Consider the following 55,750-nt stretch of genomic DNA (forward strand, 5'->3'; position numbering starts at 1 on the left):
CCCGTCGGCGGGCTTGATCTCGTCGGGAATCCGGATGGTCGGTGCGTCAGCCACGGTTCTCAAGATCCTTCCGCGTGGGCCGGGGCCCGGTGAGCTGGCGGGCGCGGAGCACCGGCGGGCGCGGGGCACGCGCCGGCCGCGATCCGAGCCTGGTCCGGCGGCACTGCCGAAGCCTCATCCTTCCATCCCCGAGGGCGAACCCGAGTTCTGGTCCCACCTCCGGGATTGAGGTGTGCGCCACAGATGTCGGCGAGCGCCGGCTCGGCCGGCCGGGTCCGTACGGGCGGACGCCGTGGTGCGGGTCGCGGCGGCACGGTCATCGTGCCGCCCGCGCGGTGCTGGGCGGTTATGAAGGCGAAGTGGTTTGCCGGGCCGGACCGGCGCCTCACTCAACGTCACATCGAGGGGCTGCCCGGGGTCCGCGGCGCCAGCCGCGGCGCCCGCAGGAGCCCCTCGATCAGACCTCAGACGCCGTGCGGGATGGCGTCCCAGCCCTCGACCTCCTGCGGCTTGCGCGGGCTGTGGCCGATGTACCGGGCGGACGGCCGGACCAACCGCTGGAGCTTCTTCTGCTCCAGGATGTGGGCGCTCCAACCACCCATCCGGGCGCAGGTGAACATCGAGGTGAACATGTGCGCCGGCACCTCGGCGAAGTCGAGCACGACGGCCGACCAGAACTCGACGTTGGTGGCGAGCACCCGGTCGGGCTTGCGGTTGTGCAGCTCCTCCAGGGCGGCCTTCTCCAGCGCCTCGGCCACCTCGAAGCGGGGCGCGCCGAGCTCCTTGGCGGTCCGGCGGAGGACCCGCGCGCGCGGGTCCTCGGCCCGGTAGACCCGGTGCCCGAAGCCCATGAGTCGCTCGCCGCGGTCCAGCACACCCTTGACGTAGCCCTCGGCATCGCCGCCGCGCTCGACCGCCTCGAGCATGTTGAGCACCCGGGAGGGCGCGCCACCGTGCAGCGGGCCGGAGAGGGCACCGATGCCGGAGGAGATGCAGGCGGCAGCGTCGGCGCCGGTCGAGGCGACGATCCGGGCGGTGAAGGTCGAGGCGTTCAGCCCGTGCTCGGTGGCCGAGATGAAGTAGGCGTCGACGGCCTTGACGTGCCGCGGGTCCGGCTCGCCGCGCCAGCGCTTCATGAAGCGCTCGACGATCGTGGACGCCTTGTCGATCTCCTTCTGCGGCACGGCCGGCAGGCCGAGGCCACGGGCGGACTGGGCGACGAAGGAGAGCGCGGTCACCGAGACCCGGGCAAGATCCTCGCGGGCCTGCTCGTCGGTGATGTCGAGCAGCTGGTCGAGGCCCCAGTACGGGGCGAGCATCGCGACCGCGGACTGCACGTCGACGCGGATGTCACCGGAGTGCACCGGAACCGGGAACGGCTCGGCGGGCGGCAGGCCCGGCCCGAACCGGCCGTCCACCAGCAGGGCCCACACGTTGCCGAAAGAGACCTGGCCGATCAGATCCTCGATGTCCACCCCGCGGTAGCGCAGCGCGCCCCCCTCGCGGTCGGGCTCGGCGATCTCGGTCTCGAAGGCGACGACGCCCTCCAGCCCCGGTTTGAAGTCAGCCATGTCGCTCTCCTGGCTCTGGTCGCCGCCCGGTTCGGCCACACGCGGCCCGGTCGGTCGAGCACCTTGGGCGACCCTTGGGGATTCGTTCGGAACATCTTGCCTGCTGAGTAACCAAGTCCGCGACCCGCTGCGACTGTGCTGCATACGACATCCCCGGGCGCGCATCCGGTTCGCGCCTGGGCAAGACTGGGACGGTACGGGCTGGCCAGCCTTGACGGGCGTGCGCCGGCTCGGTGAAAGGGAGTAGAAACGTGACGGGCGACACACCAGTCCCGGCCGCGATGCGTAACGAGTACGCCGCGGGCCGGGGCCTTTCCGAGGCCGACCTGGCCGGCGACTGGCACGCACAGTTCGCCCGCTGGTTCGCCGACGCCGTGGCCTTCGGGCTGCCCGAGCCGAACGCCATGGTCGTCGGCACCGCGGACGCTGCCGGGCGGCCCAGCGGGCGCACCGTGCTGTTGAAGGGCTACAGCCCGGACGGCTTCGTCTTCTTCACCAACCACGCCTCGCGCAAGGGCACCGAGGCGGCCGCGAATCCGTACGCCAGCCTGGTCTTCCCCTGGTTCCCGATGCAGCGTCAGGTCGTGGTCGCCGGCACCGTGCAGGAGGTGCCGCGGGCGGAGACCGAGGCGTATTTCGCGACGCGGCCCCGTGCCTCGCAGTTGGGCGCCTGGGCCAGCGCCCAGTCGCAGGTCATCCCGGACCGAGCCACGCTCGAGGCACGCTTCCGCGAGGCGGCGGAGCGGTTCGCCGACGACGCGCCGATCCCGGCCCCGCCGCACTGGGGCGGGCTGCGGGTCCGCCCGGACTCGGTGGAGTTCTGGCAGGGGCACGCCGGTCGGCTGCACGACCGCCTGCGGTTCCGGCGTACCGACGCCCGTGACTGGACCGTCGAACGGCTCGCGCCGTGACGGAGAAACAACGCGCCGGGGTGCGCCGCTGGGCGATCGACCTGCGGCCGCTGAAGGTGCCGGACTACCGGCGTATCTGGCTCGGCAACGGCGTCGCGATGTTCGGCTTCCAGTTCACCGCGGTGGCCGTGCCGGTGGAGATGTACGACCTCACGAGCGCCTCCCTCTGGGTGGGGCTGCTCGGTATCGCCGGCTTCGTACCCTTGTTGATCTTCGGTCTCTGGGGTGGTGCGGTCGCCGACGCACGGGACCGCCGCAAGGTCCTGCTCGGCGCCGGCACGCTGCTCTGGGCGTCCACCCTCGGCCTGCTGGCCCAGTCACTGCTGCACGTGGGCAGCCCCGTGCTGCTGCTCATCCTGGTGGCGGTGCAGTCGGTCGCCTTCGCGATCACCTCGCCGGCCCGCAGTGCGATCCTGCCGCGCCTGGTGCCGGACGAGCTGGTACCGGCGGCCAGCACGCTGAACTACACCACCTTCACGGCCGCCTCGGTGGTCGGTCCGCTGGCAGCCGGTCTGATCTTCTCGTCCTGGGGGGTCGACGTCGGCCTGCCGATCGCGTACGCGGTCGACGGGCTGCTCTTCACGGTCTCGCTCTGGGCCACGCTGCGACTGCCCGCGCTGCCACCCGCGCCGGACCCGGACGGCGACGGCACCCCCCGCAGGGCGGGGCTGGCGAGCGTCGTGGACGGTTTCCGCTACCTGGCGACCACCCCGGTGCTGCTGCTCTCATTCGCCGTCGACCTGATCGCGATGATCCTGGCCATGCCCCGGGCGCTCTTCCCGGAGATCGCCCACGAGCGGTTCAGTGACGGTGCGGTCGGCTGGCTGTACAGCGCCATCGCCATCGGTTCGATGATCGGTGGCCTCACCTCCGGTTGGATCAGCCGGCTACGTCGCCAGGGGCTCGGACTGGTGCTCGCGGTCGTCGGGTGGGGAGTGGCCATCGCGGCGGCCGGTTTCGCCCACCAGCTCTGGCTGATGGTGCTGCTGCTCGGTGTCGCCGGCGCGGCCGACCTGGTCAGCGCGGTGCTCCGCCAGTCCATGCTGCTGATCTACGCGCCGGACCGGATGCGCGGCCGGCTCCAGGGGGTCAACACCGTGGTCGTCGCCGGCGGTCCGCGCCTCGGCGATCTGCGCGCGGGCGCGATGGCGGCCGGCCTCGGCGGTGGGCTCGCCTGGGTGGCCGGCGGTGTCGCCTCGGCGGTGCTGGTCGTGGTGCTCGCGGTCGCCTTCCCGGCGCTGCTGCGGTACCGGGCCGCGACGGCGACCGGCACTGAGCCCGCACCTAACGTCGACGCCGGATCGACGAGCACGGACGGGTCCCCGGCGGTGGGTGCGCCCGCCACCGACCGGGCGCCGACGGCGTCGGGCGGTGACCGAGAGTGACCGATTAGGGTCGCGGACATGCGCATCCCTGACCAGCGTCCCCCGTCGGGCACCCAGTGGACCATCTCCGCCGCCGGCCACGAGGCCGTCATCGTCGAGGTGGGTGGCGGGTTGCGGACGTACACGCACGACGGTGTCGACTACGTCGACGGGTACGCGGAGGACGAGCTGTGCCCCGGCTCCGCCGGGCAGGTGCTCGCCCCGTGGCCGAACCGAATCCGGGACGGCCGCTACGCGATCGGTGAGCGCACGTACCAGCTGCCGCTGACCGAGCCGGCCCGGCACGTGGCGATCCACGGACTGGTCAACTGGATGCCCTGGCAGCTGCTCGAGCAGTCGGCCGACGCGGTGACCATCGGCTGTGACCTGCCGGCACAGCCCGGCTACCCGTGGGCGTTGCAGCTGCGCAGCCGGTGGAGCGTCGGGGCGGACGGCCTGCGCGCCGAGCACGAGGTGCGCAACGTCAGCGGCGAGGCGGCTCCGTTCGGCTTCTCCGTGCACCCGTACCTGCAACTTCCCGGGGTGCCGGTCGACGAGCTGGCGATGCGGGTGCCCGGCCGGAGCCGGATCGTGCTGGACAACCGGTTGCTGCCCATCGCCGTCACCGACGTGGCGGGCACCGAGTACGACTGGACGAGCCCGCGCAAGATCGGCGATGCGGTCCTCGACCTGGCCTTCGGTGACGTGGTCCGGGAGGGCGACGGCGGGTCGTCGGTGAGCCTGGCCGCGCCGGATGGCTCGGGCGTGACCATCTGGGCCGGCGGGGAGTTCGGATGGTGGCAGGTCTTCACCGGGGACACGCTGACCGGTGAGCGGCACCGGCGTTCGGTCGCCGTCGAGCCGATGACCTGCCCGCCCGACGCGTTCCGGTCCGGCCACGACGTGATCACGCTCGCGCCGGGCGAGACCTGGCGTGGCGTCTGGGGCGTCCGCCCCGGCGCCTGACCGGGAGGGGAGTCGCATGGAGTTCGCCGAGGTGCTGCGGCGCCGGCGGATGGTGCGCAACTACGACCCGGACCGCCCGGTCCCGCCAGAGGTGGTGCAGCGGCTGCTCGACCACGCGGTCCGTGCGCCGTCGGCCGGTTTCGCGCAGGGCTGGGGCTTCCTGCTGCTGGAGGAGGCCGCCGACCGGGAGAGGTTCTGGACGGCGGCTACCCCGGGCGGCGGCGGCCGGGAGCGCTGGCTGGCGGGGATGCGGAAGGCGCCGCTGATCGTGGTGCCGCACGCGAACCGGTCGGCGTACCTGGAGCGGTACGCCGAGGCGGACAAGGGCTGGACGGATCGTTCCGCGCAGCGGTGGCCGGTGCCCTACTGGTACGTGGACACCGGCTTCGCCGCCCTGCTGATGTTGCTCACGGCGGTAGACGAGGGGCTGGGGGCCTGCTTCTTCGGCATTCCCCCGCAACGGTTGGCGGCGTACCGGGAGGCGTTCGGCGTACCGGAGGAGTTCGAGCCGATCGGCGCGGTGACGGTCGGTTACCGGGCCGCCGACCATCGGTCACCGTCGCTGCGACGTGGGCGGCGACCGGTCGACGAAGTGGTCCATCGCGGGCGGTGGAGTTGACCGGCACGCCGGATTCGCCCGTTTGAAGATCGGGCGAGCGGTAGCGAAACTGACATCAGGGAGAAGTACGTGGTGTGCGACAGGCCGCTAGGCTGGCACGGGTCATCGGTGCCGCGCCGTGCGGTGCCACGCCGCGATCCGGCACGGCGTCGTCGGTCGGCCCGGCCACGGGGAGGGAGCGTGCCGTCGTGATCTTCAGAGCGGTTCGGGACGGGCGTCCCTATCCGGAACACAACCTGACGCTCAAGCAGTGGGCGGAGATCCCGCCGCGTCCGCTGCGCCTGGACCAGCTGATCACCACCAAGCGCGAACTGGCCTTGGACAAGCTCCTCGCCGAGGACTCCACCTTCTACGGCGACCTGTTCCCACACGTGGTGCAGTGGAATGGCGGCCTCTACCTGGAGGACGGCCTGCACCGGGCGCTGCGTGCCGCGCTCCAGCAACGCAACCAGATCCACGCCCGGGTGCTGGTGCTCTCTGAACCGGTGGAATGATCCGCTTCTCGCGCCCGCGGCTGAGCCACCGTTAGGGTGGCTGCCATGAGCCCCCGCCCCAGCGCACCGCTCGAACTGCTCGACCTGGACTCCGCGCTCAGCGAGGAGGAGCGGCAGATCCGCGCCGTCGTCCGCCAGCTGATCGACGACCGGGTACGCCCGCATGTCGCCGGCTGGTACGAGCAGGGCAAGTTGCCGGCCCGTGAGCTGGCGCGCGAGTTCGGCAAGCTCGGCCTGCTCGGGATGCACCTGAGCGGCTACGGCTGCGCGGGCGCTTCCGCTGTCGCGTACGGGCTGGCCTGCCTGGAGCTGGAGGCCGGCGACTCGGGGATCCGTTCGCTCGTCTCGGTGCAGGGTTCGCTGGCCATGTACGCGATCTGGCGCTACGGCAGCGAGGAGCAGAAGCAGCGCTGGCTGCCGGCGATGGCCGCGGGTGAGGCGATCGGCTGCTTCGGGCTGACCGAACCCGACCACGGCTCCGACCCGGCCTCAATGGCCACCCGCGCCCGCCGTGACGGCGACGACTGGGTGCTCACCGGCGGCAAGATGTGGATCACGAACGCGCCGATCGCCGAGATCGGGGTGATCTGGGCGCGGACCGAGGACGGCGTCCGGGGCTTCGCCGTACCGATGGACACGCCGGGTGTGACCGTGCGGGAGATCCAGCACAAGATGTCGTTGAGGGCGTCGGTGACCGGTGAGATCGTGCTCGACGACGTCCGGCTTCCCGCGGACGCCCAGCTGCCGGAGGCGACCGGGCTCAAGGCGCCGCTGAGCTGCCTCACCGAGGCGCGGTACGGGATCGTCTGGGGTGCGCTCGGCGCGGCCCGGGACTGTCTGGAGACCGCGCTCGCGTACGCGGGCACCCGCACCCAGTTCGGCCGGCCGCTGGCCGGTTTCCAGCTCACCCAGGCGAAGCTCGCCGACATGACGGTGGAGCTGCAGAAGGGTTACCTGCTGGCAATGCACCTGGGCCGGCTCGCCGACACCGGCCGGCTGCGCCCCGAGCAGGTGAGCGTCGGCAAGCTGAACAACGTTCGCGAGGCACTGGACATCGCCCGGCAGTGCCGGACGATCCTCGGCGCGAACGGCATCTCCGGCGAGTACCCGGTGATGCGGCACGCCAACAATCTCGAGAGCGTGCTCACCTACGAGGGCACCTCGGAGATCCACCAGCTCGTGATCGGACAGAAGCTGACCGGGCTCGGCGCCTTCGCCTGACCGCTACCGGGCACTCGGCCCTGACCTGCGGATACGCCCTCTCCGTCGGCTCGGCGCGCGGCTGTCGTACGGCGGACGTACCGTCATTGCAGACGGCAGTGTCTGACGAGGACGGTGAGGGCGATGGCCCGCGACGCTGACAGCAACGAGCCCACCAGGGAGTTCCCCGGTTACCCGACCGGCGATGCGCTCAAGGACCGCTCCGACGCGCCGCCCGAGGCGTCGGCGACACCGGTGCCCGCCACCCGCCCCGCCCGGGGCCTGCTCTGGGTGCTCGGCGCGGCGGCCATCGCCGTGGTCGTGCTGCTCGGTGTGCAGACCTCCGGGCTGCTGCCCAACTTCCGTAACCCGTTCGCCGAGGAGCAGACGGACCGCAGCCAGCCGACGCTGCTGAAGTCGATTCAGGACCTCAGCCGCTACGTGGCCGCCGAGGGCAACTTCCAGGTGGTGGTCGATCTTCAGAAGGACCGCAAGTACGTTCCCGAGTTCCTGGTCAACGAGCGCACCCTGTTCGTCGGGGCGGGCAGCGTCGAGGCGTACGTGGACTTCTCGAAGATCTCCGACGGCGCGATCGTCGAGTCGGCCGACGGGAAGTCGGTGGAGGTCAAGTTGCCTGCGCCGCAGCTCGGCGAGACCAACCTGGACCTGGAGAAGAGCTACGTCTTCGCGGAGCGGCGCGGCCTGCTCAACCGGTTGGGCGAGGTGTTCGGTGGTGACCCGAACCGGCAGCAGGAGGTCTACCGCCTGGCCGAGGAACGGATCACGGCCGCCGCCCGGGACAGCGGCCTCGGCGCACGGGCGGAGGAGAACACTCGCAAGATGCTGGAGGGACTGCTCGGCTCACTCGGCTACGAGCAGGTCACGATCACCTACGTGGCCCCCTGACCGCGAACCCTGACGGGCACCCGCCTCACCCCGAGGCGGCCGCCCGCCACCTCCTGATAGCCCCAGCCGCCCCCAGCCGACCTGTTCCGCTGCCGGCCCGCTGGCCCGCGCCGACCTGTTCCGCCGGTTGATCAAGAGGTTTGCGTCAGATTCTGCGGCCCTGGTGACGCAAAGGTCTTGATCAACGGGAACGGGGGGCGGGGCGGGGCGGGGGCGGGGGCTTGGGAGGGGGCCTGGGGGTTAGCGGGCGGGGTGGCGGTCCTCGTTGGGCATCAGGATCCAGAGCACCAGGTAGATGATCACCTGGGTGCCGGGCAGCAGCAGCGACAGCAGGAACAGCAGCCGGACGGCACCGGCCGACATGCCGAACCGCTGGGCCAGGCCGGCGCAGACACCGGCGAGCATGCGCCCCTCGCGGGGCCGGACCAGTTTGCGACTCATCGTCGTACTCCCACTCTGCGGCGGTGAGTGCCGCGTCTGGAATCCACGGTAGGAACCGCCCGTCGTCCTGCCCTCGGTCCGCAGGACGATCGGAGGACCGCGTACCCGTAGGTGGTTACCCGCGTCCGGCCCGAGCGACTCCCCGCAGCCGGCGGCCCGCCCGGCGTCTCCGGCCCGCCCAGCCCCGCGGTCCACCCAGCCCCGCGGTCGGCCCAGCCCGCGGGTCGACCCAGCCCCGCGGTCGGCCCCGGCGTCTCCGGCCCGTCCGGCGTCTCCGGCCCGAGCGACTCCCCACAGCCGGCGGCCCGCCCGGCGTCTCCGGCCCGAGCGACTCCCCACAGCCAGCGGCCCGCCCGGCGTCTCCGGCCCGCCCAGCCCCGCGCTCCGCCCAGCGCCTCCGGTTCGGCCGGCGGACACGCCGACCGTCTCGTGCCCGGCACCCGACTGTCTCGTCCCCGACGCGCACTCGCCTGGCATCCTGCAAGGTCACGCTGGACCATGGATGTAGTGGCCTCGCCGGCGGTTGGAGGCCACTGGATCGTTGAAGTAGTGCGATCTTGACCGGCGCCGGCAACGACGTCGGCGCCGACAACGACGTCGGCGGCGGCGGTGGGGACGTGGGCGGACTGCCGAGCGGGGGGTCACCTGGGCGGGTAGGCTCGCCGGTCGGGCACCCACACCCCGGGCGCCCGGCCGGCCGCCCGAGCCCGGGCGACCACGACGGCGCCGTACCCCGCACAACGGGTGCGACGGCGAAGAAGGTGCAGCCATGATCAGCGTTTTTGACCTCTTCAGCGTCGGTATCGGGCCCTCCAGCTCGCACACCGTCGGGCCGATGCGCGCCGCCCGTACGTTCGTCACCGGCCTGAAGGCCGACGGACTGCTCGCCGTCACCACCCGGGTGCACGTGGAACTGTTCGGTTCGCTCGGCGCCACCGGCCACGGCCACGGCAGCGACCGGGCGGTGCTGCTCGGGCTCACCGGCGAGGCGCCGGAGTCGGTCGACACCGACAGCGTGGCGTCCCGGGTGGCCCGGATCCGCGAGCAGCGGCGGATCAACCTGCTCGACGCCCACGAGATCGACTTCGACACGGATCGTGATCTCGTGCTGCACCGCCGCCGTTCGCTGCCGTACCACCCGAACGGGATGACCTTCACGGCGTACGGCGAGAACGGTGCGGAGCTGCGGGCCCGCACCTACTACTCGGTCGGCGGCGGGTTCGTGGTCGACGAGGCGGCGGCCGGCGCCGACCGGATCGTCCCGGACACCACCCCGGTCCGGTACCCCTTCCTCACCGGCGTGGAGCTGTTGGAGGTCACCACCGCCACCGGGCTGTCGATCAGCGAGGTGATGCTCGCCAACGAGCTCTCCTGGCGTAGCGAGGCCGAGGTCCGCGCCGGCCTGCTGGAGATCTGGCGGGTGATGCGCGAGTGCGTCGAGCGGGGATGCGAGCGCGACGGCGTGCTGCCCGGCGGGCTGAAGGTCCGCCGGCGGGCCGCCGAGCTGCGCCGTGGGCTGGAGGCGGACGCCGGCACCGACGACCCGCTGCGTGCGATGGACTGGGTGACCCTGTTCGCGCTGGCGGTCAACGAGGAGAACGCCGCCGGTGGCCGGGTGGTCACCGCCCCGACCAACGGCGCGGCCGGGATCATCCCCGCCGTGCTGCACTACTACACCCGGTTCGTCCCCGACGCGTCCGACGAGGGGGTGGTTCGGTTCATGCTGGCGGCCGGCGCGATCGGCGTGCTGTTCAAGGAGAACGCGTCGATCTCCGGTGCGGAGGTCGGCTGCCAGGGTGAGGTCGGGTCGGCCTGCTCGATGGCGGCGGCCGGGCTCGCCGAGGCGCTGGGCGGCACCGCCGAGCAGGTGGAGAACGCCGCCGAGATCGGCATGGAGCACAACCTGGGGCTGACCTGCGACCCGGTGGGGGGCCTCGTGCAGATCCCCTGCATCGAGCGCAACGCCGTGGCTAGCATCAAGGCGATCACTGCCGCCCGTCTCGCGCTGCGTGGCGACGGGGTGCACCACGTCTCGCTGGACAAGGTCATCAAGACCATGCGCGAGACCGGCGCCGACATGAAGGTCAAGTACAAGGAGACGGCACGCGGTGGTCTGGCCGTCAACGTGATCGAGTGTTGAACGTGCCGACAGGGCGATCGTTCACCGACTGCTAGCCTGTCGTCCGTTTACTCAGGCGGGAGGCGGCGGTGACCTCTGGGGTCGCGGCGTTGTGGTCGCACCGCAACTCCCTGCGCATCCTGGTCAAGCGCGATCTCGCGGTGAAGTACCAGCAGTCGGCCCTCGGGTACGTCTGGTCACTCATCGAGCCGCTCGGCATGGGGGCGATCTACTGGTTCGTCTTCGGCGTGCTCTATTCGCGGGACACCGGGCGGCACCTGGGTGAGGCGGCGGAGTCGTACCCGCTGTTCCTCATCACCGGGATCTTCGCCTGGATGTGGACCAGCTCGGCGTTGAGCGAGGCGACCAACGCGCTCACCGGCCAGGCCCGGCTGATCACCACGATGAACGTGCCGCGGCAGGTCTTCCCCATCGGGCGGGTCACCGGCCGGTTCGCCGAGTACGTGGCCGGCCTGCCGGTCCTCGTCGCGGTCGCGGTGGCGTACGCGGTGCACGGCCGGGTCCACCTCGGTTGGTCCCTGCTCGCCCTGCCGCTCGCCGTGCTCGTCCAGGGCACCCTGCTGTTCGGGTTGGCGCTGCTGCTCTCCGCGTTCAACGTGCTGATGCGCGACGTCGAGCGGTTCATGCGGCTGATCATCCGGGTGCTCTTCTACGCGACGCCGATCATCTATCCGCTGAGCCTGGTCCGGGATTCCGACCTGCCCGGCTGGCTCAAGATCGTGTACGAGTTGAACCCGCTGGTCGGCATCTTCCAGCTGCACCACTCGATCTGGTACGCGAACGAGTTCCCGAACGCCCGCCTGCTCGGCACCACCGTCGGCGGCAGTCTGCTGGTGCTGGCCGCCGGGTGGTGGTCGTTCCGTCGCCTCGAACCCGCCGTGCTCAAGGAACTCTGAGATGGGCGATGTGATCATCGAGGCGGAGGGCCTCGGCATCCGGTTCGTCCGCAACCGGCGTCGGCAGCTGCGGCTGCGTGACCTGTTCATCCACCAGGGCGGGCGGAACGCGCCGTCGGGCCAGTTCTGGCCACTGCGCGACGTGTCGTTCACCGTACGGGCCGGCGACTCGGTCGGTGTCATCGGGCGCAACGGCACGGGTAAGAGCACCCTGTTGCGGTTGATCGCCGGCGTGTTGATCCCCGACGAGGGTGACATCCGGGTACGGGGTGATGTCGCGCCGCTGCTCGAACTCTCCGCCGGCTTCTCCAACGATCTGACCGGGCGGGAGAACCTGTACCTGGTGGGCGGTCTGCACGGACTGTCGTCGGGCTATCTGAAGCGGCACTTCGACGACATCGTCTCGTTCGCCGGAGAGCAGGTGGAGCGGGCCATCGACACGTCGGTGCGGCACTACTCGTCCGGCATGAAGGTCCGGCTCGGCTTCGCGATCATCTCGCATCTGCCGCACCCGATCCTGCTCATGGACGAGGTGACCGCGGTCGGCGACGCCGAATTCCGGAAAAAGTGTTATGCGACGATTGACCGTCTGCTCGGGGAGGGGCGCACCTTGGTGCTGGTGTCACACAACGAAAAGGACCTGACCCGCTTCTGCCGTCGGGGGCTCTACCTCGACGGCGGGCGGCTGACCATCGACGGCACGGTCGCCGAGGCGCTCGAGGCCTACCACGGCGCGGCAACCCGGTGACCCTCGCGATCGTGCTCGCCGGCGGCACCGCGGCGGGCCTGCCCACCCGTACCGGCGAACCGCTCGCCGACCGGCTGGTCGCGCAGTGCCGTAACGCCGGCGCGGACGAGGTCCGCTCCGCCGCCGATCTCGACGAACTGGCCGCGCTCGTCGAGGTCGCGACCGGCCCGGTGCTGGTGACCGGCGCGGACCTGGTCGCGCACACCGCCGTGCTCCGGCACCTGGCCACCAGCCCGGTCGGTCCGACCGTGGCGCTGGTGCTCACCGACCCGCCGGCCGCCGGCCAGACGGCGGTACGTGAGGAACGCGGCCAGGTGGTCGAGGCCGGTCCGGTGGCGGCACTGCCCGACGCCACGGGGGTCTTCGGCGGCGCGCTGAAGGTCGGTGCGCAGGACCTGCCCGCGCTCGCCGCGGCCGCGCGCGCGGCCGCCGCGGGATCGGGCGAGGGGACCGCGGTGGACCGCCTCTTCGCCGGCCTCGCCGGCCGGGGCATCCTGGCCTTCGCACACCGGGTACGACTGCTCGTCGCCCACCGCGTGAACGACGCGGCCGAGCTGGCCGCCGCCGAGGCGGCGGTGGCCGCGGTCGACGAGGACCGGGCCGAGCTGCGTCTGTCGGTGAAGGAACGGGACGACTTCTTCACCACCTTCTTCGTGAGCACCTGGTCGACGCTGGTGGTGCGGGCCGCGGCCCGGCTGCGGCTCGGCCCCACCACCGTCACGATGATCTCGGTGGCGTTCGCGGTGGCGGCCGCGGTGCTCTTCGCCGTCGGGGGCCGGCCGGCGCTGGTCTCCGGGGCGGTCCTGCTCTACCTCGGGTTCGTACTCGACTGCGTGGACGGGCAGTTGGCCCGCTACACCCGCAACTTCAGCGCCTGGGGCGGCTGGCTGGACACGATGGCCGACCGGGCCAAGGAGTACGTGGTCTACGCCGGCCTCGGCTTCGGCGCCACGCAGCTGGGATTCCGCTACGGCTGGGCGTTGGCCATCGCGGCTATGACGTTGCAGACCGTCCGGCACATGACCGACACGTGGTACGGCGTCCTGCACGACGAGGCGGCCCGCCGGCCCCGCCAGGCTGCCGCCGCCGGTGGCATCGGTGACCGGTTGAACGCCGCCTCGACCCGGGTGCAGGCCGACACGGGTTCGGTGTCGTACTGGCTGAAGCGCACCGTCGTCTTCCCGATCGGGGAGCGATGGGCCCTGATCGCGCTGACCGTGGCGCTGTTCAACCCGCTGGTCAGTCTGATCGCGGTGCTGGTCTGGGGCACACTGGCGTTGCTCTACACGGGTGCGCTGCGTACGCTCCGGGCGCGCTGGATGGGGGTGACGGTGCTGGACACCGTCGACGTCACCCTGCACCGCGACGACGGCCCGCTGGCGAGGTTACTGCCGGCGCCGCGCGCGGTGGGGCCGCTCGGGTACGCGGTGTTCGCGGCGCTCGGCCCGGCAGCGCTGCTGGTCGCGGCGCTGGTGGCCGGGCACCCCCACGGTGGCGCGGACGGGCTGCGCTGGCTGCTGCCGGTCGCCCTGGTGGTGCTGCTGGTCGGCGGCCTCGGGGCTCGTGCCGACCACGGTGGCCCGCTGGACTGGCTGGTGCCGGCCGCGTTGCGAGCCGGTGAGTACCTTTTCGCGATCACCGCGGGGGTGCTCGGTGACGTGCCGCCCTGGCTGATCTTCGGCTATGTCCTCGTGCTCACCGTGCACCACTACGACCTCACCGCCCGGCTGGAGAAGCGGCAGCCGGCGCCGCCGCTGCACGCGGCCACGTTCGGCTGGGAGGGGCGCTCGGTGCTGCTGACCCTGGCGGCAATTGTCGGGTTGGAAAGTATCGGGATGGCTACACTCGGTACGTACCTTCTCGTGGTTTTCGCGGCGAGCGTCGTCCTGGCCTGGGTCGTCCTACCCGCCCGCGCCGCGCGGGCGTCTGCGGTGCCGGTGCGGATGGAGGACGGCGTGCCGGGCTGACGGAGGGACGGCCGGATGACCCTGATCAGCTTCGTCGTACCGGCCTTCCGAGTGCAGGGCTACCTGCGTGAGTGCCTGGACTCGATCCTCGGCCAGCCCTTCAGCGACCTGGAGGTCATCGCTGTCGACGACTGCTCGCCGGACGACAGCGGCGAGATCATCGACGAGTACGCAGCGGGCGACCCACGGGTCCGCGCCGTCCGGCTGACCGAGAACGTCGGGCTGGGTCCGGCCCGCAACATCGGGCTGGACCGGGCCGTCGGCGAGTACGTCTGGTTCGTGGACGGGGACGACTGGCTGACGCCGGAGTGCCTGCCGGCGGTCGTCGATCGGCTGCGCAGCACCCGGCCGGACGTGCTGATCGTCGACCACGTCCGTACACACTGGAACAACGCCGCCACCCGCAGCGCCATGCACGAGGTGTTCGCCGAGCCGCCCGGGGAGGGGACGTTCCGGCTACGCGACCGCCCGGAGACGATGCGGCTGCTGCACACCGCCTGGAACCGGGTGGTCCGCCGGCGGTTCCTGCTCGACCTCGGACTGCGCTTCGCGCCCGGCTGGTACGAGGACGTGTCGTTCAGCTACCCGGCGTTGATGGCGGCCGAGCGGATCGGCGTACTGGACCGGGTCTGCGTCAACTACCGGCAGCGTCGCGCCGGGGCGATCACCCGCACCCGCGGGGAGCGGCACTTCGAGGTCTTCCCGCAGTGGCACCGGGTGTTCCGGCTGATGGACCGGTGGGGACCGGAGGTCGACGGGCTGCGCCCGGCGGTCTTCGAGCGGATGATCTGGCACTACCTGACCGTCCTCGGCAACGGGCAGCGGATCGCCCCCGAACTGCGCCCGGCGTTCTTCGCGCAGATCACCGCCGACTACGCCCGTTGGCTGCCGCCCGAGGGCTACCCGGCTCCGCCCGGGGTGGAGGGGCTGAAGCACCGGCTGGTCGCCACCGGCCGCTGGCGTACGTTCAGCGCGCTGCGCGCCGCCAACCGGGCCCGTGACGCGGCCCGCCGATCCGCCCGTACCGCCCGGCGGCGGGTGGTGCCGGTGGCCCGCCGTAACGCCAGGCGCGCCCGCGACGTGCTGCTGCGCGAGTACTACCGGGCGGAACTGCGCCGTCCGATCGATCCGACCCTCGCGGTCTATGCCGCGTACTGGTACCGGGGGTTCTCCTGTAACCCCGCGGCGATCTACGAGGCGGCCCGCCGCCTCGTGCCGGGCGTACGCGGAGTCTGGATCGTCCGGCGGGACCGGGTCGCCACGCTCCCGCCCGGGGTCGAGTACGTCGTGGCCGGCACCCCGGCCTACTACCGAGTGTTGGCCAGGGCCCGCTGGCTGGTCAACAACGTCAACTTTCCGGACTTCGTCCGCAAACGGCCCGGCTCGGTGCACCTGCAGACCCACCACGGGACGCCGGTGAAGGTGATGGGGCTGGACCAGCAGCGGTACCCCATCGGCGCCGGCCGGATGGACTTCGCCGGCCTGCTGCGCCGGGTGGACCGCTGGGACTACAGCGTCACCTCCAACAGCTTCTCCACCCAGATGTGGGACCGCGCGTACCCGGCGCGATACACCACGCTGGAGGTCGGCTACCCGCGCAACGACCGGCTGGTCACCGCCACGCCGCAGGACGTGCGGCGGCTGCGCGCCGAACTCGGCATCGGGCTCGCCGAGCAGGTCGTGCTCTACGCGCCGACGCACCGGGAGCACCTGCCCAACTACCGGCCGCCGTTCGACCCGGACCACTTCGTCGAGGCGCTCGGCCCGTCCGCCCGGCTGTTGATGCGTAGCCACTACTTCCACGATCGGTACCGGCGACCGCGTCGCGCGGTGGAACGACAGCAGGTCACCGACGTGAGCGCGTACCAGCGGGTGGAGGACCTCTACCTGGTCGCCGACGTGCTGATCACCGACTATTCGTCGGCGATGTTCGACTACGCCGTCCTGAACCGGCCCATCGTCATCTACGCGCCGGACTGGGAGGCGTACCGGCTGGCCCGGGGGGTCTACTTCGACATCACCGCCGAGCCGCCGGGCGCGGTGGCGATGACCTTCGACGACCTGCTCGACCTGTTCCGTGCCGGCGTCGTCTCGTCGGACGCCGCGACCCGGGCGCGTCAGCAGTTCCGCGCCCGGTTCTGCACCCTGGACGACGGACACGCGGCCGAACGTGTGGTCCGGCAGATCTTCCTGGGTGAGCCGTCCGCGCCCCGGGGCCGCTGCTGACCGTCCGTCCCGGCGGGTCGCCCGGCGCCGTCCGGCCAGGTCACCTGACACCGTTCGGCGCGGGTCACGCGGCACCGTCCGGCCTCGATGCTCCGTCACCGCGTCGTCACTGAGCGAACTTGGCACGTTCACCCGATGTGCTCGTGTCATGATCTTCGTCACAGTCATTCGGGTTCGGCCGGACGACTGGGGGAGGTGGCGGTGACCACCGTCGCGCTGAAGGATGTCACCAAGGTCTTCCGGGACGGCACCGTCGCCGTCGACAGCGTCAACCTCGACGTCGACGACGGTGAGTTCATGGTGCTGCTCGGCCCGTCCGGGTGCGGCAAGTCGACCGTGCTGCGGATGGTCGCCGGCCTGGAGGACCCGACCCGGGGCGCGGTCATGCTCGGCGGCGAACCGGCCAACGACCTGTCGCCGCGCAACCGGGGCGTCGCCATGGTCTTCCAGGACTTCGCGCTCTACCCGCACATGACGGTCGGCGACAACATCGCCTTCCCGCTGCGGCTCGCCGGTATGGAGCCGGACGCTCGTGGTGAGCGGGTCACCGACGTGGCGGGCGCGCTCGGCATCGGCGACGTACTCGGCCGGCGGCCCGGCCAGCTCTCCGGCGGGCAGCGGCAGCGGGTGGCGATGGGCCGGGCAATCATCCGCCGGCCGCGGCTGTTCCTGATGGACGAGCCGCTGTCCAACCTGGACAGCGGGCTCCGTGCCGAGCTGCGCGCCGAAATCTCCGGCCTGACCCGCGAGCTGGGCGTCACCACCATCTACGTCACGCACGACCAGGCCGAGGCGCTCACGATGGCCGACCGGGTCGCCATCATGCGCCGCGGCGTGCTCCAGGACGTCGGCACGCCCACCCAGGTCTACGGCCGACCGGCCACGCTCTACGTGGCCGCGTTCCTGGGCAGCCCGCGGATGAACCTGCTGGAGGCGTCGGTCTACGTCCACCTCGACCGCTACGTGACGCTGACCCTCGGCGAGCAGGCGCTCTACCTGCCCTGGGACGACATCCGCAGCCGCGCCGTGGCGCACTACCACGGCGAGCGGATCGTGGTCGGGATGCGGGCCGAGGCGCTCACCCCGGTCGCCCCGGACGACCCGGGCGACGTGCTCCACGGCCGGGTCCGCTACCTGGAACACCATGGGCACGAGTCGATGGCCTACCTCGACATCGGCGCGACCGCGGTCGTGGTGGACGAGATGGGCAGCCGCGGCGCGCCCGGGGACGTCGGTCAGCGCGGGCGGCGCCGCTTCGGTCAGGTGGTGCAGCGGCTCGCCGGCAAGCCGGCGGAGACTCCCGAACCGGCAGCCGGTCGCGCCCGGGCCAGCGTGCTGCCCGATCCCGGTCGGCACGCCCGGCGTACGGCCGAGCTGGCAGTACGCCTCGCCCCGTATCCGGCGGTGTCCAGCGGGCACCCGCTCTCCGTCCGGGTGCGCATGGACGCGCTGCACTTCTTCGACGAGCGCGGCGACCGGATCGACGTCGGCTGGCGGTAGGCGGCGCGGGGGATGGCAGCACGACTCACCCTCGCGGCCGCGGTCGGGCTTGTCGGGGTAACTACCCGGGAGTAGCGTCTCGCCATGTCCATCGACTCACGCCAGGTGGCGGCCGGGATGCTCGAGGCCGTGCCCTTCGCCCGCACGCTCGGTTTCGAGTTCCTTGAGATCGCCCCCGAAGCGGAGGGTGGGGTCCGGGCCGTCCTTCGGTTGCCCGACACGTCGGCCACCCACAACCACGTCGGCGGCCCCCACGCCGGGGCCATCTTCACCCTCGGCGAGACCGCCTCCGGCGCGGTGGTGCTGGCCGCGTTCGGGCAGCTGCTCGACCGCGCGGTGCCGCTGGCCGTCCGGGCGGACATCGCGTACCGCAAGCTGGCCCTCGGGCCGGTACGCGCCACCGCGCGGCTGGGTCGCCCGCCCGCCGAGGTGGTCGCCGAGCTGGATGCCGGCGAGCGCCCGGAGTTCCCGGTCCAGGTCGAGATCAGCACCGACGACGGCGTCCCGACCGCCGAGATGACCGTGATCTGGACCCTGCGCCGGCAGTGATCCACGTCCCAATGAACGGCCCAAGCGGATCTCGACGGCCCGGAAACGGGTTTGTCGGCCCGTTCGGGTGGTTAGATTCGGAACGTGTTGGGCCTGCCTGCAGATGTGACCGCCTGCCTCTTCGATCTTGACGGTGTGCTGACGCAGACCGCCCGGGTACACAACGCGGCCTGGACCGAGACGTTCAACGCGTTCCTGCGACAGCGGGCCACCGCCACCGGGGAGCCGTACCGGCCGTTCGACCCCGGACCCGACTACAACCGCTACGTCGACGGGCGGCCCCGCGCGGACGGTGTACGGACGTTCCTGGCCTCCCGGGGGATCGACCTCCCGGAGGGTTCGCCGGACGACCCGCCCGAGACGGAGACGGTGAACGGGATCGGCAACCGCAAGAACGTCCTGCTCCTGCACGAGCTGCGCACGCGTGGTGTGGACGTCTACCCGGGCTCGGTGAGGTACGTGAAGGCGGCGGCCGCCGCCGGGCTGCGGCGGGCCGTGGTCACGGCGAGCGCCAACGGCCGCGAGGTGGTCGCCGCCGCCGGCTTGGAACCGCTGATCGAGGCGCGGGTGGACGGCCTGGTCGCCCGCGCGGAGAACCTGCGCGGCAAACCGCAACCGGACACCTTCCTCGCCGGGGCGCGGGCACTCGGCGTCGACCCGTCGCGGGCGGCCGTCTTCGAGGACGCGCTTTCCGGTGTGGCCGCCGGCCGTGCCGGTGGCTTCGGATACGTGGTGGGGGTCGACCGGGTGGGCCAGGCAGACGCGTTGCGCGCGCACGGTGCCGACGTCGTGGTTCGAGATCTGTCCGAGCTGCTCGACGAAGGGCACGACGCATGATCAGGGAGCGGGCCTATCCGGTCGATCCGTGGCACGTACGGGAAATCCGGCTGGACATGGACGTGCTGGCCCAGTCCGAGTCGGTCTTCGCGCTCTCCAACGGCCACATCGGGCTACGTGGAAACCTGGACGAGGGGGAGCCGCACGGCCTGCCCGGCACCTACCTGAACTCCTTCTACGAGCTGCGCCCGTTGCCGTACGCGGAGGCCGGCTACGGCTTCCCCGAGTCCGGCCAGACCATCGTCAACGTGACCAACGGCAAGCTGATCCGGCTGCTGGTCGACGACGAGCCGCTCGACGTCCGCTACGGCGAGGTGCTCGCCCACGAGCGCACCCTCGACATGCGCGCCGGGACCCTGTACCGGGAGGTGCACTGGCGTTCGCCGTCCGGCCGTGAGGTCAAGGTCCGCACCACGCGGCTGGTCTCGTTCACCCAGCGATCGGTGGCCGCGATCCACTACGAGGTGGAGGCGGTCGGCGACCCGCTGCGGCTGATCCTCCAGTCGGAGCTGGTCGCGAACGAGTCGCTGCCGGCGCAGAGCCGCGACCCCCGGGTGGCCGCGGTGCTCGAATCGCCGCTGCAGGCCGAGGAGGAGCTGACCGCCAACGACGGCGGTCTGCTCGTCCACCGGACCAAGGTCTCCGGGCTGCGGGTCGCCGCCGCCATGGATCACGAGGTGTACGGGCCCGAGCGTACGAGCATCGAGTCCGAAGGGTACGAGGACTGGGTCCGCACCACGATCGGCTGCGTGCTCCGACCGGGCGAGAAGCTGAGGGTGGTCAAGTACCTGGCGTATGGCTGGTCCAGCCGACGGTCGTTGCCGGCGCTGCGTGACCAGGTCGGCGCGGCGCTGGCCGCCGCACGGCTCGACGGTTGGGACGGGCTCTGCCGTGACCAGCGGGCCTACCTGGACGAGTTCTGGGACGCGTCGGACGTCCGGGTCGAGGGTGACCCGGAGGTGCAACAGGCCGTCCGTTTCGGCCTCTTCCACGTGCTCCAGGCCGGCGCCCGCGCCGAACGCAGGCCGATCTCGGCCAAGGGGCTCACTGGCCCGGGGTACGACGGGCACGCGTTCTGGGACACCGAGATGTTCGTGCTGCCGGTGCTCACGTACACCCAGCCGAGTGCGGTCCGCGACGCGCTGCACTGGCGGCACGGGACCCTCGATTCGGCCCGGGAGCGGGCCCAGACGTTGAACCTGAAGGGCGCGGCGTTCCCCTGGCGGACGATCGAGGGACCGGAATCCTCCGGATACTGGCCCGCGGGCACCGCGGCGTTCCACATCGGGGCCGACATCGCCGACGCGCTGCGCCGGTACGTGCTGGCCACCGGGGACGAACAGCTGGAGCGTGAGATCGGCCTGGAACTGCTGGTGGAGACCGCCCGGCTGTGGCGCTCCATCGGCCACCACGACCGGCACGGCAAGTTCCACATCGACGGGGTGACCGGGCCGGACGAGTACACGGCGGTCAAGAACGACAACGCCTACACCAACCTGATGGCGCAGCGGAACCTGCTCTTCGCGGCCGAGCTGGTGAACCGCTACCGTGACGACGCGGTGCGCCTCGGCGTCACCGACGAAGAGGCGGCCAGCTGGCGGGACGCCGCGTCGGACATGCACGTCCCGTACGACGACGACGTCGACGTGCACCAGCAGGTGGAGGGGTTCACCCGGCTCCAGGAGTGGGACTTCCTGCACACCCCGTCGGAGAAGTACCCGCTGCTGCTGCACTATCCGTACTTCGACCTGTACCGGAAACAGGTCGTCAAGCAGGCGGACCTGGTGCTTGCCATGCACTGGCGGGGTGACGCGTTCACCCCGGAGCAGAAGCTGCGGAACTTCCTCTACTACGAGCGCCGTACGGTGCGGGACTCGTCACTGTCGGCCTGCACCCAGGCGGTGCTGGCCGTCGAGGTCGGTCACCCGGAGCTGGCGCACAGCTACCTCCGCGAAGCCGCACTGATGGATCTGCACGACCTGAACGAGAACACCCGCGACGGTGTGCACATGGCCTCGCTCGCCGGTGCCTGGATCGCGCTGGTGGCCGGGTTCGGTGGGCTACGCGACCACGACGGCACGTTGTCGTTCGCACCCCGGCTCTCCAGCACGCTGAACCGCCTCGAGTTCTCGCTCCTCTGGCGGGGCCGGCGACTGCGGGTGGACGTGCGCCCCCACCAGACGACGTACGCGTTGCGCCACGGCGACCAGGACGATGTGATCGAACTGCGCCACCACGGAGAGGTTGTCCGGGTCACCTGCGACGAGCCGGTGACGGTGCCGATTCCCGCGGAGCATCCCGCCGGGCCGACCCCGGAGCAACCGCCCGGCCGGCAGCCGCTGCTCCGGCTACCGGAGACCGAGGCGTGACGCGCGGTCGGGGTGGGACCGTCCCACCCCGACCGTGATGCTCAGGTCAGAAACGGTCACCCGTCGAGGGGTGGCCTCCCGAGTCACGCGGTGCCATCGCCCGGGGATCGTCGGCCGTACGCGCGTGGGCGGCGTTGTCCGCCCAGTCCTTGTTGCGTTCGGCCGACTCTAGCCGGCTTTCCTCCTCGGACCTCTGCTTATGTCGGGACGCCTGTTGCTGCCGGGACGTCTGCCGCTGCTGGGCCATGGTGATCCTCGCGATCCGTCGGGGCGCGGCTGCGCCGACACGGTCTGCGGTCGATCGTCGGCTACCCGACGCGCCCGTCGACAAACGCCACGGCCGGCGCGGGGGCGGTGCCGGCAGGGCGCGGTCGGGGCCGCGGTGCCCGGCACGGCAGGCTTGCGCTGCGCCCGGCGGGGTAAGACGGTCCCCGCCGGGCGCAGCGGCCCGCGCGGGCGGAGGTCTGGACATGGACGTGCGTGAGGCGACGATTCCGGTCAGAAACGTGGAGCTGGTGGCCGATGTGGTCCTCCCCGCCGATCCCGTCGGGGTGGTGCTCTTCGCGCACGGCAGTGGCAGCTCCCGGCACAGCCCCCGCAACGTCGCGGTCGCCCGCGAACTCAACCAACGCGCGCTCGGCACCGTGCTGGTCGACCTGCTCACGCCGGCCGAGGACGCGGTGGACTCCCGTACCGCCGAGCTGCGCTTCGACATCGAACTGCTCGCCGACCGGTTGGCCGCGATCGTCGACTGGCTGGGCACCGCGGAGGGGACACGCGGCCTTCCGATCGGGCTCTTCGGTGCCAGCACCGGCGCCGCCGCGGCACTGGTCTGCGCGGCGGCCCGGCCCGCGCAGGTGAATGCGGTGGTCTCCCGCGGGGGACGACCGGACCTGGCCCATTCCGCGCTCGCCGCGGTACGCGCCCCGACCCTGTTGCTCGTGGGCGGCCTCGACGACGAGGTGATCGCCCTCAACGAGCAGGCGAGTGGCCAACTACCCGGCACGGTCGAGCTGCACATCGTGAACGGCGCCACCCACCTCTTCGAGGAACCCGGCACCCTCGACCAGGTCACCGCCGCGGCCGGCGACTGGTTGACCAGGCACCTCACCCGCTGACCAGTTTGCCGCCGCGGGCCCTGGGAAGACATCAGGTTCGATGCCCGGACCGAGGAGGATACGCCGTGAGCGACTTCATGGACAAGGCCAAGGATCTCGTGAACAAGCACGACAAGCAGGTCGACCGAGGGCTGGAAAAGGGCGGCGAGATGGCCAACAAACGCACCGGCGGCAAGTACGACGACCAGATCGACAAGGCCGTCGACCGGACCCAGGCGCGTACCGGTGAGGGCGACCAGGCGCGCTGAGCGGAAACGCCGTTCCCGGGGTGCCGTGTCACGGCACCCCGGGAAAGTCCTGTTCGCCCGGACCCGCCTGCCCGGACGTCGCGGGGCGGCGGGTCGCCCAAGTCGTTGGTCGTGGGGCAAGAGCCGCCACGGCCAACGATTCGCCGGTCCCGGGCGGGGTAACTACCGTCATGACCGACGACCGTCCTGACCAGGACTCCGAACGGTCGCCACTAGGCATGGCTGCCGCGCAGAGCGGCAAGCACCTCAGGCACGCCCGGCGCCGCGGTGGCGAGGAGAGCAAGGCGCGGATGCGCCAGCTGGAGGTCATCCTCGTGATCGCGGTGCAGGCCGGGTTCGCCGCGGCGCTCGCCACCCTCATCGCGCAGAAGTTGTTCGGCAGCGGCATGCACGTGTTCGCCCCGGCGGCCGCGGTCGCCACCATCGCCTCCGCGATCGGGCAGCGTGCCCGCCGCACCTTCGAGTTGCTGGGCGGGGTCGGGCTCGGCATCGTGATCGGCGACCTGCTGCGCTACTTCCTCGGTGTCGGTGCCTGGCAGACCGGGCTGGTGGTGGGCCTGGCGATCGTGACCGCGCTGCTGGTGGCCGGCCGGGGCAGCGCGCTGGTCGGTCAGGCGGGTGGTACGGCCGTCCTGATCTCCACACTGACCCCGGCGGAGGGAAACCTCGAACTTCCCCGGATCTTCGACGCGCTGATCGGGGGCGGCGTCGGTCTGGTCGTCGTCGTGCTGCTGCTGCCGGTCAACCCGATCCGGGTGCTGGATCGGGCGGCGTCACCGGTCTTCTCGACGGTCGCGGACCAACTCGGTGAGATCGGCGTCGCCCTCCGCCGGCGTGACGCGGATCGGTCGATCCGAGCCTTGGAGCGGGTGCGTGGCCTCGAAGCCGACATCGGCCGGTTGAACGAGGCGCTGAGCGGGGCGGAGGAGGTGGTCACGCTGGCCCCGGCACGCTGGCACCGCCGGAGACAGTTCCACCGGTACGCCCGCAGCCTGCAACATGTCGAACGGCTGGCGCTGAACGTCCGGGTCATGGCGAGACGTTCGGCGACCGCCATTCAGTACAAGGAACCCATTCCGGACGAGCTGCCTGGCGCCTTCGTGCGGCTGTCCGAATCGGTGCTGAAGATGCGCGACGAGTGCCGACTCGACAACAAACCCGACCGAACCCGGGCCCTCATCCTGGAATCCGCCAACCTCGCCGGCCGGGCTTGGGCACAGGGCGTCCACTCGTTCGGCGACACCCTGACCACCGATCTCCGGGCCAGCGCCAGCGACCTGCTCCGGGCCACCGGTTACGAGCCCGCCGAAGCGAACCGGCTCGTCCGTACGGCGGCCGGTGCCGGGCAGCGATCGATCCGTCCGTTGATGCACCGCCGGCTGCACCGGGCCGCCCGGCGGGACTTCTCCACCAGGGACGCCCGGCTGTCCCGTCGGTCCTCGTTGCGTACCGGCAAGCGGGCCGGCAAGGTGCGGAGCACCGCGCGCCCCGGTAGGAGCAGCCCGGCACGGTGATGCTCGGATCAGGCGGAGTAGCCGCGCTCCGCGATCCAGTTGGCGACCTTGACGAGTGGCATCCAGTACTCGCCGTCGGCCGGGTCGGCCGGGTCGGCGATCTGGATGTTGTCGCCACCGTCCCGGTAGCCGATCAGGGTCACGTAGTGGCCACCCTCGTACGAGTGCGGAACGCCGTTGGCGTCCACGGCCGTGCCCTTGACGTTCGCCACCACCGGGCGGCCGTCGTCGAGCGCCGTCATCGCATCGGTACGCAGACGCTCCACCTCGTTCGGCTTGGCCGTCGAGTCCGGAATCTCGGTGGTCCGGTACTTGCCACCGGTCAGCTGATTGAGCACCCGGGTGGTGTCCAGGGCGGACGGGGTGCCCGCCTCGGTGGTGCCCAGCAGCGCGGCGACGTCGTCCTGCGAGATCTCCTTGCCCTGCGCGGAGAGCGCGATCCGCGTCGCGGCGGGTCCGCAGTAGAAGAAGTTCGGCTGGGCCTGGTAGTCCACGCGCACGAGGCGCTCGGCCCGCCGGTCGTGGCCACCCTTGTCGGCCTGTGCGCCCTTGGCCGGGTTGCTCTGGGGCGGGACGGTCGTGATCGGGCCGCTCTGGGGCCCGCCGGTCGTGATCGGGCCGCTCTGGGGCGGAGCGGCGTGTGCGGCCACTGCGGGACCCAGCGCGCACCCGCCGGCGACCAGCAGGCCGGCCACGGAGAGGCCGCTCTTGTGAAGAACCGGATTCATGGGTCGGGCTCCAATCGGGGGTAGCGCCTCCGCGGAAGCGCAAGCACCAGGAGGGGGCTCGGCTCAGCTACAGAACGACGCCCGGCCCGTACGGCCCACGGGCGTCCCGGGGTTGTAACGGCCCTGCTCCGGCCGGCATTCCGGCGTCCGGCGACCCGGTGCCGGCGTCCCGTTACGCACTTTCGGCGTCCCCGCACGCACTTTTCGGCGTCCCCGCACGCACTTTTCGGCGTCCCGCGAACGGGCGTCCCTCGTGTCACACGCTGTCGGCGTCGCGTTCCGTCAAGATCGCACGACAAGATCGCGCGACAAGATCGCGCTGCAACAGGGAAATAGTGGCCTCCGATCGCAGGGAGGCCACTATTTCCTAGATGAAGCGCGATCTTGTCGCGCACACGCGATCTTGTCGCGCACACGCGATCTTGTCGCGCACACGCGATCGCGGCGCACACGCGATCGCGGCGCACACGCGATCGCGGCGCACGCGCGATCTTGCGGCGCACAGGCAATCTCGCGGTCCACGGCGATGGTGCGGGCGCGCGTGATGGTGTGGCGCATGCGTTGGTGCGGCGCGCACGTGGAATGGTCCGGCGCGCGGGTGACGGTGCGGCGCAGCGCGCGGGCGTGGCGCGACGTGCGGCATCGTTCACAAACTGCCCAGTACCCGGGTGACGGTGACCTCGACGACGACCCGCTCCGGATTGGGACGCGGGGTCCGATAACGCTCGGCGTACCGACGTTCCGCCTCGGCGACCGCGGCCTCGTCGGTCCGTACGACCGCGCGACCCTCGATGGTCAGCCAGCGGCGGCCGTCGACGTGGCAGAGCGCCACCGGTGCGCCCTGAGGGCCGGCAGCGGCGACGTGCCGAGCCTTGCGGGAAGCGGCCGAGGTGATCACCCGGGCGAGGCCGGACGCCGGGTCCAGGGTCACCCCGACCGGCACCACGTGCGGCGTGCCGTCCGGGCGAAGCGTGGTGAGCGTGGCGAGGTGCCGTTCGCGGCAGAAGGCGACGACCCGATCGTCACGTACGTCCAACAGGCGCACCCCCGGCATCTCCGTCCCCCGTCTCCCGCCGTCGGCCGATCAGCGAACGGGCCGGCGGTCGTGCCCAGGCCCCGGAGGAGCGTACGGCTGACCCGGTAGCTGGCGGGCGGCCGCCCGGTGCTTCTGGACCAACCGGGTGAGGTAGAACAGCGTGCCGGCGAGGATGCCCATGTCGTCCAGGTAGATCGGGTCGGGCAGCAGGTCGATCGGGAAGATCGTGTAGAGGAGCGCGCCGTAGAGAGCCACCTTGCCTTCCGAGCCGAGCGAGGTGAGCAGGCGATGCATCCGTACCACGCGGACGGCCAGCACCACGGCGCCGACCAGCGCCGCGAGCAGCACGATGCCAGCGATGACGAGGACGACGATCCACGCTTCCCGGGACATGCCGTCACGCTAACCCAATCGGACCCAGCCCACCCGATGCCGGGATGTCGACCACCACAGACCGGTCGACGATGCCCGGCCTTCACCACCTGCCCACCGCGCCCACCCGGACCCGGCGACCCGAGGGTCATCTCCCGGCGGCAGCGCCGCTCAGTACGCCGGCACGGCCGCCCGGCCCCGCGCCACGACCTGGTTCTCCCACGTCTGCTCCGCCGGCTGGGCGACCTCGCTCAGCGGCAGCACCGACTGAGCGTCCTCGGCCCGGCGGCCGGTGGCGGCGAACGCCTCCTCCCGCAGGCTCCGGGCCGCCGCGACAGCGCGTTCGGCCTCCCGCCACGCGGCCTGCTCCTGTTCCCGTGCCGCCTGGTGACGGGCGAGGAGGTTGTCGCGTACCGCCCGGCGCAGCACCAACTCCTGTTCCACCGGGTGCAGCCGCGGGTCCCAGCCGTTGCGGTGCGCGAACACGTCGCTGAGCTGCTCGACGGAGAGTTCCCGCTGCCAGTACGCGTCCAGCGCCGCGCGGTGCAGGTATCGCTCGCGGTCGACGTACTCGGACGGCGTGCGGGCGGTACGCGGCAGCGGCATGGCAGCGGCGGCGCTCAGCCGGCGTACGTCCGCCTCGGCGGCCTCGTACGCCTGCCAAGCCACCTCGACCGCGTCCTGCGCGGTGAGCCACTCCGAGCGCCGTCGTTGCGCGGTGGCGGTGGCCCGCTCGGCGGCCACGGCGACCTCCTGCGAGTAGCGGGTCCGCTCGCGCTTCTCCTCGGCGAATTCGAGCGGGCTCGGCATGGCTGCGCTCCGGACCCGCTTGGCGGCGTCGATCGCGAGCCGGCCCGGCCGGAGCAGCAGGGCGGCGACGGCGACGCCCACGACGGCGAGCAAACTCAGCCAGATCACGGCGGCGCGGGGCACGTCGGGTAGGACGGTGGAGAAAACGGTCTGCATCATCTGCACCTCGTGGTCGGTGTCGGAAGTGGACGATCTGACCCGCTGGTGAGCGGAATGACGATTGGGCGGAGGGTTCGATCCGACGTCGCGCCACCTCCGCCGGCCGGTCCGGTCGGGTCCGGTGCGGTGCGGTGCGCGGCGGGCATCCGGTACGGCACGGGGGTCGGCAGCCGCAGGGCTGGAGCGACGGGCCGTTCGATCCCGTGAGCCGAGGCCGGGAGTGGCATCGGTCGATGCGTGCCTCGGATCCGGGGCGGATGACCCTCGGGTCAGGCGAGCGGCGGACCGCGGCGACCGGGCGTGTCCCGGCCGGCGTCCAGGGCCGTGGAGGCTTCCGGCGTCGGCGACATGGTGCCGGCGGCCGGTGCGGCGAAGATCGGCCCGCGGACCGGACGACGCACGGTGGTGTCCGTCGGGGACAGCCGCTCGGCCACCGGCGCGACCTCGGGCCGCAGCACTTCGACCTGGCTGCTGACCACGTTGGGCTGCAGTTGGGCGACGGTGGCCGGGGGCCCGGCCGGTGCTGAGGCGGCGGCACCGAGACCGACGGCGAGCGCGAGCGCGGCCACGGCAAGGCGGGTCATCTTGCCCAACGAACGCAGCGCGGCCCGCCAGGTGGGGCGAGCGGACGCTACGGACAACACGTGACCAATCTATCGCTCGCGGCGGCCCGGCGCAGCACGGCGGGGCGCCGGACCACGTGACCGTGCCCACCCCTCTGGTTTGGACGGACGGCGGCGGCTGGGCCTACCCGTTCTCGCCCGAGGGCTTCCCGGTCCCGTCGCCGGTGTCGGTGCTGCCGGTCCCGCTCGTGCCGGCGGTCCCGCTCGTGCTGCCGGTCCCGCTCGTGCCGGCGGTCCCGCTCGTGCCGGCGGTCCCGCTCGTGCCGGCGGTCCCGCTCGTGCTGCCGGTCCCGCTCGTGCCGGTCGAGGTTCGGCTGCCGTCGGTCGTGCTGGTATCGGTCTTGCTGGTGACCGTGGCGCCGGCCTCGGTCCCGCTGGTGTCCGTCATGCCGGTGTCGGTCCGGCTGGCATCCGTCGTGCCGGTGTCGGTCGTGCTGGCGGTCGTCGTGCCGGTGTCGGTTGTGGCGGGCAGCTCGGTGAAGAGGGCGAGCAGGGCGCCCACCTCCTGGTCGGCCTCGGCCGGATGGCGGAACCGGCCGGCCGGGTTGAGCGTGTACTCGTTGCGACGCCCCACCCGGGTCCGGCTGAGGTAACCGCCGGCCTCCAGGTCGGCGACGATCGCGTGGGCGGCCCGCTCGGTGACCCCCACCTCGTGGGCGACGTCCCGCAGTCGTGCGGTGGGGTTGCGGGCGATGGCCAGCAGCACGTGTCCGTGATTGGTAAGGAAAGTCCAATTCCGGGGACTGCCGTACCCGCTCTCGGTCGTCGCCATGGCCGTCATCGTAGGGCCCGAGCCCGGCCATCCGGTTCCATCGATCCGTGGACGCCTGATCAACCCGGCTTCCTTGAAGTTGGGGCATCGGCGCATCCGGGACACCGCGACATCAAGGAAGCCGAGTCGATCAAGGGACGAGCATCGGCCGACGACGGGTCGGGCCATCGAATGTCCGCGAATACCTGAAACGCAAATCACGTATACCTTGACGTGTCTTCTGGTGGGTGTGACCGTGGATCGGGAACCCGCGGCGGTGACTGTGGGTCATCAATTCGATCGCATAGGGAAGTCGAGGTGCGGGGATGAGCGGACCCGAAGCGCCGATCCTGCGTCCGGAGCAGGCACTGGCCGAGCTGATCGCGGGCAACCGCCGCTTCGTCACCGGCGCCCCGAGCCACCCCAACCAGGATGCCGGCCACCGGGCCGCGCTCGCCGAGGAGCAGCACCCGTTCGCGGTGATCGTCGGCTGTTCCGACTCGCGCCTCGCCGCTGAGATCATCTTCGACCGTGGGCTGGGCGACCTCTTCGTGGTGCGTACGGCCGGGCACACCACCGGGCCGGAGGTGCTCGGCAGCGTCGAGTACGCCATCACCGTGCTGAGCGCGCCGCTGGTCGTGGTGCTCGGACACGACTCGTGCGGCGCGGTGCGGGCGGCCCGGGAGTCCCTCGCCACCGGCACGCCGCCGCCCGGGCATCTGGACGCGGTGGTGGACGCCGTGCTACCCAGTCTCCGCCGTGCCGAGGCCGAGGGCGCCGACGACCTGGGTCGCATCATCGACATCCACATCGCGCAGACCGTCGAGGCCCTGCTCGACAACTCCGCCGTGCTGGCCGCCGAGGTCGCGGCCGGGCGGTGCGCCGTGGTCGGCATGTCGTACCGGCTGGCGGCCGGTGAGGTCCACCAGGTCGCCGGGGAGCTTCCCGCCGCTGCCGGTGTCGACCCGGCGTCGGCCGCGCCGAAAGGCTGACACCGCACGTCGGCCGCGCCGCCGAGCCGGCATCTCGACGTCGGCCGGGCCGAAGGGCTGACGCCCCACGTCGGCCGCGCCGCCGGGCCGACACGGGCAGAGCGAAGGGGCCGCCCCGCGACTGCGGGACGGCCCCTTCGCGTACCAGCCGATCGCTACAGGAGTGACATGTGTACGTGGTCCGTGTGGTTGGACGGGCCGCTGTAGGACTTCCATCCCGTGGCCGGGAACCAGATCTGCCGGTTCCAGATCACGTAGTAGATGCCCAGCCGGTCGGCGTTACGGATGAGGAACGCCGCCACGTTGTTGCCGTACATCCGGGTGTCGTCGTTGTGCCAGGGGGAGAAGCCGCTCTTCTGCAGTGACCAGTCGCAGGCCCGCCCCTTCGGGTGCTCCCACGGACCTCCCGGCCGGTAGCAGCCGACGAACCGGTTGAAGCCGGCCCGCTTGACCTCCTTGTACGCGTGCAATGTGCGCGGTGTGATGCAGCCCGAGGTGGTCGGGTCGTTCTCGCTGCACGACTCCGGCTTCCAGTCGCCGTCGTCCGTACGGCCGGGGCCGATCCTGGCCACCGGCGAGGTGGCCGAGACGAGACCACCGGTGAATCCCTTACCGCCGACGAGAGCCAGCGCCTTCTCCGCCTCGCGCTTCTGCTTGACCATGATGGCGGTCTGCTTCTGCTGCTCGCGGACCTCGGTGTCGATGGACAGCTTGGCGAGCTCGGCCCGGTGCTTGACCTCGTTGATCCGGGCGAGCTTCTGCGAGTTGACCAGGTTGAGTTCGTCGAGCCCCATCACCCGCTCCACGAAGGAGTCCGGGTCGTTGCTCGTCAACAGCATGCCGACCGCGCCCATCCGTCCGGTGCGGTACGACTGGGCCGCGATCTGGCCGACCTGCGGCGTCAACGCGTCCAACTCGGCCTCGGCCCGCTTGACGTCCAGGGCCAGCTCCAGCTGGCGCTTCTTGGACTTCTCCAGCTTGGCCTTGGCGGCGGTGTAGTTGCGGTTCGTCGTCTCGACGACGTCGGTGAGCAGGGGAGGATCGTCGTCCTCGTGCCCGGACGGGGTGGCGGGCTTGGGCGCGGCGGATGCCGGGAGGGGCCCGGCGAGCACGGCCAGCGCGGCGAACACGGCCACCACAGGTGTCAACCAGCGGCGTAGGGGTGCCGTCACAGTGTTCCCTTCCGTCGACCGCCGACCGGGTTAGCTGACGGGTTCGGGACGGAAGTGGCCCCTACCGCTGACGCGGATTCACCCCAGGTACCTGGGTTCCCGGTTCGCCGTACGGCGATTGGGCGGCGGTACCGCAGGCGCCGCTGCGCGCCTTCGGCGGTAACCGGCAGCGAGGTTACCTGAGAGGCGGCGCGGCGATCTACGCCCGGATGCCGGCTAAAAGCGTCATTTCGACAAAGCGCTGGGTAGCCAGTGACGTAAGTATCGCGCCGTCGAGCCCGGGTGGTCACGTTGCGGAGTATCACCATGTGCTGTCCGTTCCCATGTCCGGGTCGGGCCGGCTACCGGAGGCGGCGGGGGGAGGGTTCCGGGTCGGACCGGACCGGGCGGCGCTCAGCGCCTCCAGCACGTCGGTCCGGTCGAATCCGGGGCGGGCGGTCGGGTTGATCGGGGCGGGATCGTCGCCGGCCGGTGCGCTGACGGACCGTCCGGCCGTGGTGACGATCGCGGCCAGGCCGGTGGTGAGCGGAACGGCAGCGACCAGTCCGAGCGTCGCGACCGCGCTGCGGACGATCTCCTGGGCCAGGAATTCACTGGTGAGGATCTGGCTCACCGGGCGCGAGTCGGCGGTGAGCAGGAGCAGCAGCGGCAGCGAGGCGCCCGCGTACGCGAGCACGATCGTGTTCACGGTGGACGCGATGTGCGCGCGGCCGACCCTGGTCGCGGCCCGGTAGAGCTGAAGTCGGGATAGCTGCGGATTCGCGTGGGCCAACTCGGTGACCGTGGCCGCCTGGGTGACCGTGACGTCGTCGAGCACCCCCAGCGACCCGATGATGATCCCGGCCAGCAGCAGGCCGCGCAGGTCCACGTCGCTCTGGAACATCGACAGGGTGAGGGCGTCCTCGCTGCCGAATCCGGTGAGGTGGGTGGCGGCGGTGGCCAGGGCGCCGAGGACGCCGGTGAGTACCAGGCTGCCGAGGGTGCCGAGGACGGCGACCGAGGTCTGCGCGGTCACGCCATGTGTCAGGTAGAGCACCACGAACATGATCAGCGCGGCGCCGACCACGGCGACCAGCAGCGGCGGGTGCCCCGCGCCGATTCCGGGGAGCACGAAGGTGAGCAGGATGCCGAAGCTCGCGGCGAGACCGGCGAGCGCGGCCAGGCCCCGCCACCGACCGAACGCGACGATCGCGGCGGCGAAGATCAGCGCCAGCCAACCGAGCGGCTTGCCGCGCTGGTGCTCGGCGACGTTCCAGCTCGACGACGACGGGTCGGTCGGATCGGTCAGCTCCACCACGATCACCTCGTCACCGGCCTCGACAGCGGGTGCGCCCGGGCCGTCCGGGAGCGGTGCTTCGACCTGTTGACCGGCGGCGGGGCCGTTCTCCACGCGTACGGTCACGGTGCCGCAGCGCGTCGGCTGCGCACCGGGCGTGCCCTCCGGCGTCTCGGCCGGGTTCGGGCAGGCTTCGCTCACCACCCGGGTGACGGTGCCGTGGTACCGGGCCGGGTCGCCACCACCGTCCGTCTCCGGTGCGTACCGCGGCCAGAGCAGCACGGCGGCGACCACGGTGACGACGACGAGCGGCACCACCGTCACGAGAAGGACGCGTCGCACCCCGGGCGGGGCGGACGGCGTGGGACGGGTGTGGTCGGCGCCCATCACGAATCTCCCAACGACTCCGGGGTGGGGTACGGACCGGTGGCGCGATTGGTTCAGCGGCGTGGGGCCGCCCCGGCAGGCAAGATCCGGAGAGTCATCGTCGGAATGCTAACCAGGTGGTTTCTCCGGCGCCCGTCCGCGCCCGCCGGTGTCGCGCCGCGTGTCGACGGAGACGCCTGTCGCGGCGAGTGGCGGCGAAGGCACCCGCATCGGCGGCCGAAGGGGCATGTTGGTGTCATGCCCGCACACCCGTCGCACCATCCTCCGGGCGCATCCGTGCCGGCCCACGGCAGCGGGGGGCACGACCGGCACGCCGGCCACGACCCGGCGATGTTCCGCCGGCGGTTCTGGTTCTGCCTGGTACTCACCGCGCCGGTGGTGGTCACCAGCCACATGGTCATGGACTGGTTCGGCTACCGGATCGAGGCGCCCGGACTCACCTGGGTCGGCCCGGTGCTGGGCTCGGTGGTGTTCTGGTGGGGCGGCTGGCCGTTCCTGGTCGGCGCCGTACGCGAGGTGCGCGACCGGGCGCCGGGCATGATGCTGCTGGTCGCCATGGCGATCACCGTCGCCTACGGCGCGTCGCTCGCCACCAGCCTGGGCGCCTTCGACCTGGACTTCTGGTGGGAGCTGGCGGCCCTGGTCACCATCATGCTGCTCGGGCACTGGCAGGAGATGCGGGCGATCGGGCAGGCCCGGGGCGCGCTGGCGGCGCTCGCCGCGCTCCTGCCGGACCGGGCCGAACGGGTCGCGGAGGACGGCCGTACCGAGCCGGTGCCGGTGACCGACCTGCGGGTCGGCGACGTGGTGCTGGTCCGGCCGGGTGGCCGGGTGCCGGCGGACGGGCGGGTCGTGGACGGCGCGGCCGAGCTGGACGAGTCGATGATCACCGGTGAGTCCCGGCCGGTGCCCCGGTCGGTCGGCGACCGGGTGGTGGCGGGCACCGTGGCCGCCGACTCGGCGTTGCGGGTCCGGGTCGAGGCGGTCGGCGAGCAGACCACGCTCGCCGGCATTGCGCGCATGGTCGCCGAGGCGCAGCAGTCCAGCGGGCGGGCTCAGGTGCTGGCCGACCGGTTCGCGGCGGCCCTGTTCTACGTGGCCATGGCCACCGCCGTGGTCACGGTGCTGGTGTGGACGCTCATGGGCAGGGGCGACGAGGCCGTGGTCCGGGGCGTCACGGTGCTGGTCATCGCGTGTCCGCACGCGCTCGGCCTGGCGATCCCGCTGGTGATCGCGCTATCCACCGCGCTGGCCGCGAAGTCCGGGATTCTGGTCAAGGACCGGCTGGCGCTGGAACGGATGCGGACCGTCGATGCGGTGCTGTTCGACAAGACCGGCACGCTGACCCGCGGCGAGCACGTGGTGACCGAGGTGGCAACCGCCTCCGGCATCGAGCGTGACGAGCTGCTGGGGCTCGCCGCCGCTGTCGAGTCGGACAGCGAGCATCCGATGGCCCGGGCGATCGTCGCGGCTGCGGAGGAGCACGGTGGATCCCCACCGGCGTCCGGATTCCGGTCCTTGCCCGGCCGCGGGGTGCAGGCCACCGTGGCGGGTAGGGAGTACGCGGTCGGCGGTCCCGCCCTCCTGCGTGAACTGGGCGTACGTCTACCCGACGAGCTCCGGGACTCGACCGGTCGCTGGACCGCCCGAGGTGCGGTGGTGCTGCACCTGGTCCGGCGTCCGGACACCGTGCTCGGTGCGTTGGCGCTCACCGACGAGGTACGCCCCGAGGCGCGCGAGGCGGTGGTCGAGCTGCGCGCCCAGGGCGTACGGATCATCGCGATGATCACCGGCGATGCCCGGCCGGTCGCCGAGGCGGTCGCCGCGGACCTCGGGTTCGGCTCCGGTGACGAGGTGTTCGCCGAGGTGCTGCCGGCCCAGAAGGACGCGAAGGTGACGGACCTGCGGCGGCGTGGGCTGACCGTGGCGATGGTCGGTGACGGGGTCAACGACGCCCCGGCGCTGGCCAGGGCTGACGTGGGTATCGCCATCGGGGCCGGCACGGATGTGGCGATCGAGTCCGCCGCGGTGGTGCTGGCCTCCTCCGACCCGCGTGGGGTGGGGGCGGTGATCCGGCTATCGCGTGCCTCGTACCGGAAGATGCTGCAGAACCTGGCCTGGGCGGCGGGCTACAACGTCGTCGCCCTGCCGCTGGCCGCCGGGGTGCTGGCCGGGGCCGGGCTGTCGTTGAGCCCGGCCGTCGCCGCGGTGCTGATGTCGGGATCCACCATCGTGGTGGCGCTCAACGCCCAGCTGCTGCGCCGGGTACGCCTCGACGCGGCGAACGCCGGCTGACCGCGCGCCTGCCGTGGGTCGCGGGGTGCCCCGCGCCGGCTGAGCGGGCGCGGTCAGCCGCGCTTCATGAGCCGGCCGACCGCCGCCAACATCTCGGTGGCCATCTCGTCGGCGCGGCCCTCGGCCGCTCCCTCGTGCATGCAGTGCCGGGCGTGCCCGTCGAGCAACCCGAGGGCGACCTTGTCCAGCGCGGCCTGGACGGCGGAGATCTGCGTGAGCACGTCGATGCAGTAGCGATCCTCGTCGACCATCTTCTCGACGCCGCGCACCTGCCCCTCGATGCGGCGCAGCCGTGCGAGCAGCTGATCTTTGCTGGCCGTGTATCCGCGGATCGGGGTCGGTGTGGTCATGCCGGCAAGGATAGCCTACCCCCTGGGGGTATGGTACGGTCCCAGTGTCCCCGATACCCCCGCCCGGTATTCGAACCGGCCCGGGGCCGAAGTCTGCCCGGCCAGTACCCCCAGGGGGTATAGGCTGGCGATGGAAGGAGAGGTCCGATGGTCACCACGACGTACCAGGTGCAGGGCATGACCTGTGGCCACTGCGTGAGCGCGGTCAGCGCCGAGGTCGGCGCGATCACGGGCGTCAACGACGTCCAGGTCGACCTGGCCACCGGCCGGGTCACCGTCACCAGCGAGAGCCCGCTGGACACCGACGCGGTGCGCGCCGCCGTCGACGAGGCCGGTTACGACCTCGTCGACGAGTGACTGGCAGCCGACCAGGAATCGAGGTCCCACCGTGAGCACCCCCTTGAAGCTGAGTGGCTTCGCCCTCGGCCTCGCGGCGGTGTTCGGCGCGGCGTACGGGGTCGGCCGAGTGGTCGGCCCCGTCACCCCGGCCGCCGAATCCCGCCACGACACGGCGACCGCCGGTCACGGCGACACCGAGCATCCGGGCGGCGGTTCGGCAGCCGCTCACCGCCCCGGCGGCCTGCTCGTCTCCGACCACGGTTACACGCTCACCCCGGTCGCCGCCCCGGCCGGCGAGTTCGCCTTCCAGATCACCGGCGGCGACGGCCGGCCGGTCACCGCGTACGACGTGGCCCACGACAAGCGGATGCACCTGATCGTCGCGCGCCGCGACCTCTCCGGCTTCCGGCACGTGCACCCCGACCTCGGGCCGGACGGCACCTGGCGGGTCGCCTCCCCACTGGCCGGGCCCGGCGTGTGGCGGGCGTTCGCCGACTTCACTCCCACCGGGGGCGACCCGCTGACGCTCGGCATCGACGTGACCGTGCCCGGCGCGCTGACCTCCCGGCCGCTACCCGCACCGGCCACGAGCACCACGGTCGACGGCTACACCGTCACGCTGGCCGGCGACCCGCAGCCCGGCCGTACCGCCGAACTGGCACTGACCATCAGCCGCGACGGCGCTCCGGTCACCGACCTGGAGCCCTACCTCGGCGCGTACGGTCACCTGGTGGCACTGCGCCAGGGTGACCTCGCGTACCTGCACGTCCATCCGGACGGTGAGCCCGGCGACGGGCGGACCCGGCCCGGACCGGCCGTCACCTTCCTGGCCGAGGTGCCCTCCGCCGGCACCTACCGGCTCTACCTCGACTTCAAGCACGGCGGCGTGGTGCACACCGCTGAGTTCACCGTGGTGGCCGGCGGCGTGCACGCCGACGACATCCCGCCCGCCACCCGTGCCCCGAGCCCACCCGCCCCGACCGGTTCCGCCGAGCACGGCGAGCCGGGCCACGGGCACGACTGACGGGAGCCGTGATGACCACCACCAGCAGCACCCCGCTGCCGACGGCACCGAACCTGATCGAACTCTCCATCGGCGGCATGACCTGCGCATCCTGTGCTGCACGCATCGAGAAGAAGCTGAACCGGATGGAGGGCGTCTCCGCCACCGTCAACTACGCCACGGAGAAGGCCACCGTCCGCTTCGCCGACGACGTCACCCCGGACGACCTGATCGCCACCGTGCAGAAGACCGGCTACACGGCGAAGGTGCCGCCCCCGCCCGCGGCAGCGGGCACTCCGGCCGCCGAGACGCCGGTGGACGAACTACGCGGTCTGCGTCACCGGCTCTGGACGTCCGTGGCGCTGACCGTCCCGGTGATCGTGCTCGCCATGGTGCCGGCCTGGCAGTTCGACTACTGGCAGTGGCTGTCGCTGAGCCTGGCCGCCCCGGTAGTGGTCTGGGGCGGGCTGCCGTTCCACCGGGCCGCGTTGATCAACCTCCGGCACGGCGCAGCCACCATGGACACCCTGGTCTCGGTGGGCACCCTCGCCGCGTTCGGCTGGTCGCTCTGGGCGCTCTTCCTCGGTGACGCGGGGATGCCCGGCATGACGCACCCGTTCCGCTTCGACATCGCCCGCTCCGACGGCGCCGGGAACATCTACCTGGAGGCGGCGGCCGGGGTCACGCTGTTCATCCTCGCCGGGCGGTACTTCGAGGCCCGCTCCAAGCGGAACGCCGGCGCTGCGCTGCGTGCGCTGCTCGAACTCGGCGCGCGGGACGTCGCCGTGCTTCGCGGCGGGACGGAGACCCGCGTACCGGTCGACCAGCTCGCCGTCGGGGACCGGTTCGTCGTCCGGCCGGGGGAGAAGATCGCCACCGACGGAGTGGTCGACGAGGGCACCTCGGCGGTCGACGCGAGCATGCTCACCGGCGAGTCCGTACCGGTCGAGGTCGGTCCGGGCGACGCCGTAGTCGGCGCCACGGTCAACGCCGGTGGCCGGCTCGTGGTCACCGCCACCCGGATCGGCGGAGACACCCAGCTCGCGCAGATGGCCCGGCTCGTCGAGCAGGCACAGAGCGGCAAGGCGGCGGTGCAGCGGCTCGCCGACCGGATCTCCGGCGTCTTCGTGCCGATCGTGATCGCGCTGGCCGTCGGCACCCTGGGTTGGTGGCTCGGCACGGGCGCCGGACCGACCGCCGCGTTCACCGCCGCCGTGGCCGTGCTGATCATCGCCTGCCCGTGTGCGCTGGGCCTCGCCACGCCCACCGCGTTGCTCGTGGGCACCGGTCGTGGTGCCCAGCTCGGCATCCTGATCAAGGGGCCGGAGGTGCTGGAGAACACCCGGAAGGTCGACACGGTCGTGCTGGACAAGACCGGGACGGTGACCACCGGCCGGATGACTCTCGTGGACGTGGCGCCCGCCGAGGGCGACGATGCCGAGCAACTGCTCCGACTGGCCGGCGCGCTGGAGGCCGCCTCCGAGCACCCGATCGCCCGGGCGGTGGCCGCTGGCGCGGCCGAGTCCGGTGCGCTGCCGCCCGTCACCGATTTCGCCAACGTCGAAGGGCTCGGCGTCACCGGCACCGTCGAGGGTCGTACGGTGCTGGTCGGCCGGCTCCGGCTGCTCCGGGAACGCGGATTCGACGTACCCCTGGAGGTGGAACGGGCGGTGACCGACGCGGAGGCTGCCGGTCGGACGGCGGTGCTGGCCGGTTGGGACGGGCGGGCCCGGGGCGTCCTCGCGGTCGCCGACGTGGTGAAGCCGACCAGCCGGGCGGCGGTGGCTCGGCTGCGGGCGCTCGGGCTCCACCCCGTGCTGCTCACCGGGGACAACGCCACGGTCGCCCGTGCGGTGGCCGAGGAGGTCGGCATCGACGAGGTGATCGCCGAGGTGCTGCCGGCGGACAAGGTGGACGTGGTCGCCCGACTGCAACGCGAGGGACGGGTCGTCGCCATGGTCGGCGACGGGGTGAACGACGCCGCCGCGCTCGCCCAGGCCGACCTGGGCCTGGCCATGGGTACGGGCACCGACGTGGCGATCGAGGCCTCCGACCTGACCCTGGTCCGCGGCGACCTGACCGCCGCGGCGGACGCCATCCGACTGGCCCGTCGCACCCTGGGCACCATCCGGGGCAACCTGGTCTGGGCCTTCGGCTACAACGTCGCGGCGCTGCCACTGGCTGCGGCCGGGCTGCTCAACCCGATGATCGCCGGCGCCACCATGGCGTTCTCCTCGGTCTTCGTGGTCGCCAACAGCCTCCGCCTCCGCCGCTTCCACCCCTTGGACCCTGCGCGCTGATCGTGAGGTTGGCGGCCGGTTCGATCTCCGGAGCCGCCGTCAACCTCATGATCAGCGCGGTTCCGGGGGGTGGTTGGGCCGGGGGCGGGTTGGGTACCTGTGCGGGGGTAGCGACGTCTTGCACGGGAGGTTCGTCATGGGTATCGATGACAAGATCCGTAACGCGACCGAGGACGCGACTGGCAAGGTCAAGGAGCACACCGGCCGGGCCACCGACGACGAACGGCTGGAGGCCGAGGGCCGCAACGACCAGGCCGCCGCGAACCTCAAGCAGGCCGGCGAGAAGGTGAAGGACGCCTTCAGGAGCTGACGCGTCTCGTACCGCACGCCGGGCCGGTCCCCACCGGCCCGGCGTGCGGTAGGTCCGGCCCACCCCTGCGCCGGCCCACCCCCGCGCCGGGGTGCCCTGCGCCGGCCTGCCCCGCGCTGGGGTTGCCCTGCGCGGGCGTGTCCTGCGGCCGGTGATCGACTCGACATCCCTGAAGTCGCGGCATCTGCCGCTTGCGGACACCCCAACTTCAATGAACCCGAGTCGATCAAAGCCCTGCCGGGACGCCGGGCCACTGCCCGGAACCCCCGCGGGCACCCCCCGGCCGTGTCCCGGTGTCGCGAGCCGACGTGTCCTGGCCCGGCGCCGGATCGTTGGCAGGGCGAGGTACGTGCGGACGGGTCGAGCGGGGGACGCCAACCACGGACGGGAGAGGACGATGTCCCAGCCCACGTCGACCGGCCGGCGGGCCGCCGCCGCGGCCCTGCTGACGGCACTGCTCGCCGGATGTCAGGCACCCGGAACGGAGTCCGGTGACCCGGCGACGAACATGCCGGTCCCCAACACCACTACCGCGCCGACACCCACCACGAGCCCTTCGCCGGTGACCGCCGTCAACACCGTCGAGGTGTGCCAGGCCGTCGACCGCCTCATCATCGCCGCCAGCCGGAAGATCTCCGCGGATTCGGCTGCCGCGACCGAGCGCGAGCTGACCGGCGAGCAGATCACCGCCCAACTCCGCCGGACCCTCGCCAAGTTGGCCGACCAGATGCGCGACGAGGCTCGCCGAGCGCAGGATCGCGAGATCAGGACGTTGGTCACCTCGACCGCCGACCGGATCGACCGCGGCTCCCGGGCCAGCCGCCCCACCGCCTGGCTCGACGACACCTTCACCGGGATCCCGGCCGTCCTCATGCGGGACTGCCGCCCCTGAGACGGCCCAGCGATTCCGCCGTCACCCTTGGGGGCCAACCCTGACATCACCCTTGAACGCCGGGCCGGTGCTGTTCACCGTGCACGTCCGTCCGCTAACTTCCCTTTGCATGTGCAAGGGCTCGTTGTGAGCGATGATCCGCCGCTGTCGGGGGACGACCTGGTCCGGGTGCTCGGCACCCTGGCCAATCCACACCGGATGCGGGTGATCGCCGCGCTGGCCCGGGAGCGGGCCTACGTCAGTCGGCTCGCCCGGGATCTCGGGATCAGCCGTGCGCTGTTGCAGGTCCACCTGCGGAAGCTGACGGCGGCCGGCCTCGTGTCCGCCCAACTGGAGTTGTCGGAGGACGGGAAGGCAATGAAGTACTACGAGGTGAAACCGTTCGCGCTCCGGCTCACCCCGGACGCCATCGCGGACGCGGCCCGGACGCTCACCCCGCCGGACACCGTCGAGTCGCAGGGAGCCGAGCGGTGACGGGTATGAGCGACCACGACTGGACCGAGGTGGTCGGGGCGATCGGTTTGTTCGCCCTGCTCATCAGCGTGATCACGGTGACCGTGGTGCAGTTCGCCAAGACCCGGCGGGCGCGGCTCGCCGGAATTCGCGAGGAGGAGTACCGCCACCTCGCCGAGACGTCGGTCCGGCTCCAGGAGAGCAACGAGCGCCTGCTGGCCGCGCTGGACGGCCGGCTGGGGGCGATGGAGAACCGGATGACCACGCTGGAACGCGTCCTGCGGGACGTCGACTAGGCCGGCCCGAAGTCCCGGGCCGTCGAGGGGCAACTCGACGGCCCGGGTGGAAGCAGCACCGCCTCGCCCACGGGCGAGTTCTTCCCGCAGTGCCCCTTCGAGGAGAGGACAACATCTCGTGCTGCGCGTACGCAAATCCGTCGGCTGGGCGCCAGCGGTCGCGACGGTCGTCGCGCTGGTCGGTGTCGGCGGCCCGCCCGCCGTGGCGGCCCCGCCCGCACCACGTTCGACCATCACCTGGCAGCCCTGCGAACAGGACGCCACCGCCGAGTGCGGGACGCTGTCCGTCCCGGTCGACTGGGACCACCCGGACGGCGAACGGTTCGACCTGGCGCTCGCCCGGCGGTCCGCCACCGGCCCGGGACCCCGCACGGGCGCACTGGTGTTCGGTCCCGGTGGACCGGGCGACAGCGGCGTGGACCGCGTGGTGACCGGTGTCGACCGGTTCAGTGCCGATCTGCGCCGCCGGTTCGACATCGTGAGCTTCGACCCGCGCGGCACCGGCCGCAGTCATCCGGTCGTCTGCGCCACCAGCCTGCTCGCCGCGCAACCCCAGGTGATCGCCGACCAGGCGGAATTCGCCGCCACCCTGGCCGGCAACGAGCGGCTGCGCGCCGACTGCCGAACGCGGACCGGGCCGCTCGTCGACCACGTGGACACGATCAGTGCGGCCCGGGACCTGGACGCGATCCGGGCCGCCCTGGGCGAGCGCCGGCTGACCTTCCACGGCAGCTCGTACGGGACCCTGCTCGGCCTCCAGTACGCCGAACTGTTCCCGCACCGGGTGCGGGCCATGGTGCTGGAGAGCACGGTCGACCACAGCCACACCACCCGGTCCTTCCTGGACACCCAGGCGGTCACCGCCCAGGACTCGTTCGACGAGTTCGTCGCCTGGTGCGCGTCTGCGGAGCTGTGTGCGCTGCACGGGCGGAACGTCCGCGCCGTCTGGGCCGGCCTGTGGTCCCGTGCCGAGCGGGGCGAACTCACCGATCCCGATCGCCCCGGCTCCCGGCTGAGCCCGTTCATGCTCAGCCGGCTCGCGCAGCGGGCGTTCTACGATCCGGACTGGCCGGGGCTGGCGGAGGACATCCTGACCATGGAGTCGACCCGACCGGCTCCGGTCACCGCGTCGAGCACCACAGCCGACCCGGCGGTCAGCCCGTATCCCTTCGCGGTCTTCTGCCAGGACTGGTCGCTGCCGGTCCGCGACTACCGAGAGTACGCGAGCCACCTGAGCCGGCTCGCGCGGCTCGCACCCGATCTGCCGTACCCGCAGGCCGTCTTCGCGCTGTCGACCTGCCTGGGCACCCCGAGCCTGGTCGCGAACCCGCAGCACCGCCTCCGGGTCCGCACCGACGTGCCGCTGCTGCTGGCCGGCACCCGGCACGACCCGGCGAGCGGCTACAACTGGGCGACCAACGTGGCCCGCCAGCTCGGGCGACACGGCGTGCTGCTGACGTACGAGGGCTGGGGGCACGGCAGCTACACGACGAGTCCCTGCGTGTCCAGTGCGGTGGATCGGTACCTGCTCGACGAGGTGGTGCCGTCCCGGGGCACCCGGTGCCCTGCGGTGGATCCGACCGCCTGACGCATCAGGAGGTGTCCGATCGCCGGATCCGTCGGCGGTCGGACACCCCGCGTCAGCGCACCACCCGGTACGTCACGTGCGTGACGGTCGGCCCGGCGACCGCCGCCGCCTGTTCGAGCCGCAGGTCGTCGAGGCCGGTGAAGAGGCGCTCGCCGCCGCCCAGCACGACCGGGACGATGTGCAGCCGAAGGGTGTCGAGCAGGTCGGCGGCCAGGTACTGCCGGACCGTGCCGGCCCCGCCGCCGATCGCCACCTTCCGGTCGCCCGCCGCCTCGCGCGCCTGCTCGAGCGCCGAGTGGACGCCGTCGGTGACGAACCGGAACGTCGTACCGCCGGCCATCGGCAGCGGCTCGCGCGGATGGTGGGTGAGCACGAAGACCGGCGTACGGAAACGGAGGCTCCTCGCCCCACCAGCCGCGCCACGTCTCGTCCCACGGCCCGTCACCGCCGCCGAACATGCGTCGTCCCATGACGTACGCGCCGACGTCGCGGGTCATCTCCGCCACGACCTCCGAGTCCACTCCGCGCTCGCCACCGGACAACCCGTGCTGTGCCCGCCAGGCGTCGAGGCCGTACACCCACTCGTGCAGTTGCTCGCCGCCCCGGCCGAGTGGATCCCGGAGGCTCCGCTCCGGCCCGGCCACATAGCCGTCCAGCGAGATCGACAGTTGGCAGGTCACCGTACTCATCAAGTGGTCCTCCGGGGTTGCTCGTCGACCTCCACGAGCCGGGCGGCCCGCAGTTCCAGATAGCGACGTTCGGGAAGGCTGGTGGTGGCCCGCGCCGCGGCGAGGTACGCCGCGCGGGCCGGACCGGGCTCGCCGGCCAGCTCCAGCAGGTGGGCGCGGACAGCCGCGAGGCGATGGTGTCCAGCGGTGCGCTCGTCCACGCCGAGCGGTCCGAGCATGGCGAGCCCCGCCCGGGGCCCGTCGACCATCGCCACCGCGACCGCCTGGTTCAGGGTGACCATCGGGTTCGGCGCGATCCGGGCGAGCAGCCGGTAGAGCGCGAGGATCTGCGGCCAGTCGGTCTCGGCCGCCGACGGCGCCTCGGAGTGCACCGCGGCGATCGCCGCCTGGAGCTGGTACGGCCCCGGCGGCGACCAGGTCAGTGACTCGGTGATCAGTGCGACGCCCTCCTCGATGGCCGCCCGGTCCCACCGGGTGCGGTCCTGCTCGGCCAGCGACACGAGTTCGCCGCCCGAGCCCAGCCGCGCGGCCCGGTGCGAGTCGCTGAGCAGCATCAGCGCGAGCAGCCCGGTCACCTCGCCGTCGTCGGGAAGCAGCGCGTGCAGCGTCCGGGTCAGCCGGATCGCCTCGCCGGTCAGCTCGGCCCGGTGCAGGTCCGGGCCGCTGGAGGCGGTGTACCCCTCGTTGAAGATCAGGTAGAGCACCTGGCGGACCGCGGCCAGCCGCTCGTCCCGCTCGGCCGCCGACGGCATGGTGAACCTCGCGCCGGTCGCCTCGATCCGCTGCTTGGCCCGGCGGATGCGCTGGCTCATCGTCGCCTCGGGCACCAGGAACGCGCGGGCGATCTGCGCGGTGGTGAGCCCGCCCACCGCGCGCAGGGTCAACGCCACCTGCGCCGACCGGGCCAGCGCCGGATGGCAGCAGAGGAACAGCAGGCGCAACGTGTCGTCGCCGGTCGGCGGCTCCGCGTCCGCCGCCGGGGCGACCGCGGCGTACGCCGGTTCGCGTACGGCCACGGCGACCTCGCGGTCCCGGCGGGCGCGTTCGCTGCGCCACTCGTCGGTGAGCCGGCGGGTGGCGACGGTGAGCAGCCAGGCGCGCGGGTTCTCCGGCACCCCCTGCTCTGGCCACTTGAGGGCCGCGGCGAGCAGCGCCTCCTGCACCGCGTCCTCGCACCTGTCGAACTGGCCGTGCCGGCGGACGAGCAGGCCGAGGACCTGCGGCGCCAGGGTGCGCAGCAGGTCCTCGACCCTGCGCGACCCCCCGGAGGTCACATCTCCGTCCCGGCCTCGTCCATGATCGGGCGGATCTCCAGGACGCCGCCGTAGCGCACGTCCGGCCAGCGACGGGCGATCTCCGCGGCCCGCTGCGGGGTGTCGCAGTCGACGGCCAGGTAGCCGGCGAACTGTTCCTTGCTCTCCATGAACGGGCCGTCGACGACCTCCGGGTGCCCGCCGGCCAGCCGGACCGTACGCGACTGGGACGGGTCGGCCAGCGCCTGCCCGCCGATCAGCTCGCCGGACTCGGAGAGTTCCTTCATGATCTCGTCCACCTCGCCGAAGAGCGCCACCCGCTCCTGCTCGGAGAGTTCGTCGACGAAACCGGGCCGGTTCCAGATCAACAGCATGTACTTCACGATCTGCTCCTCACGTCCTGGCCGCGACCGTGACCGGCGCGGCTCAACCAGAGGTCGGAGCCGACATCCTGCCCCCGACAACCGACGGGAAGAAAAATCCCAGAAATCTCGCCACGTCGGGTGCCGCCGCACCGGTGGCCGCGCCGGCTCGCTGAAGATCCCGGCAGCTCATCGGCGGCGGCGTCGCCTCACCGGCGGCCCCGCCGGCCGCCCCGGACCTGCCGGGTCGGTGGGGCGTCGCCCACATCGAGGGACGCCCGGTCCGCCGCCGACGTGCCGGAGGCCCAGCCCTCCGCATCCCGTACGGTCAGCCGGGCCCGGGTGACCCCGGGGAAGAGCGTCTCGAACCGTTCCCGGACGGCCTCGCCCCGGGCGGCGAGCACCGGCAGCAGCCGATCCGCGCCGGCCTCCTGCACCGCCTGCCGGTTCGCCGCCGCCGTGGCGGCGCGCAGCCGCTCCCCGATCCGCAGCGCGAACGCGTTGAGGAACGACTCGTCGTAGCCGCGGGTGCGCCGCCCGCCGGACGCCCGCCGCTCGCCCCGGCCGGCGAGCATCGCGGCGGTGGCCTGCACCAGCAGCGACGTGTAGAGCAGTTCGACGGCGGCCAGATCGGCTGGCCAGCCGAGCACGGTGGCGAAGCCGAGGTCGTCCGACCAGACCGACTCGCACCCGTTCGCCGCCGCCACCTCCTGCACCAGCAGCGCCTTCGCGCCGGCGTACGGGGCGTCGGTGCTGAGCCGAATCCCGCTCGGCAGGTCGGGACGGGGGGCGTCGGCCGCCAGCAGGGCCTCGTCGAGGCTGTGCCGGGCGATCAGCTCCTGCGCCTTGCCGGTCAGCGCCTCGGCCTCGGCGGGGAACGTGGTCGACTCGGCCTTCGCGAGCAGCGCCCGGACCCGGTCCAGGATCCGCGAGCCGCTGCCACCGCCGGCCGGGCCGGTGACCACCCGGGCGGCCGTCGAGCCCGGTGGCGGACGGAGCACGGCGATCGGCGGCAGTCCCACCACTAGCGCCAGCGCGTCGACCGCCTCCCGCAGCGCGGTCACCCGGTCGATCCCCTCGCGCGCCGCCCAGGCGGCGAGGTGCCCGCCGTCGTCCGCCCACCACACCCGCGCGTCCAACTCCCGCAGCTGGTCGTCCCACCAGGACGGGACCGGGTCGGGCAGGTCGCGTCGCTGTGCGGCCATCACGTCGTGCAGCAGCCGGGCGGGCCGTGGCCCGAGGCGGCGCTCCGCGAGCCGGGCCAGGTCGGCCGGTTGCCAGCCGCGCGGCCAGAGCCGCCCCACGTCGCGTGCCAGCCGGCGCAGGAGCGCTGCGGCCACGTCCGACGCGCCCGTGCCGACCATGAGCCGGTCCAACTGCCGTTCGGCGAGGCGTACGTCCCGGCCACGCGCGGCCGTCACGGCGTCGTCGATCAGCTCCTCGGCGTCCGGCACGGGTCGTCCCTCCTCACTGCGCTCTGGCTGCTGCTCCGATCATGCCCGCCGGGCGGGCCCGCCAGCCGGACGGGGGGAATTCTCGCCACCCGGGCCGTCGGTACCACCGCCGGTCGGCCCGTATCTCCCGCCTACCGGGTTCACCGGGTGGTGGTCAGGTCGGGCGGTACTCCACCTCCGGACGCCCGGGCGTGCCGTAGCGGGGAACACGGGTAACCCGGAGGGTGTCGGCCAGGTGCTCCAGGTAGCGCCGGGCGGTCACCCGGGACATGCCGGTCTGCTCGGCGACCTCGGAGGCGGAGAGACCCGGCCGGCGGCGCAGCACGTCCAGCACGACGTCGAGGGTCTGCGCGACGAGACCCTTCGGCAGCGTGTCCGGTGCCGTCCCGCGCAGCGTGGCCAGCATCCGGTCCACCTCGTGCTGGGCGGCCACCGCCCCGCCCGCCGAGGACTGCCGGCGGTACTCGGCGTAGCGCTCCAGCTTGTCGCGGAAGGCGGCGAACGTGAACGGTTTCAGCAGGTAGTGGGTCACCCCGAGGGCCACCGCGGCGCGGACCATCGCCAGATCCCGGGCCGAGGTCACCGCGAGCACGTCCGCGTCGCTGCCCGCGGCCCGCATCGCCCGGCACACGTCCAGGCCGGGCACGTCGGGCAGGTGCAGATCGAGCAGCATCAGGTCGACGGCGTCCGTACCGGTCCGCCGCAGCACCCGCATCGCCTCCCGCGCGTCGTGCGCCACCCCGACCACCCGGAAGCCGGGCACCCGTTCGGTGTACGCGCGATGCGCCTCCGCGATCAGCTCCTCGTCCTCGACGACGAGCACCCGGATGTCGCGCACGTCGGAACCCTCGCTGCGCTCGCTCATGTTCGCTGCTCCACTGGGATGGGGAGATGGGCCCGGAACACCGTCCCGCCGTCCGCGGCCTCCGCCACCTCGTGCCGCCCACCGTGCCGGATCAGCACCTGGCCGACCAGGGCGAGCCCCAGGCCGCGACCGCTGGCCTTGGTCGACCAGCCTCGACGGAACGCGTCGGCGACCCGATCGGGTGGCAGCCCCGTGCCGCTGTCGGTCACCTCGACCAGCACCTCGCCCGCCGTCTCGGCCACCCGCACCCGTACCCGGCGAGGCGGTCTCCCCGCGGCGACCGCCTCCAGCGCGTTGTCGGCCAGGTTCCCCACGACGGTGAGCAGGTCCCCGGTCGGCAGCGTGCCGACATCGAGTCGGGAGGCCGGGTCGACGGTCAGTTCGACGCCGCGTTCGGCGGCCTGGGCCGACTTGCCGAGCAGCAGGGCGGCCAACGCCGGCTCGGTGATCGCGCCGACGACCTGGTCGGTGAGCTGTTGCGCCAGCGCGAGTTCCTCGGTGGCCAGTCGTACGGCCTCCTCGGTGCGGCCCAGCTCGACCAGGGCGAGCACGGTGTGCAGCCGGTTCGCGGCTTCGTGCGCCTGCGACCGAAGTGCCTCGGTGAGCCCCCGGACGGAGTCCAGCTCGCTGGTGAGGGCCCGCAACTCGGTGTGGTCGCGCAGGGTCAGCACCGTGCCCATGGTGTGCCCACCGGTGCCGGTCGGCCGGAGGTTGGCCACCAGCGCGCGGTCGGCGGTGAGGATCAGCTCGTCGCGGGCGGTCTGACCGGTCGTGATCAGCTCGGTCAGGGCGGCCGGCAGGTCGACCTCGGTCACCGGCCGGTCCACCAGCGCCGCGTCCGGGGGCAGGCCCAGCAGACGGCGGCCCTCGTCGTTGATCAGCGCGATCCGCCGGTCCGGCCCGATCACCACGAGGCCCTCGCCGACCGAGTGCAGCACCGCGTCGTAGTACTCGTACATTCGGGCCATCTGTGCCGGGCCGAGGCCGTGCGTCTGCCGGCGCAACCGTCGACTGAGCAACCAGGACCCGGCGGCTGCCAGGGCCAGCGCGGCGACGGTGGCGGCGAGCAGCACCGGCGAGCGGTCGAGCAGTTCCCGGTTGATGGCCTCGGTGGTGATGCCGACCGACACCAGCCCGATGATCCGGCCGTCGGCGGCGCGTACCGGCACCACCGAACGGACCGACTCGCCGAGCGTCCCGGTGTTCACCACTGTGATCGGCCGGCCGGCCAACGCCGGGGCGATCTCGCCGATGAACGGTCGTCCGATCTGGGTGGGATCGGTGTGCGAGTAACGGGTCCGGTCCGGGGCCATCACCACCACGAAGTCGGTCCGGGTGGCGCGCCGGATCGACTCGGCGTACGGCTGAAGCACGGCGGCCGGGTCGGGGGAGCGCAGCGCCTCGGCTACCTCGGGAGAGCGGGCGACCGTCTCGGCGACGGCGAGCACCTCCTTGCGGGCCGCCTCCCGGGCGTCGGCGCGGGCGACCAGGGCTACGCCCGCGGTCGCCGCCGCCACCAGCAACGTCACCACCACCACCTGAAGGGCGAACAGCTGCCCGGCGATGCTCCATTTTCGTCCGGTCATGTCTCCTCGTCGTCGCGGGACTCGGGTCCCCGTCCGCCCGGCGGGTCCCGGTCGGTGCACGTGCCGGTCGGGTCGACGGTTCAGGTCGGTACCGACTCGGGCCGGTGAACAGAATGAACGCAAGGCTGATTCCGGTTGAGACCTGGGCCACAGTCTCAGCCATGCAGACCCCCACCACCAGCACACAGGTCGCGCGAACCAGGCGCGACCGCACACATTTCCTGTACCTCGCGGTGATCGTCGCCGTCCTGGCGGGCATCCTCGTCGGCTTCGTCGCGCCGGACGCGGCGCAGGAGCTCAAACCGCTCGGCACCGGCTTCGTAGCGCTGATCAAGATGATGATCAGCCCGGTCATCTTCTGCACGATCGTGCTCGGTGTCGGCTCCGTACGGCAGGCCGCCAAGGTCGGCAAGGTCGGCGGACTGGCGCTGGGCTACTTCCTGGTCATGTCGACCGTCGCGCTGGCCATCGGTCTCGTCGTCGGCAACATCGTCCACCCCGGCTCCGGGCTCCAGCTCAGCAGCGAACTGGCCGAGGCGGGCCAGAAGGCCGCCGGCGCCGAGAGTACGGGCACCGTCGACTTCCTGCTCGGCATCATCCCGACCTCGCTGCTCTCCGCGCTCACCGGTGGCGAGGTGCTCCAGACGCTCCTGGTGGCGCTGCTGGTCGGCTTCGCGGTGCAGGGCATGGGCCGCAAGGGTGAGCCGGTGCTGCGGGCCGTCGGTATCGCTCAGCGCCTCGTGTTCAAGGTCCTCACCATGATCATGTGGCTGGCCCCGATCGGCGCGTTCGGCGCGATGGCCGCGGTGGTCGGCGCGACGGGCGTGGACGCGTTGAAGAGCCTCGCGCAGATCATGCTCGGCTTCTACGCCACATGCCTGATCTTCGTACTGGTGGTACTCGGGGCCATGCTCTGGCTCGTGGCCCGGGTCTCGATCTTCTCGTTGCTGCGGTACCTCGGCCGGGAGTTCCTGCTGATCGTCTCGACCTCGTCGTCGGAGTCGGCGCTTCCGCGGCTCATCGCCAAGATGGAGCACTTCGGGGTCAGCAAGCCGGTCGTCGGCATCACGGTGCCGACCGGGTACTCGTTCAACCTGGACGGCACGGCCATCTACCTGACCATGGCGTCGCTCTTCATCGCCTCCGCGATGGGCGACCCGCTCTCCGTGGGCGAGCAGATCTCGCTGCTGGTCTTCATGGTCATCGCGTCCAAGGGCGCCGCCGGCATCACCGGCGCCGGCCTCGCCACCCTCGCCGGCGGTCTCCAGTCGCACCGGCCGGACCTGGTGGACGGCGTCGGCCTGATCGTGGGCATCGACCGGTTCATGTCCGAGGCGCGGGCCCTGACCAACTTCGCGGGCAACGCGGTGGCCACCGTGCTCATCGGTCGGTGGACCGGCGAGTTCGACCGGGAACAGGCGCAGGCGGTGCTCTCCGGTGAGCGGCCGTTCGACGAGGCCACCATGCTCGACGAGGACCACGACGGCACGGACACCGCCGTCGCCCAGGATGCGGCCGAGGAGGTCAAGGCCGGAGCGGGCAACCGCTGACGCACGCGCGTTTGCGACGGGCACAACTGCGTGGAAATAGTGGCTATCCCGAGGCTGGGTGGCCACTGTTTCCACGAAGTTGTGTGGATCTTAGAGCAGGGCGGGACCGAGGTGCGGGCCGTGGCGGGGTCAGGGGCGGGGTGGCCAGGCGTCCAGGACGGTCTGTACGGGGAGTGCGTGCCGGGGGGCGGGGATCGAGGGTGGCGCCGGGGTGCGGTCGAAGCGGGGCGCCGGTGCCGGTTGGATCTCCCCGTCCACCTCGACGAAGGTCCGCCGGGCGGCGTTGTGCGGGTGCCGGTGCGCCTCGCTGGGGGCGAGCACCGGGGCCACGCACGCATCCAGACCGGCGAAGACGTCCGCCCACTCGTCCCGGGTACGGCTGGCGAACCGCTCGGCGAACCGGCGGCGAAGCACGTCCCAGCCGGCCGGGTCGTACTGGGCCGGCAGGTCAGGGTCCTCGGCCAGACCCAGGCCGGTGAGCAAGGCGGCGTAGAACGCCGGCTCCAGCGCGCCGACGGCCATGAAACCGCCATCGGCGGTGCGGTACGTGTCGTAGAACGGCGCCCCACCGTCGAGCAGGTTCTGTCCGCGTGGCGCGGACCAGCCGCCGGTGTTGAGCATTCCGTGCAGGAACGCCGTGAGCAACGCCGATCCGTCGACCATCGCGGCGTCCACCACCTGCCCGGCACCCGAGCGCTCCCGCTCCAGCAGTGCGGCCAGCACCCCGACGGCGAGCAGCATCCCGCCGCCCGCGAAGTCGCCGATCAGGTTCGTGGGCGCGTACGGGCGTTCACCGGCGCGGCCCAGCGGCTCCAGCGCGCCGGACACCGCTATGTAGTCGATGTCGTGACCCGCCCGGGGTGCCAGCGGCCCGTCCTGTCCCCAGCCGGTCATCCGCGCGTACACCAGCCGGGGGTTACGGGCGAGGCAGGTCTCCGGGCCGAAGCCCAGCCGCTCCGCCACCCCCGGCCGGTACGCCTCGACCAGCACGTCGGCCCGTTCCAGGAGACGCAGCAGGGCCGCCACCCCGTCGGGTGACTTCAGGTCCAGCACGGTGGCCCGCCGACCACGCTGCAACGGCCCGTTCGACGGCCCGGCCAGCCGCCCCGAGGCGGGACCGCCCGGCCGGTCGACCCGGACCACGTCGGCACCCAGGTCGGCGAGGACCATGCAGCCGAACGGAGCCGGCGCGAGGCTGGCGAGTTCGACCACCCGCACCCCGGTCAGCGGCCCGCCGCGTCCAACCGGCCCGCCCTCAGAGGGCACGGGCGATCAGCTCCTTCATGATCTCGTTGGTGCCGCCGTAGATCCGCTGAGCGCGGGCGTCGGCGTACATGCGGGCGATCGGGTACTCGGTGGTGTAGCCGTAGCCGCCGAAGAGTTGCAGGCACCGGTCGACGACCTCGCACTGCCCGTCGGTGAGCCAGTACTTCGCCATGGCTGCGGTCGCCACGTCCAGTTCGCCCTGCGCATGCCGGCTGATGCAGTCGTCGAGGAACACCCGGCTCGCCCGCGTCCGGGTCGCGCACTCGGCGAGCACCATCCGGGTGTTCTGATGCCCGAGCAGCGGCTTGCCGAACGCGGTCCGCTCCTTGGCGTACGCCACGGTCAGCTCGACGGCCCGCTCCATGGCGGCGACCGCGCCCACCCCGATCACCAGCCGTTCCTGCGGCAGCTGCTGCATGAGCTGGACGAAGCCGAGCCCCTCGGCGTCACCGAGCAGGTTGGCCGCCGGTACGCGCAGCCCGTCGAAGAACAGTTCGGCGGTGTCGTTCGCCTTCAGCCCGATCTTGGAGAGCAGCCGGCCCCGGCGGAAGCCCTCCGGATCGCCGCCGACCTCGCAGACCAGCAGTGAGACACCGGCGGCGCGCTGCTCAGGGTCGGTCTTGGTGGCCACGATGACCAGGTCGGCGAGCCCGCCGTTGCTGATGAACGTCTTCGCCCCGGTGACGAGGTAGTCGTCGCCGTCGCGTACTGCCCGGGTGCGCAGCGCCTGCAGGTCCGAGCCGCCGTCGGGCTCGGTCATCGCGATCGCCCCGACCAGCTCGCCGCTGCACAGGCCGGGCAGCCAGCGCCGCTTCTGCTCCTCGCTGCCGTACGCCACCACGTATCCGGTGACTATTCCGCTGTGTACGGCGAGGCCGAGGCTGGCCTCACCGGCGTACGTCTGCTCCTGGAGCAGCACCGCCTCGTGGGTGAAGTCGCCGCCCCCGCCGCCGTACTGCCCGGGAACGGAGAGGCCGAGCAGGCCCAGCTCGCCCGCGCGCCGGTAGTGCACCCGGTCCGGGTGCCCCTGCGCGAGCAGCCGTTCGGTGTGCGGCAGCACCTCCCGGGTGAAGAAGGCGCGGGCCAGGTCGGCCAGGTCGTCGTGCTCCGGCTTACGCCACGGCGAGGGGTGGGGCGTCGACATGGCCCCACCCTCGTGCCCGTTCGGCAACGTGTCAACAAGCGTCGATCAGCCCCGCGGGCCGCCGTCGTCGACGCCCCGCGCCCGGCCACCCCGACAGGGCATGGCAGAGGGACCACAGGAATGACCCGGATCCTGGTCGTGGACGACGAGCCGCAGATCCTCCGCGCCCTGCGGATCAACCTGCGCGCCCGCCGGTACGACGTCGACGTGGCCGACACCGGCGCCGGCGCGCTCAAGGTCGCCGCCGGCCACCCGCCCGACCTGGTCGTCCTCGACCTCGGCCTCCCGGACATGGACGGGGTCGAGGTGATCCGTGGGCTGCGCGGCTGGACGAGTGTGCCGATCATCGTGCTCTCCGGCCGGGCCGGCAGCGAGGACAAGGTGGGGGCGCTGGACGCGGGCGCCGACGACTACATCACCAAGCCGTTCGGGGTCGAGGAACTGCTGGCACGCATCAGGGCGGTGACCCGGCGGCTCAGCCCCGCCACCGAGACGGGCGCCACCCTGCGGGTGGGACGCAACACCGTCGACCTCGCCGACCGAACGGTCACCCGCGACGACGGCACGGAGATCAAGCTGACCCCGATCCAGTGGTCGGTGCTGGAGAAGCTGCTGCGGCACCCCGGCAAGCTGGTCAGCCAGCGGCAGCTGCTGCACGAGGTGTGGGGGCCGCAGTACGGGAACGAGAGCAACTATCTGCGGCAGTACCTGGCGCAGCTGCGCCGCAAGCTGGAGGACGACCCGGCCCGGCCCCGGCACCTGATCACCGAGCCCGGCATGGGCTACCGCTACCGCCCCTGACCGCGCTCAGGGCCAGGTCAGCTCGTCGGGGTGTCCATCCCGACGGACACCCCGAAGATGACCGAACCCGGGTCGATCGCGTCGTTCCCGCGAGCCCCGGGCCAGCAGGGCGGTGGGCTGGTGCGCGACGGCGGCGTCCGGGCGTACCGGGGGCGCCACCAGCAGCGGGTCGACCTGGATGCGGTCGATGCCGAGCGGCCTCAGCATGGACCGCAGGGCCGATTCGCAGAGTCGGATCGACGGCTGGTCCGTGCCCATCGCGCGGGCGAGCCGTTCCGGGTCGGTGAATGCGAGACCGACCCGCTGCCCCTGTTGTAGCCGGCCGCTCCGTACGGCGAGCGCCTGTCGTCCCGGCGTGGTGCGTACCGGGACGACGTAGGTATCCGGTAGCTCGACGCCGACGACGACGCCCCCGGTGGGGGCGGGGCGGCTCATGCCGACACCGGCAGCGGGACGGGCGCCGCCGCGGTGGCCTCGGAGAGATCGAGCGCGCGCAGGATGCTGAGGGTGACGACGATCTCGGCGCCACCGCGCCGGCGCAGGTCCGCCACGGCGCGGTGCAGCTTGCTGAGGCTGTCGGCGGAGAGTCGTACGACGGCGTCGAGGTCCGCCGCGATCCACCAGGCGGCCACCGCGCACGGCTCGGTACGCAGGTACTCCAGAAGGTGGCTACCGGGGGTGGCGGCGGTCAGCCGCACGCCGACCAGCGCCTCGTGTCGCCGCTCGGGCTCGTCGGCCGGCAGGACGTCCACCGGCTCGCGATCGTGTCGCGTCGACCATCGTGAGGTCATGTCGCCATCGTGACGCGCCGTGCGTCGGGCGTAGCCCTGTCCATACGCCGATTTGACGGTGGACGGGGCGTTTCTTGACGCGGCGTTCACGGCCTCGTGAGGCGGGGCGGTCCGGTGCGGGTATGGACGCCGCAGGCGGGGGTACGGCGGATCGGAGGCAGGTCCGGCGACCCGGAGGAGTTCGGCCATGGTCAGCGTGACGAGGCAGATGCTTGAGGCGTACCCGAAGTCGATCAACCTGGACCGCGCGAAGCTCGCCGCGGTGATCGACACGATCAACTCGTGCGCCCAGGCGTGTACGGCCTGCGCGGACGCCTGCCTGAGCGACGATTCGGTGGCCGAACTGGCCAAGTGCGCGCGGACCGACCTGGACTGCGCGGACGTCTGCACCACCACCGGACGGGTGCTGTCCCGACACACCGGCTACGACGCGAATGTGACGCGGAGCCTGTTGGAGGCGTGCGTGACGGCCTGCCGAGCCTGTGGCGACGAGTGTGCCCGGCACGCCGCGATGCACGAGCACTGCCGGATCTGCGCCGAGGTCTGCCGGGAGTGCGAACGTGCCTGCCGGGACCTCCTGGCCGAGATCAGCTGACGTACGACCGCCGGCCGCCCAGGGGGACACCCGGGCGGCCGGCGGGATGACGTGTCAGCCCTTGGCCTTCTGCTTCGCTTCCTGCGGCTTCATGCCCTTGTCGGCCATCTTCATGGCGTCCTTCAGCTGGCTCTCCGTCATCTTGGAGTTGCCCTCGATGCCCATCTTGTGAGCCTGCTGACGCATCTCGTGCAGTTGCTCTCGGCCGGTCATCTCAGCCTCCATCCGTGCGACGGGCGCGAGGCTCGGCCTCGCGCCGGGCAACCGCACGATTTCCCGGCGTCGGGGAGCACAAACCGGCCCGTGATCAGGGCGCCTGTCGTCTGCGCCGCCGGTTCCGCTGGTCGATCCTGTGGTCGGTGGTGACGCTGATCTGCCCGTCGGACTCGATCCGAGCCTCCCGTACCTTGGAGATGTCGTCGACACCCTGCTCGCGCAGCAGTTGGTGAAGCTCCTCGTCGCTGATCAGTTCCCGGCGCATGTTCCGGTGCAGGATCTGCCCGTTCCGTACCAGGATCAGGGAGCTGGGCCGGATCACCCGGGCCGCCGCCGGCCAGCTGTAGGCCACGGCGTCCAGCAGGTACGACCAGCCGATGATCACCGAGACCAGCAGCACGCCGTCGGTGATGGAGGTGTAGTTGCCCGACATTCCGTTCTGCGCCGCGTCGGCGAGCAGCA

At 72.1% G+C, this 55,750-nt stretch carries 55 protein-coding genes, 2 pseudogenes and 1 riboswitch (2 of these 58 only partly in view); of the genes and pseudogenes, 32 read left to right on the top strand and 25 right to left on the bottom strand.

The window, feature by feature from the left end:
* Together serC and ABZS42_RS11335 are read right to left on the bottom strand one after the other, a co-directional pair.
* A protein-coding gene (serC, locus tag ABZS42_RS11330) for a phosphoserine transaminase (protein ID WP_355144106.1) crosses the window boundary here: on the bottom strand, window positions 1–54 show its start. Its footprint begins 1,074 nt before the window's first position; the window shows 54 of its 1,128 coding nt (coding positions 1–54); it begins with the start codon at window positions 52–54; its stop codon lies beyond the left edge, outside the window.
* A 410-nt stretch (window positions 55–464) separates the two neighbouring features.
* Window positions 465–1,571: a citrate synthase 2 gene (locus tag ABZS42_RS11335; RefSeq protein WP_355144108.1), complete on the bottom strand. Its 1,107-nt coding sequence runs from the start codon at window positions 1,569–1,571 to the stop codon at window positions 465–467.
* A 281-nt stretch (window positions 1,572–1,852) separates the two neighbouring features.
* Between ABZS42_RS11335 and pdxH the strand changes: the two genes are divergently transcribed.
* From pdxH to ABZS42_RS11370, 7 genes and pseudogenes are all read left to right on the top strand, one after another.
* Window positions 1,853–2,482 (top strand): pyridoxamine 5'-phosphate oxidase, encoded by a 630-nt coding sequence (pdxH, locus tag ABZS42_RS11340; RefSeq protein ID WP_355144270.1) that lies wholly within the window; start codon window positions 1,853–1,855, stop codon window positions 2,480–2,482.
* A pseudogene (locus ABZS42_RS11345) lies at window positions 2,479–3,741 on the top strand (MFS transporter); the annotation flags it as partial. The gene pdxH and the pseudogene ABZS42_RS11345, both read left to right, overlap by 4 nt.
* Window positions 3,742–3,885: 144 nt before the next feature.
* Entirely contained in the window at window positions 3,886–4,812 is a 927-nt protein-coding gene (locus ABZS42_RS11350; protein WP_355144110.1) for an aldose 1-epimerase family protein, read from the top strand.
* 16 nt (window positions 4,813–4,828) lie between these two features.
* Entirely contained in the window at window positions 4,829–5,431 is a 603-nt protein-coding gene (locus ABZS42_RS11355; protein ID WP_355144112.1) for a nitroreductase family protein, read from the top strand.
* 188 nt (window positions 5,432–5,619) lie between these two features.
* Window positions 5,620–5,925, top strand: a complete 306-nt coding sequence (locus tag ABZS42_RS11360; RefSeq protein ID WP_076470742.1) for a type II toxin-antitoxin system VapB family antitoxin — start codon at window positions 5,620–5,622, stop codon at window positions 5,923–5,925.
* A 45-nt stretch (window positions 5,926–5,970) separates the two neighbouring features.
* A complete protein-coding gene (locus ABZS42_RS11365) occupies window positions 5,971–7,146 on the top strand; it encodes an acyl-CoA dehydrogenase family protein (protein ID WP_355144115.1) in 1,176 nt (391 codons plus the stop codon).
* A gap of 123 nt (window positions 7,147–7,269) precedes the next feature.
* Complete coding sequence (locus tag ABZS42_RS11370) at window positions 7,270–8,031, top strand: DUF4230 domain-containing protein (RefSeq protein WP_355144117.1); 762 nt, start codon at window positions 7,270–7,272, stop codon at window positions 8,029–8,031.
* Between the two features lie 240 nt (window positions 8,032–8,271).
* Here ABZS42_RS11370 and ABZS42_RS11375 read toward each other — a convergent pair whose 3' ends face one another.
* Window positions 8,272–8,472 carry a PspC domain-containing protein gene (locus ABZS42_RS11375; RefSeq protein ID WP_355144119.1) on the bottom strand — a complete coding sequence of 67 codons (201 nt, stop codon included), beginning with the start codon at window positions 8,470–8,472 and terminating at the stop codon, window positions 8,272–8,274.
* A 769-nt stretch (window positions 8,473–9,241) separates the two neighbouring features.
* Here ABZS42_RS11375 and ABZS42_RS11380 point away from each other — a divergent pair.
* The 9 genes from ABZS42_RS11380 to ABZS42_RS11420 all read left to right on the top strand — a co-directional run bounded on the left by ABZS42_RS11380 (window position 9,242) and on the right by ABZS42_RS11420 (window position 21,704).
* On the top strand, window positions 9,242–10,612 hold the full coding sequence (locus tag ABZS42_RS11380; RefSeq protein ID WP_355144121.1) for an L-serine ammonia-lyase: 1,371 nt from the start codon (window positions 9,242–9,244) through the stop codon (window positions 10,610–10,612).
* A gap of 68 nt (window positions 10,613–10,680) precedes the next feature.
* Window positions 10,681–11,508, top strand: a complete 828-nt coding sequence (locus tag ABZS42_RS11385; protein ID WP_355144123.1) for an ABC transporter permease — start codon at window positions 10,681–10,683, stop codon at window positions 11,506–11,508.
* A gap of 1 nt (window position 11,509) precedes the next feature.
* The gene (locus tag ABZS42_RS11390; protein ID WP_355144125.1) at window positions 11,510–12,256 is read left to right on the top strand and encodes an ABC transporter ATP-binding protein; all 747 of its coding nucleotides are present in this window, start codon (window positions 11,510–11,512) and stop codon (window positions 12,254–12,256) included.
* A gap of 38 nt (window positions 12,257–12,294) precedes the next feature.
* The gene (locus ABZS42_RS11395) at window positions 12,295–14,223 is read left to right on the top strand and encodes a DUF5941 domain-containing protein (protein WP_355144272.1); all 1,929 of its coding nucleotides are present in this window, start codon (window positions 12,295–12,297) and stop codon (window positions 14,221–14,223) included.
* Window positions 14,224–14,238: 15 nt separating this feature from the next.
* Window positions 14,239–16,449 (top strand): bifunctional glycosyltransferase family 2 protein/CDP-glycerol:glycerophosphate glycerophosphotransferase, encoded by a 2,211-nt coding sequence (locus tag ABZS42_RS11400; RefSeq protein WP_355144127.1) that lies wholly within the window; start codon window positions 14,239–14,241, stop codon window positions 16,447–16,449.
* A gap of 201 nt (window positions 16,450–16,650) precedes the next feature.
* Window positions 16,651–17,949 carry an ABC transporter ATP-binding protein gene (locus ABZS42_RS11405; protein WP_355144129.1) on the top strand — a complete coding sequence of 433 codons (1,299 nt, stop codon included), beginning with the start codon at window positions 16,651–16,653 and terminating at the stop codon, window positions 17,947–17,949.
* Window positions 17,950–18,033: 84 nt separating this feature from the next.
* A complete protein-coding gene (locus ABZS42_RS11410; protein WP_355144131.1) occupies window positions 18,034–18,498 on the top strand; it encodes a DUF4442 domain-containing protein in 465 nt (154 codons plus the stop codon).
* Window positions 18,499–18,582: 84 nt separating this feature from the next.
* Complete coding sequence (locus ABZS42_RS11415; RefSeq protein ID WP_355144133.1) at window positions 18,583–19,335, top strand: HAD-IA family hydrolase; 753 nt, start codon at window positions 18,583–18,585, stop codon at window positions 19,333–19,335.
* Window positions 19,332–21,704 carry a glycoside hydrolase family 65 protein gene (locus ABZS42_RS11420; protein ID WP_355144135.1) on the top strand — a complete coding sequence of 791 codons (2,373 nt, stop codon included), beginning with the start codon at window positions 19,332–19,334 and terminating at the stop codon, window positions 21,702–21,704. The genes ABZS42_RS11415 and ABZS42_RS11420 overlap by 4 nt, the downstream gene beginning before the upstream one ends.
* Before the next feature lie 46 nt (window positions 21,705–21,750).
* Here ABZS42_RS11420 and ABZS42_RS11425 read toward each other — a convergent pair whose 3' ends face one another.
* Window positions 21,751–21,951 carry a hypothetical protein gene (locus ABZS42_RS11425; protein WP_355144137.1) on the bottom strand — a complete coding sequence of 67 codons (201 nt, stop codon included), beginning with the start codon at window positions 21,949–21,951 and terminating at the stop codon, window positions 21,751–21,753.
* Between the two features lie 223 nt (window positions 21,952–22,174).
* Between ABZS42_RS11425 and ABZS42_RS11430 the strand changes: the two genes are divergently transcribed.
* From ABZS42_RS11430 to ABZS42_RS11440, 3 genes are all read left to right on the top strand, one after another.
* Complete coding sequence (locus tag ABZS42_RS11430) at window positions 22,175–22,822, top strand: alpha/beta family hydrolase (protein WP_355144139.1); 648 nt, start codon at window positions 22,175–22,177, stop codon at window positions 22,820–22,822.
* 65 nt (window positions 22,823–22,887) lie between these two features.
* The gene (locus tag ABZS42_RS11435; protein ID WP_355144141.1) at window positions 22,888–23,070 is read left to right on the top strand and encodes an antitoxin; all 183 of its coding nucleotides are present in this window, start codon (window positions 22,888–22,890) and stop codon (window positions 23,068–23,070) included.
* Window positions 23,071–23,240: 170 nt separating this feature from the next.
* Window positions 23,241–24,584, top strand: coding sequence for an FUSC family protein (locus ABZS42_RS11440; RefSeq protein WP_355144143.1), 1,344 nt, complete (start codon window positions 23,241–23,243; stop codon window positions 24,582–24,584).
* 8 nt (window positions 24,585–24,592) lie between these two features.
* On the opposite strand, the gene ABZS42_RS11445 is transcribed toward ABZS42_RS11440, so the two are convergent.
* From ABZS42_RS11445 to ABZS42_RS11470, 6 genes and pseudogenes are all read right to left on the bottom strand, one after another.
* Entirely contained in the window at window positions 24,593–25,312 is a 720-nt protein-coding gene (locus ABZS42_RS11445) for a C39 family peptidase (RefSeq protein WP_355144145.1), read from the bottom strand.
* Window positions 25,313–25,958: 646 nt separating this feature from the next.
* On the bottom strand, window positions 25,959–26,366 hold the full coding sequence (locus ABZS42_RS11450; RefSeq protein WP_355144147.1) for a TIGR03618 family F420-dependent PPOX class oxidoreductase: 408 nt from the start codon (window positions 26,364–26,366) through the stop codon (window positions 25,959–25,961).
* A 30-nt stretch (window positions 26,367–26,396) separates the two neighbouring features.
* Window positions 26,397–26,741: a YkvA family protein gene (locus ABZS42_RS11455; protein WP_355144149.1), complete on the bottom strand. Its 345-nt coding sequence runs from the start codon at window positions 26,739–26,741 to the stop codon at window positions 26,397–26,399.
* Between the two features lie 150 nt (window positions 26,742–26,891).
* Entirely contained in the window at window positions 26,892–27,686 is a 795-nt protein-coding gene (locus tag ABZS42_RS11460) for a hypothetical protein (protein WP_355144151.1), read from the bottom strand.
* 272 nt (window positions 27,687–27,958) lie between these two features.
* Window positions 27,959–28,333 carry a hypothetical protein gene (locus ABZS42_RS11465; RefSeq protein ID WP_355144153.1) on the bottom strand — a complete coding sequence of 125 codons (375 nt, stop codon included), beginning with the start codon at window positions 28,331–28,333 and terminating at the stop codon, window positions 27,959–27,961.
* 439 nt (window positions 28,334–28,772) lie between these two features.
* Window positions 28,773–29,093 (bottom strand): annotated as a pseudogene (locus tag ABZS42_RS11470) (MarR family winged helix-turn-helix transcriptional regulator); the annotation flags it as partial.
* 296 nt (window positions 29,094–29,389) lie between these two features.
* Here ABZS42_RS11470 and ABZS42_RS11475 point away from each other — a divergent pair.
* On the top strand, window positions 29,390–30,055 hold the full coding sequence (locus tag ABZS42_RS11475; RefSeq protein ID WP_355144155.1) for a carbonic anhydrase: 666 nt from the start codon (window positions 29,390–29,392) through the stop codon (window positions 30,053–30,055).
* Window positions 30,056–30,210: 155 nt separating this feature from the next.
* Here the strand turns inward: ABZS42_RS11475 and ABZS42_RS11480 are convergent, their stop codons facing one another.
* Window positions 30,211–31,227, bottom strand: a complete 1,017-nt coding sequence (locus ABZS42_RS11480; protein ID WP_355144157.1) for a hypothetical protein — start codon at window positions 31,225–31,227, stop codon at window positions 30,211–30,213.
* 3 nt (window positions 31,228–31,230) lie between these two features.
* Window positions 31,231–31,362: riboswitch (cyclic di-AMP (ydaO/yuaA leader) on the bottom strand.
* 166 nt (window positions 31,363–31,528) lie between these two features.
* Entirely contained in the window at window positions 31,529–32,890 is a 1,362-nt protein-coding gene (locus ABZS42_RS11485) for a YibE/F family protein (RefSeq protein WP_355144159.1), read from the bottom strand.
* A gap of 237 nt (window positions 32,891–33,127) precedes the next feature.
* On the opposite strand from ABZS42_RS11485, the gene ABZS42_RS11490 reads away from it, so the two are divergent.
* Window positions 33,128–35,185: a heavy metal translocating P-type ATPase gene (locus ABZS42_RS11490; RefSeq protein ID WP_355144161.1), complete on the top strand. Its 2,058-nt coding sequence runs from the start codon at window positions 33,128–33,130 to the stop codon at window positions 35,183–35,185.
* Between the two features lie 53 nt (window positions 35,186–35,238).
* Here the strand turns inward: ABZS42_RS11490 and ABZS42_RS11495 are convergent, their stop codons facing one another.
* On the bottom strand, window positions 35,239–35,535 hold the full coding sequence (locus ABZS42_RS11495; protein ID WP_355144163.1) for a metal-sensitive transcriptional regulator: 297 nt from the start codon (window positions 35,533–35,535) through the stop codon (window positions 35,239–35,241).
* 147 nt (window positions 35,536–35,682) lie between these two features.
* Between ABZS42_RS11495 and ABZS42_RS11500 the strand changes: the two genes are divergently transcribed.
* The 8 genes from ABZS42_RS11500 (at window position 35,683) to ABZS42_RS11535 (ending at window position 42,716) form a co-directional block, all read left to right on the top strand.
* The gene (locus ABZS42_RS11500) at window positions 35,683–35,892 is read left to right on the top strand and encodes a copper ion binding protein (protein ID WP_355144165.1); all 210 of its coding nucleotides are present in this window, start codon (window positions 35,683–35,685) and stop codon (window positions 35,890–35,892) included.
* 31 nt (window positions 35,893–35,923) lie between these two features.
* Complete coding sequence (locus ABZS42_RS11505) at window positions 35,924–36,898, top strand: hypothetical protein (protein ID WP_355144167.1); 975 nt, start codon at window positions 35,924–35,926, stop codon at window positions 36,896–36,898.
* An 11-nt stretch (window positions 36,899–36,909) separates the two neighbouring features.
* Window positions 36,910–39,177: a heavy metal translocating P-type ATPase gene (locus ABZS42_RS11510; RefSeq protein WP_355144169.1), complete on the top strand. Its 2,268-nt coding sequence runs from the start codon at window positions 36,910–36,912 to the stop codon at window positions 39,175–39,177.
* A 136-nt stretch (window positions 39,178–39,313) separates the two neighbouring features.
* Window positions 39,314–39,487: a CsbD family protein gene (locus ABZS42_RS11515; protein WP_355144171.1), complete on the top strand. Its 174-nt coding sequence runs from the start codon at window positions 39,314–39,316 to the stop codon at window positions 39,485–39,487.
* A gap of 397 nt (window positions 39,488–39,884) precedes the next feature.
* Window positions 39,885–40,379, top strand: a complete 495-nt coding sequence (locus ABZS42_RS11520; protein ID WP_355144172.1) for a hypothetical protein — start codon at window positions 39,885–39,887, stop codon at window positions 40,377–40,379.
* A 126-nt stretch (window positions 40,380–40,505) separates the two neighbouring features.
* Entirely contained in the window at window positions 40,506–40,853 is a 348-nt protein-coding gene (locus ABZS42_RS11525; protein WP_355144174.1) for a helix-turn-helix domain-containing protein, read from the top strand.
* Window positions 40,854–40,858: 5 nt separating this feature from the next.
* On the top strand, window positions 40,859–41,128 hold the full coding sequence (locus ABZS42_RS11530; RefSeq protein ID WP_355144176.1) for a hypothetical protein: 270 nt from the start codon (window positions 40,859–40,861) through the stop codon (window positions 41,126–41,128).
* A gap of 118 nt (window positions 41,129–41,246) precedes the next feature.
* Window positions 41,247–42,716: an alpha/beta hydrolase gene (locus ABZS42_RS11535; protein WP_355144178.1), complete on the top strand. Its 1,470-nt coding sequence runs from the start codon at window positions 41,247–41,249 to the stop codon at window positions 42,714–42,716.
* A 52-nt stretch (window positions 42,717–42,768) separates the two neighbouring features.
* On the opposite strand, the gene ABZS42_RS11540 is transcribed toward ABZS42_RS11535, so the two are convergent.
* The 6 genes from ABZS42_RS11540 to ABZS42_RS11565 form a co-directional block, all read right to left on the bottom strand.
* Window positions 42,769–43,089, bottom strand: coding sequence for a dihydrofolate reductase family protein (locus ABZS42_RS11540; RefSeq protein WP_355144180.1), 321 nt, complete (start codon window positions 43,087–43,089; stop codon window positions 42,769–42,771).
* 315 nt (window positions 43,090–43,404) lie between these two features.
* Entirely contained in the window at window positions 43,405–44,679 is a 1,275-nt protein-coding gene (locus tag ABZS42_RS11545) for a DUF6596 domain-containing protein (RefSeq protein WP_355144182.1), read from the bottom strand.
* Complete coding sequence (locus ABZS42_RS11550) at window positions 44,676–45,032, bottom strand: YciI family protein (protein ID WP_355144274.1); 357 nt, start codon at window positions 45,030–45,032, stop codon at window positions 44,676–44,678. Before ABZS42_RS11550 ends, ABZS42_RS11545 begins: the two co-directional genes overlap by 4 nt.
* Window positions 45,033–45,229: 197 nt before the next feature.
* A complete protein-coding gene (locus ABZS42_RS11555; RefSeq protein ID WP_355144184.1) occupies window positions 45,230–46,474 on the bottom strand; it encodes a DUF2786 domain-containing protein in 1,245 nt (414 codons plus the stop codon).
* A gap of 154 nt (window positions 46,475–46,628) precedes the next feature.
* Entirely contained in the window at window positions 46,629–47,339 is a 711-nt protein-coding gene (locus ABZS42_RS11560) for a response regulator (protein ID WP_355144186.1), read from the bottom strand.
* Entirely contained in the window at window positions 47,336–48,925 is a 1,590-nt protein-coding gene (locus ABZS42_RS11565) for a sensor histidine kinase (protein WP_355144188.1), read from the bottom strand. The genes ABZS42_RS11560 and ABZS42_RS11565 overlap by 4 nt, the downstream gene beginning before the upstream one ends.
* 161 nt (window positions 48,926–49,086) lie before the next feature.
* On the opposite strand from ABZS42_RS11565, the gene ABZS42_RS11570 reads away from it, so the two are divergent.
* Entirely contained in the window at window positions 49,087–50,475 is a 1,389-nt protein-coding gene (locus tag ABZS42_RS11570; protein WP_355144190.1) for a cation:dicarboxylase symporter family transporter, read from the top strand.
* Between the two features lie 129 nt (window positions 50,476–50,604).
* Here the strand turns inward: ABZS42_RS11570 and ABZS42_RS11575 are convergent, their stop codons facing one another.
* A complete protein-coding gene (locus tag ABZS42_RS11575) occupies window positions 50,605–51,741 on the bottom strand; it encodes a CaiB/BaiF CoA-transferase family protein (RefSeq protein WP_355144192.1) in 1,137 nt (378 codons plus the stop codon).
* Window positions 51,731–52,885 carry an acyl-CoA dehydrogenase family protein gene (locus tag ABZS42_RS11580; RefSeq protein WP_355144194.1) on the bottom strand — a complete coding sequence of 385 codons (1,155 nt, stop codon included), beginning with the start codon at window positions 52,883–52,885 and terminating at the stop codon, window positions 51,731–51,733. The genes ABZS42_RS11575 and ABZS42_RS11580 overlap by 11 nt, the downstream gene beginning before the upstream one ends.
* A 120-nt stretch (window positions 52,886–53,005) precedes the next feature.
* Here ABZS42_RS11580 and ABZS42_RS11585 point away from each other — a divergent pair, with 120 nt between their 5' ends.
* Window positions 53,006–53,686, top strand: a complete 681-nt coding sequence (locus tag ABZS42_RS11585; protein WP_355144196.1) for a response regulator — start codon at window positions 53,006–53,008, stop codon at window positions 53,684–53,686.
* 6 nt (window positions 53,687–53,692) lie between these two features.
* Here the strand turns inward: ABZS42_RS11585 and ABZS42_RS11590 are convergent, their stop codons facing one another.
* Entirely contained in the window at window positions 53,693–54,121 is a 429-nt protein-coding gene (locus ABZS42_RS11590; protein WP_355144198.1) for an SAV_915 family protein, read from the bottom strand.
* A complete protein-coding gene (locus tag ABZS42_RS11595; protein WP_355144200.1) occupies window positions 54,118–54,477 on the bottom strand; it encodes a hypothetical protein in 360 nt (119 codons plus the stop codon). The genes ABZS42_RS11590 and ABZS42_RS11595 overlap by 4 nt, the downstream gene beginning before the upstream one ends.
* Window positions 54,478–54,664: 187 nt before the next feature.
* Here ABZS42_RS11595 and ABZS42_RS11600 point away from each other — a divergent pair, with 187 nt between their 5' ends.
* On the top strand, window positions 54,665–55,072 hold the full coding sequence (locus tag ABZS42_RS11600) for a four-helix bundle copper-binding protein (RefSeq protein WP_355144202.1): 408 nt from the start codon (window positions 54,665–54,667) through the stop codon (window positions 55,070–55,072).
* Between the two features lie 54 nt (window positions 55,073–55,126).
* Here ABZS42_RS11600 and ABZS42_RS11605 read toward each other — a convergent pair whose 3' ends face one another.
* On the bottom strand, window positions 55,127–55,285 hold the full coding sequence (locus ABZS42_RS11605) for a hypothetical protein (RefSeq protein WP_355144204.1): 159 nt from the start codon (window positions 55,283–55,285) through the stop codon (window positions 55,127–55,129).
* 94 nt (window positions 55,286–55,379) lie between these two features.
* Window positions 55,380–55,750 carry the 3' portion of a YetF domain-containing protein gene (locus tag ABZS42_RS11610; protein WP_355144206.1) on the bottom strand. It continues 154 nt past the right edge of the window, so 371 of the gene's 525 nt are visible here — the last part of the coding sequence; the start codon falls outside the window, past its right edge — the gene reads right to left on this strand; the stop codon is at window positions 55,380–55,382.

It is taken from the genome of Micromonospora sp. NPDC005367 (assembly GCF_040606825.1).
Taxonomy (GTDB): Bacteria; Actinomycetota; Actinomycetes; order Mycobacteriales; family Micromonosporaceae; genus Micromonospora.

What these genes read in the sequence shown, in the direction of transcription:
- ABZS42_RS11530 (WP_355144176.1), top strand. Translation starts at nt 40,859, where the DNA reads ATGAGCGACCACGACTGGACCGAGGTGGTCGGGGCGATCGGTTTGTTC.
- ABZS42_RS11520 (WP_355144172.1), top strand. Translation starts at nt 39,885, where the DNA reads ATGTCCCAGCCCACGTCGACCGGCCGGCGGGCCGCCGCCGCGGCCCTG.
- ABZS42_RS11430 (WP_355144139.1), top strand. Translation starts at nt 22,175, where the DNA reads ATGGACGTGCGTGAGGCGACGATTCCGGTCAGAAACGTGGAGCTGGTG.
- ABZS42_RS11425 (WP_355144137.1), bottom strand. Translation starts at nt 21,951, where the DNA reads ATGGCCCAGCAGCGGCAGACGTCCCGGCAGCAACAGGCGTCCCGACAT.
- ABZS42_RS11390 (WP_355144125.1), top strand. Translation starts at nt 11,510, where the DNA reads ATGGGCGATGTGATCATCGAGGCGGAGGGCCTCGGCATCCGGTTCGTC.
- ABZS42_RS11560 (WP_355144186.1), bottom strand. Translation starts at nt 47,339, where the DNA reads ATGAGCGAGCGCAGCGAGGGTTCCGACGTGCGCGACATCCGGGTGCTC.
- ABZS42_RS11450 (WP_355144147.1), bottom strand. Translation starts at nt 26,366, where the DNA reads ATGCCGGGGGTGCGCCTGTTGGACGTACGTGACGATCGGGTCGTCGCC.
- ABZS42_RS11570 (WP_355144190.1), top strand. Translation starts at nt 49,087, where the DNA reads ATGCAGACCCCCACCACCAGCACACAGGTCGCGCGAACCAGGCGCGAC.
- ABZS42_RS11565 (WP_355144188.1), bottom strand. Translation starts at nt 48,925, where the DNA reads ATGACCGGACGAAAATGGAGCATCGCCGGGCAGCTGTTCGCCCTTCAG.
- ABZS42_RS11515 (WP_355144171.1), top strand. Translation starts at nt 39,314, where the DNA reads ATGGGTATCGATGACAAGATCCGTAACGCGACCGAGGACGCGACTGGC.
- ABZS42_RS11595 (WP_355144200.1), bottom strand. Translation starts at nt 54,477, where the DNA reads ATGACCTCACGATGGTCGACGCGACACGATCGCGAGCCGGTGGACGTC.
- ABZS42_RS11580 (WP_355144194.1), bottom strand. Translation starts at nt 52,885, where the DNA reads ATGTCGACGCCCCACCCCTCGCCGTGGCGTAAGCCGGAGCACGACGAC.
- ABZS42_RS11410 (WP_355144131.1), top strand. Translation starts at nt 18,034, where the DNA reads ATGTCCATCGACTCACGCCAGGTGGCGGCCGGGATGCTCGAGGCCGTG.
- ABZS42_RS11495 (WP_355144163.1), bottom strand. Translation starts at nt 35,535, where the DNA reads ATGACCACACCGACCCCGATCCGCGGATACACGGCCAGCAAAGATCAG.
- ABZS42_RS11350 (WP_355144110.1), top strand. Translation starts at nt 3,886, where the DNA reads ATGCGCATCCCTGACCAGCGTCCCCCGTCGGGCACCCAGTGGACCATC.
- ABZS42_RS11475 (WP_355144155.1), top strand. Translation starts at nt 29,390, where the DNA reads ATGAGCGGACCCGAAGCGCCGATCCTGCGTCCGGAGCAGGCACTGGCC.
- ABZS42_RS11460 (WP_355144151.1), bottom strand. Translation starts at nt 27,686, where the DNA reads ATGCAGACCGTTTTCTCCACCGTCCTACCCGACGTGCCCCGCGCCGCC.
- ABZS42_RS11400 (WP_355144127.1), top strand. Translation starts at nt 14,239, where the DNA reads ATGACCCTGATCAGCTTCGTCGTACCGGCCTTCCGAGTGCAGGGCTAC.
- ABZS42_RS11370 (WP_355144117.1), top strand. Translation starts at nt 7,270, where the DNA reads ATGGCCCGCGACGCTGACAGCAACGAGCCCACCAGGGAGTTCCCCGGT.
- ABZS42_RS11380 (WP_355144121.1), top strand. Translation starts at nt 9,242, where the DNA reads ATGATCAGCGTTTTTGACCTCTTCAGCGTCGGTATCGGGCCCTCCAGC.
- ABZS42_RS11445 (WP_355144145.1), bottom strand. Translation starts at nt 25,312, where the DNA reads ATGAATCCGGTTCTTCACAAGAGCGGCCTCTCCGTGGCCGGCCTGCTG.
- ABZS42_RS11500 (WP_355144165.1), top strand. Translation starts at nt 35,683, where the DNA reads ATGGTCACCACGACGTACCAGGTGCAGGGCATGACCTGTGGCCACTGC.
- ABZS42_RS11375 (WP_355144119.1), bottom strand. Translation starts at nt 8,472, where the DNA reads ATGAGTCGCAAACTGGTCCGGCCCCGCGAGGGGCGCATGCTCGCCGGT.
- ABZS42_RS11585 (WP_355144196.1), top strand. Translation starts at nt 53,006, where the DNA reads ATGACCCGGATCCTGGTCGTGGACGACGAGCCGCAGATCCTCCGCGCC.
- ABZS42_RS11440 (WP_355144143.1), top strand. Translation starts at nt 23,241, where the DNA reads ATGACCGACGACCGTCCTGACCAGGACTCCGAACGGTCGCCACTAGGC.
- ABZS42_RS11590 (WP_355144198.1), bottom strand. Translation starts at nt 54,121, where the DNA reads ATGAGCCGCCCCGCCCCCACCGGGGGCGTCGTCGTCGGCGTCGAGCTA.
- ABZS42_RS11600 (WP_355144202.1), top strand. Translation starts at nt 54,665, where the DNA reads ATGGTCAGCGTGACGAGGCAGATGCTTGAGGCGTACCCGAAGTCGATC.
- ABZS42_RS11455 (WP_355144149.1), bottom strand. Translation starts at nt 26,741, where the DNA reads ATGTCCCGGGAAGCGTGGATCGTCGTCCTCGTCATCGCTGGCATCGTG.
- ABZS42_RS11550 (WP_355144274.1), bottom strand. Translation starts at nt 45,032, where the DNA reads ATGCTGTTGATCTGGAACCGGCCCGGTTTCGTCGACGAACTCTCCGAG.
- ABZS42_RS11420 (WP_355144135.1), top strand. Translation starts at nt 19,332, where the DNA reads ATGATCAGGGAGCGGGCCTATCCGGTCGATCCGTGGCACGTACGGGAA.
- ABZS42_RS11510 (WP_355144169.1), top strand. Translation starts at nt 36,910, where the DNA reads ATGACCACCACCAGCAGCACCCCGCTGCCGACGGCACCGAACCTGATC.
- ABZS42_RS11335 (WP_355144108.1), bottom strand. Translation starts at nt 1,571, where the DNA reads ATGGCTGACTTCAAACCGGGGCTGGAGGGCGTCGTCGCCTTCGAGACC.
- ABZS42_RS11485 (WP_355144159.1), bottom strand. Translation starts at nt 32,890, where the DNA reads ATGGGCGCCGACCACACCCGTCCCACGCCGTCCGCCCCGCCCGGGGTG.
- ABZS42_RS11605 (WP_355144204.1), bottom strand. Translation starts at nt 55,285, where the DNA reads ATGACCGGCCGAGAGCAACTGCACGAGATGCGTCAGCAGGCTCACAAG.
- ABZS42_RS11490 (WP_355144161.1), top strand. Translation starts at nt 33,128, where the DNA reads ATGCCCGCACACCCGTCGCACCATCCTCCGGGCGCATCCGTGCCGGCC.
- ABZS42_RS11355 (WP_355144112.1), top strand. Translation starts at nt 4,829, where the DNA reads ATGGAGTTCGCCGAGGTGCTGCGGCGCCGGCGGATGGTGCGCAACTAC.
- ABZS42_RS11365 (WP_355144115.1), top strand. Translation starts at nt 5,971, where the DNA reads ATGAGCCCCCGCCCCAGCGCACCGCTCGAACTGCTCGACCTGGACTCC.
- pdxH (WP_355144270.1), top strand. Translation starts at nt 1,853, where the DNA reads ATGCGTAACGAGTACGCCGCGGGCCGGGGCCTTTCCGAGGCCGACCTG.